Here is a 57671-nt window from a genome sequence, read left to right as displayed (position 1 = left end):
TCCCATTGCCGACAGTATTCTTGTTATAAAACAAAGTTGTCCACTCAATGCTCTTGCCATCCGACCTACCGGGAACAGCCGTATGCTTACTGAAAAAATAGCTTTTAGTAAATCGACTTCTAAGCCTACCAAAGCAAATCAGCCGGTAAACAGACAATATCAATTTAATGGAATTACTACGCTGACGGATGGATTGAAAGGAAACGGTAATTACAAGACAGGGAGATGGATTGCTTTCTATCGCAATGATATGGATGTGACAATAGACCTGCAACAGCCTACAGAAATATCGAGTGTAGCCTTTACTACTTGTGTGGAGAAAGGAGATTGGGTGTTTGATGCACGCGGGTTTACAGTCGAAGTTTCTGATGACGGAGAGAATTTCACGAAAGTAGCTTCCGAAGAATATCCTGCCATGAAGGCGGATGACCGCAACGGTTTATATGACCATAAACTGACATTTGCTCCAGTGAAGGCGCACTATGTACGGGTAACAGCTCCTTCTGAAAAATCGATTCCTCAGTGGCACGGCGGAAAAGGTAATCCAGCTTTCCTGTTTGTAGATGAAATAACCATTGACTGAGAAAGGAAAAGAATATGAGAATAAGCCATCTGGTTATTAATCTTTTATTGGGGTGTGTTGTATTCTGTACGACCGGAATCCAAGTGTCTGCACAATCTGTGATTCCTGTTCCGTTGAAGATAGAGCAGAACGAGGGAGTGTTCCGTATTTTGGAAACAACGAAACTATATACCAATCTTAAAGGTGAAAAGAGAAAAATTTTGGAAGATTACCTGGTAACGCTTCCCCGTCCGTTCAATGTTGGTATGAATGGAGAAGAAGATATGCGTGAGAATGTAATCATTCTACAGAAAGTAAAGGTAGCCGGACGTGGTACTTTAAAACATCCTGAAAGCTATTCTTTGAAAGTTACTCCCCACCGGATATTGATTCAGGCAGGTACAGATGCCGGGCTTTTTTATGGTTTGCAGACATTGATGCAATTAACCGAATCTACAAGTAAGAATGAGTGGACTGTACATGCTACCTATATAGAGGATACGCCCCGTTTTGACTATCGTGGTTTCATGATGGACGTTTCCAGGCATTTCCGTTCCAAGGAATTTGTAAAGAAACAAATTGATGTGTTGGCACGGTATAAGCTGAACCGTTTACATCTGCATCTGACGGATGGGGCCGGTTGGCGGATTGAAATCAAGAAATATCCACGACTCACAGAGTTTGCTGCCTGGCGACCTCAGAAAACCTGGAAAGAGTGGTGGTTTGGTGAAAATAATCGCAAATATTGCGAACAGGATGATCCGCGTGCGTATGGGGGATTCTATACCCAGGATGATATTCGGGAATTATTGCAGTATGCTGCAGAACGGCATATTATAATAATTCCTGAAATAGAGATGCCTGCACACTCTGAAGAGGTCTTGGCTGCTTACCCTGAGTTTTCATGTGCGGGTGAGCCTTATAAGAATGAGGATTATTGTGTGGGCAATGAACAGACTTTTACTTTTCTCGAAGATGTACTGACCGAGATAATGGAGTTATTCCCTTCCGAATATATTCATATAGGAGGTGATGAGGCGGGTAAGAGAGCTTGGAGAGCATGTCCTAAATGCCAGCAACGCATGAAAGATAATAACCTCAAGGATGTTAATGAATTACAGAGCTATCTTATTCACCGGATCGAGGTATTCCTTAATGCTCATGGGAGAAAACTTCTTGGTTGGGATGAGATTATGGAAGGCGGGTTAGCTCCCAATGCAACGGTTATGTCGTGGCGGGGAGAAGAAGGCGGTCTTAATGCTGTCAGGATGGGACACCGTGCCATTATGACTCCGGGTAACTATTGTTATCTGGATAAATATCAGGATGTTCCTTCTTCGCAACCGGAAGCTATGGGCGGGTATATACCTATTTCTCAGACCTATTCTTATAATCCGATTCCTAAAGCGTTGACATCTGATGAGGCAAAACTAATCTATGGAGTACAAGCAAATTTGTGGGCTGAATACATTCCTACTGACGAACATTACGAGTATATGCTCTATCCTCGTCTTCTTGCTTTGGCAGAAGTGGCGTGGAGTGTACCCGGACGCAAATCTTATCCCGATTTCCATGCACGTGCACTGAAGGCCGTGGAGTGGTTGCAGAATCGGGGATATCATCCCTTTGATTTGAAAAATGAGATTGGCCATCGTCAGGAAGCTATGCATCCCATCAAGCATTTGGCATTGGGCAAACCGGTAAAGTATAATGCGCCTTATAATGCATCTTATCCTGCTCAAGGAGATAAGACCCTTACCGATGGTATCCGTGGTGACTGGACTTATTCGGATGGTATCTGGCAAGGATTCATTTCGCGCGACCGCCTGGATGTGACTATAGACTTGGAGGCTGAAACAGAGATTAACTCTATCAGTGCCGACTTCATGCAAATGGTGGGACCGGAAATCTTTCTTCCTGTCGAGGTCGTTATTTCCGTATCTTCCGATGGCACTGGTTTCACTGACCTGGCGCGTATTACGCACGAAATAGTGAAAACAGATACTATTGAGAGGATAGGTTGGCGGGGAGATGCGCGTGCACGATATGTGCGCTATCAGGCTCGTGCCGGCAAAGAGTTTGGTGGCTGGGTATTTACCGATGAAATTGTAGTAGAAGTTGATGCGGAAGTGCGTACGGAATATACATTAGAGAAGGGCTGGAAGTTTACCCGCGAAGATAATATCGGAGAATTCAGTAGCAAAGAGTATGATGATACCCGGTGGCAGTCGGTCGTTGTACCGCACGACTGGGCAATTTACGGACCTTTCAGCGTAAACAATGATAAGCAGAATGTAGCTATCGCCCAGGACGGACAGAAAGAAGCATTGGAACATGCCGGACGTACGGGTGGATTGCCTTTTGTGGGAGTAGGTTGGTATCGTTTGAAGTTTGATGTGCCGGAATTCTCTGTCGGTAAGACGGCGACACTGATATTTGACGGTGCCATGAGTCATGCCCGCATCTATATCAATGGGCACGAAGCCGGTTATTGGCCTTATGGCTACAATTCCTTCTATCTGGATGCCACTCCTTATCTGAAGGCGGATGGGAAGAATACACTGGCAGTCCGTCTGGAAAATGAAACAGAATCGTCACGCTGGTATCTGGGAGTCGGTTGAAAGATATGGGCTGTAATGCTATCCGTACTTCCCACAATATGCCTGCGCCGGAACTGATACGTGCCTGTGATGAACTGGGCATGGTGGTGATGGCAGAATCATTTGATGAATGGAAAAGTGCGAAAGTACAGAATGGTTATCATAAGGTATTCGATGAATGGGCGGAAAAGGATCTGGTGAACTTGGTCCGTCATTTCCGTAACAATCCGAGTGTTGTAATGTGGTGCATTGGCAATGAAGTTCCCGATTAGTGGAATGGCAATCGTGGTCCCAAGCTTTCCCGTTTCTTGCAGGATATTTGTCATCGGGAAGATCCTACACGTCCGGTTACGCAGGGAATGGATGCGCCTGACGCAGTTGTTAATAATAATATGGCAGCTGTGATGGATATATCCGGCTTCACTTGAATTCTTTCAAGTACCAAAAATGAAAGTCTTTAGTGGAATGATGACTGCTATCGTTTCTTCTACCGGTAAACCGGGAAGAATGACGCTGGAAGCAACTGGAAAGGGATTGGTGAAAGGAATACTGAATATTGAAAGTAAGTAAATGAAATGAGGATATATCGTTGTAGGCGGTATATCCTCATATTTCACATAAGACTTCTTTAGTGTAGTCCGCTCAGCCACTCTACCATCTTCGGATCACGATGTGAGAAGAAGCAACTGGTATTAGTATCCAGTGTTGCTATTTTTTTCATATCTTCTTTCGTCAGTTCAAAATCGAATACATTGAAGTTTTCAATAATTCGTTCTTTACGGATGGATTTCGGAATAACAACAATATTTCTTTGTATCAACCAGCGTAATACGACTTGTGCAATGGATTTACCATATTTGCCAGCAATGGCTGCCAAGGTTTCATTCTGGAACATATTGTTTTTTCCTTCGGCAAATGGAGCCCATGATTCAATCTGAACACCTTTCTCTTGCATGAATGCCTCTGCTTCGATTTGTTGATAGAAAGGATTAGTCTCTACCTGATTGATGGCAGGCGCGATTTCATTATGAAGGATCAGATCTACCAGACGGTCGGGCATGAAGTTGCTGACGCCGATGGAACGAATACTGCCTTCCTTGTATAATTCTTCCATAGCACGCCAGGCACCGTAATAGTCATTGAATGGCTGATGAATAAGGTACAGATCCAGATAATCGAGTTGCAAACGTTTCATGGATGCTTCAAAGGCTTTCTTCGTTTTGTCATAACCGGCATCTGATATCCAGAGTTTGGTAGTGATAAACAAGTCTTCGCGGGGGATACCACTGCGTTTGATGGCTCTTCCTACAGCTTCTTCATTACCATAAGCGGCAGCCGTATCTATGGAACGGTAACCTGCTTCAATAGCGTCATATACACATTGTTCACACAAGGCTTGATCTTCGATCTGATATACACCGAAACCAAGAATTGGCATTTCGATGCCATTATTTAATTTTACTTTCTGCATAATAACTTTCTCTTTATTAATTTTATATTAAAACACTTTACTTCCTTAATATCCTCAGGACATTGCGGATTATTGTATTATTTTAAGCTCTTTGGTTATTTGCCTACTCTTTTTGCTAACTCTGCCGGATAGCGGTCGCCTGACACAGGAATAGAATTAAGCATATCATTTATTCTTGTCAACTCTTCCGGGCTTATTTCCACATTTATACTTTGTATATTCTCTTCCAGGCGTTTCAGTTTGGTAGTTCCCGGAATAGGAACAATCCAGGGTTTTACTGCAAGTACCCAGGCCAATGCAATCTGCGCAGGTGTTACATTCTTCTCTTCCGCCAGCTTTCTCACAAAATCAACTATAACCTGATTGGCATTCAAATTCTCAGTAGTGAAACGTGGAACAATACTGCGGAAATCGTCTTTGCCGAATTGTGTGTCTTTGCCGATGTTTCCCGTCAGGAAACCTTTACCCAGCGGGCTGAAGGGAACGAAACCGACGCCCAGTTCTTCGAGAGTGGGCAATAATTCTTTCTCCGGTTCGCGCCACCACATAGAGTATTCGCTTTGAATGGCAGTCAGCGGATAGACCTGATGTGCCCGACGAATGGTCTGTACACCGGCTTCTGATAGTCCCCAATGTAGAATTTTGCCTTCTTGTTTTAATTCTTTCATGGTTTCCGCCACTTCTTCTATAGGAACATCCGGGTCTACACGGTGCAGATAGTATAGGTCGACATGATCTGTCCGCAGACGTCTGAGGGAACCTTCAATGGAACTCCGTATTACTTCCGGTTTACCAATGACAACTTGTTTACCGTCAATCATCTGAATACCACATTTGGTAGCAATGACTACATCTTTCCGATAGGATTCTAAGGCTTCACCTACTAATTCCTCGTTGGTGTATGGACCATATACTTCAGCAGTATCAAAAAAGGTGATTCCTTTTTCTATAGCCTGATGAATAAGGTTAATCATTTCTTTTTTATCAGCGGCAGCACCATAACCGTGGCTCATACCCATGCAACCTAAACCCAATGCGGAAACTTTAAGTCCGCTCTTTCCTAATTCTCTGTATTTCATAACTCTTGTCTTTTTATTGTTTTTTGATGTTGCAAAGGTAAGTCGTAAGACGTAGTTTGTAAATAGACCGATTACTGCTTTACGCACCATTATTACGGTTTTAAAATCTTGATTGAATACTTGATTGTGAGCCGTATGCACAGGTTACGGTTTCTTATACCAATATTACTGATTTTGCAATATAAGTGATGGAATGCTGAAAGAAAACTGTTATTTTTGCCATCGGATTAAATTATCAGATTATGGGTACAATCGTAAAGTTGAATACTGTTCAGGAGTATAATAGGACGATGGGAGTGGAGACATTACATCCGCTCGTTAGTGTGGTCGACTTTTCAACGTTGAGCTCCTTAAAGCATGGACGCAAGAATTTTGGTTTTTACTGCGTCTTCCTGAAACAACTCAAGTGTGGGGAATTGTCTTATGGGCGTAGCACGTACGATTATCAGGAAGGCACGCTGGTATTTGTAGCTCCGGGACAAGTGGCGGGAGTTGATGATGACGGAGAGACACTGAATCCTCAAGGCTGGGTATTGGCTTTTCATCCCGATTTACTGCGGGGTACTTCATTGGGACGTAAAATGAGAGATTACAGTTTTTTCTCTTATGAAGCCAATGAGGCTTTGCACATGTCCGAGCGTGAACGGCAGATTATCTCTAATTGTTTCGTTGAAATACAGGAAGAATTGGAGCGTGCCATAGATAGGCATAGTAAAGATATTATTGCTTCTACGATTGAGCTTTTGCTGAACCATTGCCAGCGTTTCTATGACCGTCAGTTTATTACGCGTGAAAACATAAATAAAGATATTCTGGTGCGTTTTGAAAACCTGCTCAGTGATTACTTTGAATCAGACCAACCGCAAACTGTCGGTTTGCCATCCGTGCAATATGCCGCGGACCGGTTGCATCTTTCTCCTAATTATTTCGGGGATCTGATAAAGAAAGAAACAGGTAAATCAGCTCAGGAATCCATTCAGCTCTTTGTAATAGAGAAAGCAAAAGAACGGCTTTATGATGAGAATAAAACTGTCAGCGAAGTTGCCTATGAACTGGGCTTCAAGTATCCGCATCATTTAAGCCGTCTGTTTAAAAAGGTGGTGGGGATGACACCGAACGAGTACAGGGTATAGTTATTTAATTTTGTACCCTAACAACGAACTGAACTTTTTGCAAATACCCGGGAATAACCCCATTAGTCTTCCGCCCAACCCCCATCTTTTGGGGTGGAATTTCTGGTAGAGGGCTTGGTCAATAAGTTGCAGGCGTGGTTCCCATTTTTCTATTTCATGCCCGTCTTTCAGGCAGGAGCGGATTTGGGCTTCGTGCCCCCGCAGTGAGTCGGGTTTCATATACTTGGAGTTTGCCATCATTGGCCCGCATACATCGAACCATACTTCACCACCACTGAATCGGTCGGCCAATCGGGTGAGTAATTGCCGTACCTGCTTTTCATAGAAATACATCAGTACACCTTCGATAACAATAATAAACTCTCCTTCGGGGTGCTTTTCACGGAGATCATCCATCCATTGGGTTTCCAACAGAGAACCGGCTATATAATGATCGCCTGCAGGTTCCGGTAGTAAATCATGGCGCAAGTCAATTACTTCGGGTAAATCCATCTCGTAAAACGGGGCTTTGTCATGCTCTTCAATGCGTTGATACCGGGTATCCAGTCGCAGCCTACATTCACTACGATTGGGTTTTCTCGTGTGGCAATGAAGCGTCTCTTCCGGGGTCCATAGGCGATTTCTATTTTTTGCCAAAGTTACGGTTCTTGAGTAAAGCAGGCAATACCTAAAAGTAGGGAAATTGTATTTTTACTTATACCTATCAAGAATGAAACGAATTATCAATTTTATTAGTTGTTTTTCTTAATTTGTTAATGTATGAGTGGCGCTTTGTAATAGCCTGAATATTAATGTGTTATAATGACCCTATCTCAGCATACGACTGAGACACCCTAAGTATGATACTGAGGTACCCTAAGTATCATACTGAGATACCCTCAATATACGACTCTGCTCTTGATTTGTACCTTTTGTAAATAACTATCGAAGTGGATCGCCGAATTATTACTTAAATCAAAATAGAGTAGTCATTCGCTTTTATGCCTTACTTTTTCGTTTTGATTCTTTGGTTCTACCAAGTTTCAAAAAAAATATCTTTCTTTGTAGAAAAGAAGAAATAATTTATGCTCTCATTTGATACTTATATAAGTCGTAAACTGCCTCTGGTCGGCCTGATTAGTTCAGTCTTTATCATATATCCTAATATAGCTTGTCTGCCCTGGGATATAAAATTTCTGGAAGGAGTAAGTTGTACGGGTTTTTATTGGTATTTTGTTTATCGTTTCTTTTTCTTCTGGGGGCTGATTTGTCTGTTGTTACGTTATAATTTACGACAACTGCCGACAGCACAGTTTAAGGAGCGTTTTGGCCGTAACTTCTTATATTCGTTGGCTGCTTATGCAGGCTTTGCGTCTATTTCCTATTGGATTCACTCTTATGGTATCCGTACTGATTTTCTGGGTAGTACATTGCTCTCCCAATTCTTTATTCAGTGTTCTCTGTGTACGCTGATCGGGCATATTTCCATGTTATACTCCGCACAGCGTGAGAAAGAGCGTGAGATAGAACGTCTACGTATAGAGAATCTGCAAAGCCGCTGTGATGCGTTGGCCAATCAGATCAATCCACATTTCTTCTTTAACTCCTTGAACGGAGTACAATCGCTCATCCGGAAGAAAGATGATGAAAAAACGTTGATGTATGTGCATGAATTGTCCGATATCTTCCGTTATATTCTTCAAAGTGATAAGAGAGGACTGGTTACTTTGAGGGAAGAACTGGAATTTATTCAATCTTTCCGTTATGTGATGGAAGTACGCTTTGCCAATAAACTGGTTTTCTCGATCCAAGTGGATGAGGCTATGCAGGATGAACTGACGTTGCCTGTGCTTTCACTGCTTCCGCTGGTAGAGAATGTGACCGTTCATAATATGATAGACAGTGAGCATAAAATGGAAATTACCATTAGGCTGAACGAGCAAAAAGAACTGGTGGTGAGTAATCCCATTTATCCTAAACTGTCTCCGCCTGATACGAACGGAACCGGGCTGAGAAATCTGGAAAGCCGTTTTACCTTGTTGATGAACAGGCAAATACGGATAGAATGTGATGAAAATACATTCAGAGTATATCTTCCTTTAAGTAAACAGAACTGATATCAAAATTGCATAGAGATATGAGAGTGTTGATTGTAGAAGACGAGACTGCCGCTTATGAGAATCTGGTGGATATTCTTAGCGAGGTCTCTTATGATATTCAAATAGCCGGTAATACGGAAAGCGTAACTCAAACCATTCATTGGCTGCAATCGAATCCTGCACCGGATTTGATATTTATGGATATTCATTTATCGGACGGTTCGGCATTTACCATTTTTGATAAAATGGAGTTGGAAACTCCTATTATTTTCACGACGGCTTATGACAGATACGCCATAGAAGCTTTCAAGGTGAATAGCATTGATTATTTGCTAAAGCCTGTCAAAGTGGAAGATGTAAAACAGGCGTTGGATAAATACAAAAAACTGACGTACCAGGATGTGATTCACTACTTATCCAAGTTGACTCAACTGGTGCCGACTCCTAAATACAAAGACAAGTTATTAATTTCATATAAAGATAAGCTGTTACCTGTCTGCCTGAAAGAAGTTTCATGCTTTTATACAGCGGATAAAAATACCTGTATCTACTTGAAAGACGGGAATATGTATCCATACTCCAAAACCCTGGAACAGATAATGGCTTCTCTGAATCCGGCAGATTTCATCCGGGCGAATAAGCAATTCATTATAGCAAGGAATAGTGTGACGGATATAACCATATGGTTTGATAATCGTTTGCTGGTAACGCTTGATGTGGAAACTCCCGAACGTATCTATATCAGTAAGAACAAAGCATCCGAGTTCAAATCCTGGATAGTGAATAACACGTAAGTTAGAATACGTTAATCAGTAATTATGGTATTTACAACCGTAATTTATCTACGGTTTCTATCACTAACGATTCCTATATTTGCAATTGGGAACTATTATAAAATAAAAGAGTAATTTTAAAGATGAAAAAAGAGAGATTTGTACTTGCATTCTTTACAGGCTGCTTGATTAGTGCGGCAAGCCTACAAGCACAAACCAGCAAGGACAGCACAAAGGTAGCAAGAAGTTATGCGATCAATGAAGTCGTAGTAACAGGTACGCGAAGTGAAACGGATGTGCGCCATTTGCCTATGACCGTATCGGTAGTGGGGCGTCCGCAACTTGAAGCGAGCCAGCAGACTTCAGTACTTCCGGTGTTGAATTCACAAGTGCCGGGCTTTTTCTCCACTTCACGTGGCGTAATGGGATATGGTGTAGCTACCGGTGCATCAGGGCAAATGTCTTTAAGAGGCATCGGAGGGCCCGCACAGGCCGGTCTTCCCACTACGGGATTATTGGTTTTAATTGACGGACATCCTCAGTATATGGGACTGATGGGACACCCCATTGCCGACGCATATCAGACCATGATGGCAGAACGTGTGGAAGTGCTACGTGGTCCCGCGTCTGTACTTTATGGTTCTAACGCCATGGGTGGGGTTATTAACATTGTTACCCGTAAGATGCAGGAAGACGGAATACGTACAAACATCAACATTGGTGCCGGCTCTTATGGAAGTGTACAGACCGAAGCCACTAACCGCATAAGAAAAGGGCGCTTCAGTAGTACGGTGACTGCCTCTTATAACCGTACAGACGGACATCGCGCTGACATGGCTTTTGAACAGTACGGCGGGTATGCCAAATTAGGCTATGACTTTACGGATAACTGGAAAGTTTGGGGCGATGTAAATGTCACTCGTTTCAATGCTACTAATCCGGGATCAGTAATGAAACCATATATAGACAATGATCAGCGCATTACACGTGGCATGACTTCTTTTGCATTGGAGAATCATTACGAAAAGACTTCCGGTGCATTGAGTTTTTTCTATAATTGGGGTGATCACTGGATAAATGACGGATATCAGCCAGGAGGAGAACCGCTTCAGTATCGTTTCAACTCTAACGATCAGATGCTTGGAGTATCATGGTATCAGAGTGTACAACTTTTCCAAGGCAACAGACTGACTGTGGGAGCTGATTATTTTCACTTTGGCGGTGAGGCATGGAACCAATTCTTTGATGGGCATCGTGAAACTTCGGCGAATAAGTCATTGAATGAAGTAGCAGGTTATGTAGATTTTCGTCAGGATATTGCTGCATGGCTTACACTGGATGCCGGAGCACGAGTAGATTATCATTCGCAAACGGGTACAGAGTTCATTCCGCAAGTGGGGCTGGCTTTCCATCTTCCGGAGAATGCAGAAATCAAGGCAATGGCAAGTAAGGGATTCCGCAATCCTACCATTCGCGAAATGTATATGTTCCCTCCGCAGAATCCGGATTTGAAACCTGAGAAACTTTGGAATTATGAGCTTTCTTTTTCACAACGTCTTATGGATAACCGTTTGTCCTATGGACTCAATGTGTTCTATATCAATGGTGAAAATCTCATTATACGTCTTCCAAATCCCAATGGTAGTGGTATGTTGAACCAGAATTCCGGTGAGATTGAAAACTGGGGAGCGGAAGCTAATGTAGGGTACCAGTTTAATCCGGTGTGGAGCGTGATGGCAAATTACAGCTGGCTTCACATGGAAAATCCGGTATTGGCTTCTCCGGAGCATAAACTGTATGGAGGAGTGAACTTCAGAAAAGGACGTTGGAGTGCATCTACCGGTATCCAGTATGTGAAGGGACTTTATACTGATCTGGATGCTGCGACAAAAGAGAACTTCGTGTTATGGGATATGCAGGGAAGCTTTAAGGCAACCAATTATCTGTCATTCTATGTGCGTGGTGAGAATTTGTTGGCACAACGTTATGAGATCAATGCAGGCTATCCTATGCCGAAAGCGACTTTTATGGGTGGAGTAAATATCAATTTTTAATAAGCATATTATATGAAAACAACAACTATCAGACTTTATTCACTGGATTACAGCAATGTGAAGACATATTTTGCTGCAGCCCTTTTCATTCTGGGTAATCTGGTTTTGCCACAACTTTGCCATCTTATTCCACAGGGTGGTCTTACTTTGTTACCGATTTATTTCTTTACGCTTATTGCTGCTTATAAATACGGTTGGAAAGTCGGATTGCTGACAGCCGTCTTTTCACCGGTTTTGAACCATCTGCTTTTCGGTATGCCTCCTGCGGGAGTATTGCCGGCCATCCTTTTAAAATCCGTTTTACTGGCAGTGGTTGCCGGATATGCAGCCAATCGTTTTAAACGTATCTCTATTCCTGTTTTAGCGTTAGTAGTACTGGCTTATCAGTTTATCGGGACGCTGGGCGAGTGGGCAATGGTAGGTAACCTTGCGCTTGCTTTCCAGGATTTCCGCATCGGCATACCGGGAATGGGATTACAGATTCTCGGTGGTTATTTGTTTATCAAGTATTTGGTTTATAAATGATATTCCATAAAATAAAAGTATGTTACGAAAAATCAGACTAACGTTTGCCATATTCTTTTTCGTGCTGATCACGCTTTTGTTTCTCGATTTTACGGGAACATTGCATGCTTGGTTCGGTTGGATGGCTAAAATTCAGTTTTTGCCCGCTTTGTTGGCATTGAATGTCGGGGTTGTGATAATCCTGATAGCATTGACACTGCTCTTTGGGCGTGTGTATTGTTCGGTAATCTGTCCGTTGGGCGTGTTTCAGGATGTAGTTTCATGGTTGGGTAAAAAGCAAAAAAAGAATCGCTATTCGTATTCACCTGCACTTAATTGGTTGCGTTACGGAGTGTTGGGAGTATTTATTCTGGCTCTGATAGGAGGAGTTGGTTCGTTGGTTGCCTTACTGGCACCTTATAGTTCGTACGGACGAATAGCTTCTAATCTGTTCGCCCCGGTATATCAGTGGGGAAATAATCTGCTTGCCCTGCTGGCTGAGCGTGCGGATAGCTATATGTTTTATTCTGTAGATGTCTGGATGAAGGCTGTGGGAACTTTTGTGATAGCTGTTCTGACATTTGTTATTTTGGCTGTGCTGGCCTGGCGCAACGGGCGTACATATTGCAATACAATTTGTCCGATAGGAACAGTATTGGGATTCTTTTCACGTTTTTCTTTGCTGAAACCAGTAATCGATACGAGTAAATGTAATGGTTGCGGTTTGTGCGCACGTAATTGTAAGGCGGCATGCATTGATTCTAAAAATCATAAAATAGATTATAGCCGTTGTGTGGCTTGTATGGATTGCATCGGTAAATGTAAGAAAGGAGCTATCCGCTATGAGCGTCCTCATAAGGAAGTGCAGAAACCGTTATCTGCTGAAAAAGTGACAGGTATTTCACCGGAGCAGGTGGACAATGCACGCCGTGCTTTCTTTTCTGCCGGTGCCGTATTTGCTGCAAGTACATTGCTGAAGGCACAGGAGAAAAAAGTGGATGGTGGATTAGCTGTTATTGAGGATAAGAAAATACCGGAGCGGACGACACCTATTGTACCGGCAGGTTCATTGAGCATTCGTAATTTTGCGCAGCATTGTACGGCTTGCCAGCTTTGTGTATCAGTGTGTCCTAATCAGGTTTTACGCCCATCCGGTAATCTGATGACGTTGATGCAGCCGGAGATGTCATACGAACGTGGTTATTGTCGTCCGGAATGTGCGAAGTGTGCCGAAGTATGTCCGACGGATGCGATTCATCTTACCAGTCTGGCTGATAAATCATCTATCCAGATCGGTCATGCCGTATGGATCAGGAAGAATTGTGTACCGTTGACCGATGGAGTAAATTGCGGTAATTGCGCCCGTCATTGCCCGGTAGCAGCGATAGAGATGGTTCCGTCTGAGGTAGATAATCCGGATTCTCCAAAGATTCCGGTTGTCAATGTAGAGCGTTGTATCGGTTGTGGTGCCTGTGAGAATCTTTGTCCGGCACGTCCTTTCAGTGCTATCTATGTAGAGGGGCATGAGAGACATCGGGTGATATAAAGGTGGTAATGTGATAGGGTGATAAAGTGATAAATGTTAGAAGAACAGATATGGAAGAACATAATAAAAATATAAACCGTAGGGATTTTCTGAAAATAGTGGGCATCAGTGCCGCTACAACAACGGCTGCTGCGACTCTTTATAGTTGCAAACAGAAGGATGGGGTGATTCCGGGAGGCAGTGCATCGACTCCGGTGCCTACTGATAAGATGACTTACCGCACTTCTGTGGCTCAGAAAGACCGTGTCTCACTTCTGGGTTATGGCTGTATGCGCTGGCCGACTGTTCCTTCACCGGATGGGAAAGGAGATATGATTGACCAGGATGCAGTGAACGAATTAGTAGATTATGCCATTGCGCACGGCGTGAATTATTTCGATACATCTCCGGTGTATGTACAGGGATGGTCGGAAAAATCTACTGGTATTGCATTAAAACGTCATCCGCGCGAGAAACTGTTTATTGCTACAAAGTTATCCAATTTTAGTAATTATAGCCGTGAAAACTCCATAGCTATGTATCGTAAGTCTTTCGAAGATTTGCAGACAGATTATATCGATTACTATTTGTTGCACTCTATCGGTAATGGTGGAATAGAAGCATTCAAAGCGCGATATATAGACAATGGTATGATGGAGTTTCTGTTGAAGGAACGTGAGGCTGGGCGTATCCGTAATCTGGGATTTTCTTTCCATGGTACAGTGGATACTTATGACTATGCACTTTCTCTGCATGATGAGGTGAAATGGGACTTTGTACAGATACAGCTCAATTATGTGGACTGGAAACATTCTTCGGGACGTAATGTAAATGCGGACTACCTATATGATGAATTGGTAAAACGAAATATTCCGGCAATCATTATGGAGCCATTGCTGGGGGGAAGATTGTCTAATGTACCGACTCATATTATGACACGTCTTAAGCAGCGCCGTCCGGAAGATAGTGTGGCTTCGTGGGCTTTCCGTTTTGCAGGCTCACCGGAACTGGTGTTGACGGTATTGAGTGGCATGACGTATATGGAGCATCTTCAGGATAATATCCGTACCTATTCTCCGCTGATTCCTTTGACAGATGATGATAAGGAGTTTTTGGAAGAAACGGCACAGTTGATGTTGAAGTACCCTACTGTACCGTGCAATGACTGTAAATACTGTATGCCTTGTCCGTATGGCATTGATATTCCTGCTGTGCTTATACATTATAATAAATGTGTGAATGAGGGGAATGTGCCTAAGAGCCAACAAGATGAGAATTACAGAAAGGCACGCCAAGCTTTTCTTGTTGGTTATGACCGTAGTGTGCCACGCCTGCGACAGGCAAATCATTGCATTGGTTGCGATCAATGTTCGCCTCATTGTCCGCAGAGTATTAATATTCCCAGGGAGTTGCGTCGTATCGACGGGTTCGTGGAGCAACTGAAACAAGGAACATTGTAGTATGGAATCTGTTATTAAGAATGAGAAATAATAAAAAACGTATGTGGCTTTGGATTGTGTTGGCGGTTGTAGGCATGGTATGCATTTCCGTATTTGCTTTTATTAATCAGCCGAGTTTCGGCAAGTTGCCTCAGGGAGCGCGTTTAGAGCGAATCAAACGCTCTCCTCATTACCGTGACGGCCAGTTCAATAATCTTCATCCGACGCAGATGCTGACCTCGGATGAAGGACGCGTTGGTGCTATGCTTTCTTTCTTGTTACGCAAGGCAGAGAATCTGCGTCCGGAGAATGAAGTTCCGGTTATCAAAACGGATTTGCATAAGCTGGGGCGTGATGAAAATGTACTGATCTGGTTTGGTCATTCTTCCTACTTTATCCAAGTAGATGGAAAGCGGTTTCTGGTTGATCCCGTCTTTTGCATGGCTTCGCCTGTATCCTTCGTCAACAAACCATTTAAAGGAACTGATGTCTATCAGCCGGAAGATATGCCGGATATCGATTATTTAGTGATTTCGCATGATCATTGGGATCATCTGGATTACCGGACAGTGAAAAGCTTGAAAGAGCGGGTAGGAAAAGTGATTTGCGGACTGGGTGTCGGCGAACATTTCGAATATTGGGGATATGATAGAGACCGGTTGGTAGAATTGGACTGGTATGAAGATACCGTTTTAGAAAATGGTTTTGCTGTCCATTGTCTTCCGACACGCCATTTCTCCGGTCGTGGTTTGAAAGCCAATCAGACCTTGTGGGCATCCTTCTTGATAGAAACTCCGTCACAAAAAATATATATGGCCGGTGACGGTGGTTATGATTCTCATTTTGAGGAAATAGGAAAGCGTTTTCCGGATATAGACCTTGCGATTCTGGAAAATGGTCAGTATAATGAAGGTTGGAAATATATTCATCTGATGCCTTCCAATATGGCAAAGGCAGCTAAAGAACTGAAAGCAAAAAGAGTAATGACTGTACATCATTCAAAGTACGCATTGGCAAAGCATCCCTGGGATGAGCCTTTGACGAATGAGAAGAAGATGCAGGAACAAGACTCGCTGAATATGGTGATTCCTGAGATAGGAGAAGTAATGCCGTTATAGAATTTTCATCTCTGTAATAATAGTGGGTGGCTGATATGATTGTTATGTAAAGGCAGTCATATCAGCTTTTTTGTTTTTTCCTATCCCAAAATAGTAGACTTTTTGAGTATTGGTGTAACTTTGTCAGCAGATATTAAAAACATTCTAAATACGAATCTTATGAAACAAGAAGTCTTATTCCTGCTTTTAAATGAATATGCCGACTGGGAAGGCGCTTTCCTTGCCATTTCCCTAAATACCGGGGTAATACCGGGCAGTGAAGTGAAATATATACCGAAGGTAGTTGCCCCTACATTGGATGTTGTGCGTTCTGTCGGCGGTTTTCGTACTTTGCCTGATTATAGTTTTCAAACGATGCCTGCTGACTATGCGGCATTGATTCTGGTTGGTGGTATGCAGTGGCAATCACCTGAAGCTGAACTGGTGGTGCCAATTGTGCAGGATGCATTACAGCGTGGCAAGATCGTTGGAGCTATTTGCAATGCTTCTGCTTTTATGGGAGCGCATGGTTTCCTGAACGATGTAAAGCATACCAGTAATACGCTTCCATATCTGAAACAATTTGCAGGTAGCGCATATACCAATGAAGCCGGGTATCAGGAAAAGCAGGCAGTCAGCGATAAGAATATCGTAACTGCCAACGGAACCGGACATTTGGAGTTTACCCGTGAATTATTACTTCTTTTGGATGCTGATACTCCGGAAAAGATTGATGCTGCTTATGATTATTATAAAAATGGCTTTGTGAGGTAACATTTGTCCTGTAATTAATCATATTCCTCAATCACATTACGGAATATATCTACTCCGACGATTTCTCTCGTTGAGACATCTGTGACCCATAGCCGATTGTTATGAACCAACAACTTCTGTCCGCCTTTGAATGTATAGCCGGGCACTGATTTGAAAGTCAGGAAAAATTTCTTTTTCTCTCTGTCGTAGCACCGGATACTACCGTCGGATGCTGAGATGTACATCAGATTTTTGTATAGGGCTATTCCTCTGGGATTAAATTCCAGAGGAAGCGTCTGACTGGTAGTCATTGTGATATTGTTTCCTTTTTGGATAAGAGTAGTATCGATCACATGTATTTTCCGGTTGCCGTATTGTCCGTAATCGGTGAGAAATACCAATCCGGTTGTATCTACTGCCATCTGGTGCGGATAAAATCCGTTGTTTACATCGAAACCATCCAGACTTCCACGTGAGTAGTAATTTATATTCTGATATTTCTCCGCACTCATATCACTTTGCAAAGTTACTTGCAGACCATCTTTCATGCGCACTATTATGTAATCGTCTACAATAGCCATTGCATGGGTGTGAAACAACTGTGTATTTCCATGCCCCCAGTTACGGTTTCCAATTCGGGTGATAAATTTCAGTGTATGTATATCGAACACATCGATGCACGAGCCTATATTGGCGAGATAAAGCCTCTCATTAGCTACGGAAATGGCCTCTACATAATTGTTGAATGTTTGCGTTGCACCATTGTAGGCCCATGTATTTAATGAACCTATTTTCTGATGAGCGGACAGGCTATATAATTCCACACTGAAATGTCCGCTTTGAGTATTGGCTATGAAGAGAGTATCACCGTATATATATGTACAGCCGGGCATGAATTCACCGGAAGCATATCCGAGTTTTTCTGCATTAATCACCTCTCCGGCTTTGTAAGAGTAGTAATAATGTATGGATGAAGGCTGTTCCGGTTCCACTTCCCTGATTACGTCTTCTATTTTTGTCTTTTCGCATGAGAGCAGGCATAAACCTGCTAATAGTATATATATTATCTTCATTTCTTTCTTCTTATTTCAATTCATTTAATGGAATGCTTGTCACTGTACCTGTTCCACGGTTTATCACAAAAAGAGTCTGGCGGGCCAGGGCTATTTTCTCCGGATTGCTAAAAGACTTTCCGTTTATGGTAGAATAGTCTTTTAAGATGCTTCCATCCTGGGGATTGATCTCTACAAGACATTCTGTCTTTTGATTTAAAGTCACAAACATACGACCGTCCCAGGAAACCACATCATAAGCTTGCGTTGGTAACTTCAGGGTGCGGACCGGATTTAATACTTTCTGCTCACGCATGGTAGTAAGATCATAGGCATAGATTTCTTTTTTACCAATGTGAGTGGTATAAAGTATATTGTCTTTATCTATCGTCATTCCGTATGTTCCCATTACTTCACCTACATTGTTGAAACGGCAATAGTTCGGTACGCGCATACAATTATTCGTTGTGACATCTTTTTCCATAAAGACGCAAACACGTCTTTTATCACGGATGAATACACAACCGTCTTTTACTAAAGCTTCGAAAGCATGTACGGTTTGATAGCTGCCTTCACCCCATTGGCCGTTTCCGATACATGTTATAAATTCAAGTGTCGTGGCATCAAAAACATCTGTCCGGCTACTTGTATTGGTTACATATATTTTGCCGTGGGCGGCTGTAATGCCATTGGGCTCACCGGCAAATGTTTCGGATGTGCCGTTGCGTATCCAGTTTCTGATACGTCCACAATGGGTTACTTGCCCGTTCTTTTCTTGGAAGACTTCTACACTATAGTTTCCGGTAGCATTGTTGACTATGTAAATGCGATCCTGATAGGCTGTAACATCCTTAGGCTTGAAGGTTGTTTCTGTAGCTTCGGGTACGTCCGACCATTTTAATGACACCGATAATGGGGTACCGTCTGCAATGTTTTCGTTGTCTTCTACCGGATGAAAACCGAGGCCGCCGTCTATTGCATCCAGTTCCGGATCTTCTATGACGAATGTGGAACCTACATATTTAGAACTGCCGTATAGGGTAGTCGCATTTTTACGGGTATGCATAAAACGCCGTGAGTAAACAGGGAGACGTTTCTCCTGACCTAACTTCAGATAGACAGCACGTCCCAGGGTGATCCATCCGGGACCTGTCTGCTCATAGGTCATGTTACCGTCGTGCCCGTATCCGAGGCAATGCCCTATTTCGTGGAAGACGGTGTGTATGTTGTATTCATCATCGGGATAATGTTGTAGGAAACACCATTCTGCCAGACCTAAAGTACTGCCTCCACCCAAACCGTTTACACCACTGACGTGTCCGAGAAGGTATGCGCCGTGGTTTAGTACTTTCTGCTTCAATTGATCGACATTGATGACTGTCTTATTATTATCGCTATGTAGCTTTCCTCTGTATTTCTCCAGTTCGTCTGCGAATTCCTGTGAAGAGAATGCGTATGCCAGGTTTAACATCAGAGCCACGCCTTCCCGACAATGGGCTGGGCGTATCGGATAAGCCCAGCTTCCTTGACGGCTATAGGCAGAGAAAGAAACTTTATACTGAGGTATTACACCGGTCATTTTCTTATAAAGCGGATCTTCACAGTCGATGCGTAAAGTCAAATCTGCCGCACTGATATGGGGATTAGCTTTGATCACGATTGTTTTTCCGGAAGCAGTGGTGTATTCCTTGTCTCCGGAAATCATGGGAAGCGCTTTATGAAACTCAATGAAGCCGGGCACTGTTTCAAAATCAGCCAGCAGAAATTCTTCATCGTAACCGACAATGCTTGCCCAAACTTTCATATCCTTAATCGGGCGGGGGCAGAAAAAGCGGACGAAGAGTTCCTGTTTTTCGTTGATAGACACTTGTAGTGGGGCATTGACACGGAAACTTCTTTGGTTGGCATCGAACAGAATATCTTCTGATTCCCCATCCTGTAACATTAACATGGAAACTTCCGGAGTATAATCTTCCGCCTTGACTTTTATGACTCCTTGTGTACGTTCGGGAACTGGAGAATCAATATAGTTGATGATTGTCTCTTCAGAACAACTGGCTAAGAGACTGAGAATGATTAATAAAGCTGTTAGTTTAATATTTGTCATTATGTATGTGTTTTTTTATGAGCCGGCAAAGATAGTTATTTATTCGTTTTTTGCATTCATAATCTATGCTTGTCGTATCGTTTATATCTCAGATTTTGCCTTTTTATAAGTTTGTAAGAGATATAGCTTCTTGGAACAGTATAGATCATAGAAGAATTTAGTACCTTTGCCTGCGAATACTAATGCGTTCCACCATGGAGAACATTACGTCCCCTTATAAGGAACATTGCGTCCCTCCATAAGGGGACGCAATGTTCCTTATAAGGGGACGAATAAACTTCCGTTGTCTTAGTCTTTAGTCCTTACGGAAAAGCGCCTTAGCCTTCACTGGTAACTTAATTAATCAATTAAAGAAAGAAGATTATGAGCGCTTATTATGACCTTTTTGAAAGTCCCGACGTACAGAATACGGGTAAACCTCAACCTTTGTATGCCCGTTTTATCCCCAAAGGTACTATGGGGCAGGAAGAATTTATTGACCGTGTCCATCGTTTCACGGGTATTAGCCATAGTTTGCTTCAGGGAGCAATGCAAGCTTTTACGGATGAACTGCGTGATGCCCTGGCTAATGGCTGGACGGTGGAATTTGGTGATCTCGGCTATTTCACTCCTTCGCTGAGCAGTCGTAGAGTGATGGATAAGAAAGAAATTCGTTCGGCATCCGTATCCTTGCGTGGATTGAATTTCCGCCTTAGTAAACAGTTCTTTCGGGAATTGAATGAGAAAATTACGTTTGAACGCAGGCCTGCTCAGGAAGCATCGTCCGATGTTTCCGGTACTTTATCTAAGGAAGAATGTTTGAAGCTTTTGCAAGAGTATTTGCAAAAATATCCTTGCATTAATCGTACGCAATATTCCCAACTGACCGGACGCAGCCGCAAACGGGCGATTGTAGAATTGAATGCTTTCATACAGGAAGGTGTTTTGGCAAAGCATGGGATGGGGAAAGCTGTGGTGTATATTGCAGGGTGAGAAAAATATTGTTTCATCCTGAGTAAATATTCTTTGTTTTTATTTTGTCTTCTTGTTTTTTATTACTACATTGCCACGACATTAATCAATTTCCTCTAAGTATATACTTTCCCGAAGTTTATTAATGCTTGTGGCCCTACTATCAATTTGCGATAGACTACTATGAGGTTATATCACCTGTGAATTTGTAACACAAATCAATAATGCTATGAGTAAGATATTAAACACGCTATTTTTTTGTATATTGGGGATTACCCAATTTGGCAATGTACATGGTCAAACCAATGACGAATTGAAAGCTTTGAGAGATTCTCTTTTAGAAATCAATGCGTATTCTAATGAAGTTGCTTCTTTTGTTCCGAATGTAATATTACCTTCTCCGGAAACACGTGCACTGTTTCGAAGCATTGATTATTCTATGAATAATTCTAACGGGGTAATACCTATCGAAATTCCGTTATATACAATACAATGTGGCTCAATATCATTACCCATTACTTTGACCTATTCTACTACCGGAAGGAAAGTGTCAGATGTAACCGGAGCGGTTGGTTTAGGTTGGAGTTTAAATACAGGTGGCATGGTTTCACGTACGGTATACGGCTGCCCAGATGAAACTTATAATTTTCCCACAGGACTTAAAAAAGCGAATGAGTACAATTTACGAAATTTTGCAGACTATGACTTTCTTGCAACTTTAGTTCATTTTGACAGAAGTTCACCTAATTACTCGGACCATTACCTCGATACTGAATATGATATATTTTCTTATTCAGTTGGCAGTCATTCCGGTAGTTTTGTACTAAAAGAGAATCAACCTGTAATGCTAAACGCGGCATCTCCTGTTAGGATTAACACAGGAGGAGCTTATACTACCTCCATAACAGATGAGAATGGTACAACTTATCTGTTTGATAATCCGGAGTATACTACCAGCATTTTTAAAGGATCTATCGGGCAATTAACGGACTTCAGTACTGGAACCAGCCTGACAAAAGTAACATCCTGCGATGGAAAACAAGCGATAAATTTTACTTATTCCACTTATGAGTATAATCTAGGCCCTTCTACATATGACTATTTATCAATAACGGAAAATACATTAGAAGATAGACAGGAGGGAGGTGATATGGATCGTAATACGATTCAAAGCCGATATGATAGGCTTATTAAGCCCTCGACCGTATATTCCATTTATAGGGTAAACAGGATAAGTACTATAAGCTTTCCTGGTGGAACCATCACTTTTACACAAGATAATAGTGATAAAAAGATTACTCAAATGAAGGTAAAGGATACTCAAGGCAATCAAATAAAAGTAATAGATTTTGCGTATCTTAGGCTGGAAACCGGCATATATGCGCTAAAAACGTTAACTATTAATAATGTAGAGAAGTATGATTTTGAATATTTCCCCTCACAGGAAACCACATTGTTTGGGAAAGATTATTGGGGATATAAAAATAGTAGAGGGTATTTCGGAATTACAATTCCATCAATTACTTTGGCGGATGATAAGTTTACTCAAATATTTGGAGGTACTAACGATAGATTGCCGAATTTAGGAACAACACAGGACGGTATCTTAAACAAGATTATTTATCCTACCGGTGGTTGGACTCAATATTATTATGAGCTAAATCAATACAATCTTCGAGGAATCAAATCGGGAGGTGGACTTCGGGTATCGCAGATTAGATCAGCTGATGAGGAAGGTAATCTGATTATTAAGAGCTATGAGTATAGTAATAATGGTTGCGGAACCTATATGGTTTATCCAGAGGATGCCTGCCGTCCGTCTGACGATGTTTTTGTCGAATACTACGTTCCTGGGCAAACTTACTATGGACACTACAGAAGACGTTCTTTTAATTTTGAATTTAATGATGATGTATCCTACCTTGCTAATGCAGGCATTCATTATACAGCAATTACTGAATATACCCATAATGTAAGCAAAGGAGAATTTGGTAAGACTGTATATTTTTATGATAATCCTTATGAGGCTGATGCTACTGCCGAATATCCTTCCAGAGGAGTAGTAAGTCCGGTAAAAGATGGAAAAATATTTGTGAGTCAATTTAACAGTTTCTGGAGAAAAGCTAATTTGTGGATTAAACATATTTATAAAAAAAATGGAAGTGATTATGAGCTCCAGACAGAAATAGAAAATAAATATGATAAAACTCAAATAGATAGGTTATATGGTCTTAAGATTTTTACGTCTGCGGAATTTTATAATGATTCCTCTTATGGGTTGGAGAAAGAGGGAGCTTATGCCGGATATGAAGTATTTAGATTCGCAGATTACTATATTTCAATAGGAAAAGAACAATTGATATCTTCTGTAGAAACAAATTATTTTCCGGGAGGAAACATCAAAAAGCAAACAAACTATTATTATAATGATAAGGGGCTGTTAAAGAAGAATGTCGAGAGTTTCGGGAATGAAACTGTAACCAAAGAATGGACCTATTATTATGAGAGTGAGAATGAAATGAAAAGCTTGAATCTGCTATCTCCTTTTAAAGACTATACAGTTAACTATCAAAATGGAGCGGCATCAAGCAATGTTATTGACTCCAATACATATACCTATCAAAAGTGGGGAGAAAAAGCATGGGCTCCAAGCCAAATATATACTTTTTCATCGGGAAAGGATACACCTTATGTAATTTATCATAAGTATGACGATTATGGAAACCCACTTTGGATTACTGACATCAATTCAGAAGATGTCATATATGTGTGGGGATATAATAAACAGTATCTTGTTGCAGAGATCAGGAACCTTCCTTATGCTACTGTAGATGCGGCATTGAATATGAATTCATTTTCATCCGCGGTGGTTCCAGATTACTCTAAAATAGACAAACTGCGTAAGGACTATCCTAAAGCTTACGTAAAGAGTTATACGTATAAACCTCTGGTTGGCATCACTTCAGTTACAGATGTTAATGGATTGAAGACAACCTATGAATATGATGCCGAATCCCGTTTGAAGGCTATCAAGGATCATGAAGGTGCGGTTATGCAGGAGTTTATATATCATTTTAGGCGATAACATGCGCTATATCACAAGAAACTGTTTTCTATATGATTTATTTTTAATTATGTGCTAATCTTGAAATGCTATATTATGAGAAAGGTATTCTATCTTATTATTGTGGGCTTGTCATTGCCGCTCTTTATTCAAGCACAGATGTTGAATATGAGCTCAAATCTTCCCCGCAAAGGTGACCGGTTGATAAAACATCAGGTTACCCCCTGTGAGCCTGGTAAAAAAGGACATCAACAGATCTGGGATTTTAGCAAAGTAAATTTGCAGGAGGCCAATTATGAATTGACTTATACTGAGCAGGGAACTGATACCATCATTGGTACCGAACACCGCACGATGTATTATTATCATGCCTCTGGTGATTCTCTTTTTTGTATCGGTTATGAGAACCCTACGACTTTTATCACCTATCAAAAGCCGGAACTGCTGTTTGCTTTCCCTGTCTTTCAAGGCAGTAGTGTAACCGATTATTTTGATGCTTCGGGAAACTACTGTGATCAATTGAATATTCGCCTGCGAGGTAAAAGTAGAGTAACGGCAGATGCTTCAGGAATGCTGATACTTCCGGAGGGTGACACTTTGCGTAAGGTTTTACGTATTTGTACTCATCGGCAGATTCATCAGAAAATGACTCGTAAAGAAGAAATACCTGACTCACTGGGACATACTCCTTTTATTTTAGATCGCGATAGTATTGAATATTTGTTGGCCGGTGATTCTATCCATTTGGAAACTGAGACTTGGCGTTGGTATGCCGATGGCTATCGTTATCCGGTTTTTGAAACAGTAAAGAGCACGGCTTACAAATTCGGAAAAGCTTATGAGCATTTTACCACCTCCTTTGTATATTTACCTGACGAGCAGTATTATGACTTACCCTATGATACCGATAATCAGGAACGGCGTGATTTAATTGCTGATGAACAACATGACCGGGAATGGAAAGATACCGATAAAAATACAGGTGACATACGAAGTGACCAAGTTATTGATTACAGTTATGGAATAGGAAGTGATGACAATCTATATATCACCTATGAATTGAAACAGCCGGGTGAAGTATTCTTGACGCTTTTCGACTTGCAAGGACGTCAGCTGACCACTATCCAACGCTCAAACCAGTCCACTGGTAATTATAGGGAAACAATTTCCATGAACGGTTATCCAAAAGGTGAATATATCTTGCGGATAACGGTAGGGAAAAAAGTTTATGCAGAAAAAATCATAAGAGGCTAAAAGCATCTTTCCCAACAGAATAAACCGAAAAGTTATGAAACACGCTTATTATATATTATTCATTTTGATGTGTTTTCAGGAAATCTCTATAGCACAGGTTTCCTCACAAAACTATATCCGTACCCGTACGTATAATAATGGAAGTACTTCATATATAGATGAAATTTCTTATTTTGATGGTTTAGGCCGTCCGTTTCAAACTGTACTGAAAGGTGTTAAGCCTGGCGATCCGTCTGTAAGTAATCTAGTCACTCTGAAAGAGTATGATGGTGCCGGGAGGGAAGTTAAAAACTGGCTTCCTATACCTGCCTCTGGTGAATATATAGATCCTGCTACATTCAAGAGTGGTTCCATTGCTGAATATGACAATGACTCACGGCGTTATAATCAGACAAATTATGAAGCTTCTCCTCTGAGCCGAATTACAGAACAGTATGGTCCTGGGGCAGCTTGGAGTTCCCGTCCTGTAGCAACAGCTTATCTTACCAATACGACTTCCTCTCCTTTGAACTGTATCAATTATCAGGTTAGCAGTACCGGCGGATTAACTAAGAACAGTGATTATTCTGCTGGTCAGCTGTATGTCACTAAGACGACAGATGAGGATAATAATGTGAGCTATCAATTTACGGACCAACAGGGGCGTATATTACTTACCCGGCAAATGGACGGAAATGAAACTTATGACACTTATTATGTATATGATAATCGTAATAATTTAAGTTTCGTACTTCAACCGATGTATCAGGAACCTGGGGCGAACCTGGATTTAAATTCATTTCAATATAAATATGACAGTCGTAACCGTTGCATTGAGAAAAAACTACCTGGCGTACAGTCCATATATTATGTGTATGATAGGGCTAATAACTTGATATTTTCACAAGATGGAGAACAGAGGGATCGTAATGAATGGACCTTTTCTATCCCGGATGTTTTGGGACGTACTGTTTTAACGGGAACTTGCAAGAATAGCCTTAATCATAATCTTGATCCTTTAGGAACAATAGTGGTGAAGGCTGTTTGGGAAAATATAGATAATACGAGTAAAGGATATACTATAAAGGGTATTTCTTTAACGAGTCCTGTAATATATTCTGCAAGTTATTATGATAACTATGATTTTATAGGCAAGAATTCAGTTCCGACTACAATACAGTATGTCAACCAGCCTTCCGGATTTGGAAGTAGATATACGGAGAGTGCCAATGGTTTTCTTACTGGAAAAATAACAGCTGAACTTAGTACGTCCGGAGTAGATGGTTATTTATATTCTGCATTCTACTATGACAATAAAGGGCACGTCATTCAAAGCCAGTCTACTAATCATTTGAATGGCTTTGAGAAAGAATATATTGCTTATAACTTGTTTGGAGATCCCGTAAAAAAACAACATGTACATAGTAAAGGTGCAGACTCTCATAAGGAGTTGTATACCTATGAGTATGATCATATGAAGCGTTTGATTAAAACAACACATAAACTGAATGGCAATGGAGAAGTCATCTTGTCGGAAAATACTTACAATAAAGTAGGTCATTTGGAATCCAATAAGAAGTATGGAAATACTTCCTTGAATAGTAATCTGGTAAGTACTTACACCCATAACGTACGTTCATGGCTTAAATCTGTTTCTGTCGGCACCCTATTCACCCAAAATTTGTATTATAATGAATCTTATGGCGGCAGTACAGCTCAATATAATGGTAATATCTCTGCAATGAGCTGGAAGGCGTTCGGTGACAATAACCTTCGTGGATATGCCTTTAGTTATGATGATCTTTCACGTCTTGCCAATGCAAAATATTTAGTCGATGGTTCTGCTAGCTCGCACTATAACACTTCTTATTCATATGATAAACAGGGAAATATAAAGAGTTTAGTGCGCTATGGTAAAATCAGTACCACTGCTTATGGAATTATGGATAATTTAACTTATACTTATTCCGGCAACCAACTCCATAATGTAAGTGATACCGGCACTGATCCTTTATATGCAGGAGCCTTTAACTTTGTTGATGGGAATAAGACCTCCACCCAGGAATATCAATATCATAAAAATGGTAATTTGAAGTTGGATTATAACAAGAAAATAGCTCTGATTCAATATAATAATTTAAATTTGCCGAATACATTGCAATTTACGAACGGACATCGTACGGACTATTTATATAGTGCAGATGGCGCGAAATTGAAAGTGGTACACAAGACTGCCATTGCCAATGTCGTAGTTACTATGGGTAATTTAAAAGATTTGGCAACAAATGAAGTCTCACGAACTGATAGGACTGATTATTGCGGTAATATGGTTTATGAGAATGACAATTTAAGCAAGATACTTACTGATGATGGTTATATCACTCTTAATGGTACGATACCGACTTACCATTATTATCTGAAAGATCATCAGGGCAATAATCGTGTGGTGACTTACTGGAATGGGAGTCAATGGATTGCGGAACAAGTTAATCATTACTATCCTTTTGGTGGATTGTTTGCTGAGGGTATAACTACGAGTAGTCAGCCTTATAAGTACAATGGAAAAGAATTGGATAGGATGTATGGACTGGACTGGTATGATTATGAAGCTCGAATGTATGATAGTGCTTTGGGAAGATTTATGGTGATGGATCCGATGGCAGAAGAAATGTATTCGTGGAGTACATACACCTATTGCCTTGATAATCCAATAAAGCATGTTGATAAGGATGGGAAAATACCTTTGCTTGCGGGGCTTATTGGTGGTGCTACTGACTATATTATACAGGTAGCTGTAAATAAGATTGGAGGGAAATCATGGTCTGAATCATTAACAAATGTGGATACGAAGTCTATTATGGTATCAGCAGGAACAAGTATGGCTGGGATTGGATTGGGTAATGTGGTAAATAAAGGTATAAAAGCTGTTAGAATGGCTCAAACAAGTTCAAAAGTAGCGGCTGCATTAGAAATGGCTGGAAAAGTAGTTGTAGATGCAACACTCAGTGTAACATCTCAATATATTAAGGAAGGTGAAGTTAGTGGAAAAGAAGTTGCTGTTGATGTTGGCGCTGGATATGGAGCTGAAATGGTTGGTGATTTTGTAAAATCTTTAAAGCAAAATTCACCAGAAGCTAAATTGCTATATCAACAGGCTGATCATGCAAAGAGAGTTGCTGGAGATAATCCAAGAGCATCAAGGGCTGAAAAGCTACGAGTAGCAAATGAAAAAGCAATGAAGTATGGAGATAAAACAGCAAATTCAGTTAGTATTGCTATCAGTAATATTAGTAGTAGAACAGTTAATGGGATAATCGAAGATGATGAAAATAAGTAAAAAAATTTGGATTAGTATTGCATTTGTGTTTGTAATGGTTTGGTATATGGGAAATTTCAATGCAGCACTTGATTATGTAATTCTAGTATATGGCAATCTTTATTTTATTACTGATGTGTCATGTGCTTATATGAAATTGAAGATTGTCCATTTCAATTTTCGCAAAGCAGCGACAACTAGAGAATGGACTAGATTTCTTATATCAAGTGTTGTTATTTGGTTACTTTTTTTCTTTATACGATCAGAGTTCGCTTTTTTATTAGCAATACTTTTTCCTTTGATTTTATTGCCATTACTACTTATATATGATATATGTGCAACTTATATAAGAAAGTTTTTTAATTAGTATCATTTACTAGATGTGATAATAGTTAAAAGATGTTGATTCACTTACTTGTTTTATAAGTGATGAAAACATCCAGAGAAGGTGCTAACAATAAAGGATATAGGTTATGTATATAAAAAGAAGTTTCATTTATATTTTTTTTTATGGCATTATTCTTCTGGTGGAGAAGTAAAATGAAAATAGAGGCTCTTTATAAAAAGCCAGAAACTAGTGTATAGGCTTTACTAATTTCAATAATTATCTTTGTTTTTATTTATTCTTATGAAATATATAAATAGTATAGCGGTATATGCTACATTTATTTTTTCTGTCAAAATGATGTTTTTTGACGATTTTATCAATTTGGGAGTGATAGATCAACACTATGGTGTAGTTTACTTTATATTACTATTAGTATTGATAAGTTGTAGAATAATAAATAAAAGAAAGAATGGAAATAAAGAAACTGATATATAAATTTTATTATTATTCAAATATAATAGTAGATCGAGTTTTCTGGAATTATTTTATGATTATGGTTTTATATCGTTTTGTTATCAGTAAAAAGATTCCTATTTTATTGTCTTATTTATTTTTCCTCTTACTTGGATTGTATTGGGGATATAAATTGGCAAGAGCAGCCTATGATTATTTGAAAATGCATCCAGAAGATAAATGACTTCCCGCTGGCTTGATATTAAGAGTAATAATCAGGGGAATATAAAGCTCATATTAATGTGCAATGATTTTATTTCCTCTTAATTACTCCCAAGTCACCGTTAAAGCACCACTCCACTTTTACGGCATAGTATCTTTGCAACGTGATCACAAACAAAGAACAATTTATTAACTATTTAAATTTAAAAATTATGTCTATTCGCTACGTTGTAAGTAAAAGAGTGTTTGGTTTTGATGAAAAGAAAGCTGAAAAGTTTGTTGCCGAGTCGCGTACTCTTGGAATGATTGAGTTCGATGAATTATGTGAAGAGGTGACGAAAGTGGGATTGGCTCCGAGGGGTGCAGTGAAATTTGTATTAGATGCATTGATTGATACCTTGAAGTTGAATATTAACAAGGGATTTTCTGTACAATTAGGAGATTTTGGGTGTTTCCGCCCCGGAATTAAGGCTAAAAGTCAGGATAACTTAGAGGATGTAACGGCAAGTACAATTTCTCGCAGAAAGATAATCTTTACTCCGGGTACAATTTTTCAGAATATGCTGAAGAGCGCCAGCCTGACGCGTATGGCTTCAGGGAGTACCACGACTTCCGGAGGTACAACACCTGATCCCGACCAGGGGGGTGACGGAGGTATCGAAGATGATCCGTTAGGATAAATAATCTTGAATTATTTGCCTGAATACTTGACTTCGCCTTTTGAATGTTGTATCTTTACAAGCAATAAACCTAAACATTATGATGATAGAAGATGAATTTGTGTTTCAGATCCGGACATACAAGAAAAAGGAATTAGCCCACTTGTATTGTCCTGATATAACTGAACGTTGTGCTATCCGGACATTGACTCGCTGGATAAAAATGAATAAAGAACTTTATGCAGCATTGCTTTATACAGGCTATACGCCCAGGGCACGTACGTTTTTCCCTAAGCAGGTTTCAATCATTGTTCGCTATTTGGATGAGCCTTAAACTTTGAAGGCCTGAGACTTATAAAAAACAAGCAGAAATATTGTTTTATGTTAAAGCGAAAGGTTTCATTAAACTTTTCGCTTTTCTTTTTGTCTCATAAGCAACAGGATTCAATAGGTAATATAAAAAAATAAAGAAGGTATTAGTTCAAAACGGGCGGAGCATTATCCGTTCGTTTTTTTATTTATTCCGGCTTTCCCTTGTATTTTTGCCTCTCTTTTCGTTCCTTTGTTCCGTTAATTGTAAACAAATGGCAGAATGAAAAATGTATTTTACTTCTGGATATGCATAGCCGTGTGGCTGTTGTCAGCTTGTTCTTCTCAGAAAAAAGGAGATGGGGAAGATGTGCAGGTATTGATGAAAGACAGTGTGGACGCCAGCGGTTTGCAACGTATGCAGGTGTCTGATAGTAAAATGAGTTTTACTTATAATGGTAAGGAGTATCACTCGAATGTGATTCGCCGCCCGGATGACAGTTTGCCTGTTGTAACGAATGAACAGGGAGAAAAATTTGTAGATAACCGTATTACATTACGTATAACTTCCGGTGGTAAGTCTATTGTGAATAAAGAATTCACAAAAGAGAGTTTTGCTTCATTGGTGGGTGCTAAATTCTTGAAACACTCTATTCTTGAAGGATTGGTGTACGATAAAAACACATCGAAAGGCATGGTTTATGCAGCAAGCATCTGCTATCCGCAGTCCGATCTTTATATTCCATTATCAATAACTGTATCTGCCGATGGCAAGATTTCTATAGCAAAAGAAGAATTGTTGGAAGAGGTGTACGAAACAGACAGTATTTGATAAGAGATATTCCAGAATGTTTCCTAATTTATGAGTTTCCTTTGCCGGTATGAAAATCCTGATTGTAGAAGACGAACCGGATTTGCGGGAAACAATCCGCATTTCCCTGTTGAAAGAACATTTCGTAGTGGAAACTGCTGCCGATTATTTCTCGGCACTGGACAAAGTGAATGACTACGATTATGACTGCATTTTGCTGGACATCATGTTGCCCGGTGGAAGTGGTCTGGATTTGTTGCGCGAACTTAAACGACTTCATCGTAGTGACAGTGTATTAATCATTTCAGCAAAAGATTCCTTGGATGACAAAGTAGAAGGATTGGAATTGGGAGCTGATGATTATCTGACCAAACCTTTCCATCTGGCGGAACTGAATGCGCGGGTAAAATCTGTTATTCGTCGGAGGCAGGCAAAAGGGGATGTTTCCATTACGGTGGGGAATCTGTTGCTTTATCCTGATAAACGGCAAGTGGAGGTCGGGGGAGTGCCTTTGCAACTTAACCGGAAAGAATTCGATTTACTTTATTACTTTATAGTCAACCCTAATCGTGTAATTAATAAAATGAGCCTTGCAGAGTCTGTATGGGGCGATAATATTGACCAGGCAGATTCTTTGGACTTTATTTATTCTCAGGTGAAAAATCTCCGCCGGAAATTGAAACAGGCTGATGCTACCGTGGAACTGAAAGCGGTATATGGTTTTGGCTATAAACTTTCCGAGTCATGAAACTTCTCCATTATACCTACCGAAAGCTCTCGTTACTGCTACTTCTGCTGATGGCTGCATGGGGTGTGTTGTTTTATTATGCCATTATTGATGAAGTGATGGATGAAACGGATGACACGCTTGAAAACTATAGTGAGATATTGATTAATAATGCCTTGATGGACCCGTCTGTTCTTGAAACAGAGGGGACGCTGATGTCTTTTTATAAATTCCGGCCTATATCCGAAGAAGAGGCAGAAGACTATGATGAAGAGTTCTATGACTCTACTGTCTATATCGAAAGCGAAGATGAGGATGAACCGGTGCGGGTGCTGAAAACAGCTTTCCGTATGCCGGACGGACAGTATTATGAATTGGAACTGATGATTTCCATTCTGGAACGTGATGATATGGTGGAAGCCATTCTTTGGTATCTGGGAGCACTGTTTTTACTTTTCCTGATTTGTACGTCTATCGGTACGCGCCTGATATTGCAAAGTGTGTTCCGCCCGTTGCAGCGCTTGCTGGACTGGTTGCAACAAATTCAACCGGGGAAAGAGCTTCCAGTGCTGGATAATCCTACGAAGATACGGGAATTCCAGCAGTTGGGAGAGGCAGCTGTGGATATGGGAAATCGTAGCTATAAAGCTTATGAAGAGCAGAAGCAGTTTATAGAAAATGCTTCGCATGAGTTGCAGACACCACTTGCTATTGTGCGCGGCAAAGTAGAACTGCTTGCTGAGAATGAGTCGATGACCGAGCAACAGTTGAAAGAACTGGATGAAATATACACTACATTGGGTAGGGCGGTCAGACTGAATAAGTCTTTATTGTTGTTGTCCCGTATTGAGAATGGGCAATATACCGAAACGGAGGATGTTTCTGTAGATGAAGTTTTGGATGAACTATTGCCCGATTTGATGGATATATATGAAGGAAAAAAGATACATCTGGTACGTATAAAGGGAGAAGAACCTTTCGTGATCCGGTGTAACTTGTCTCTGGCACAGATTCTGGTTTCCAATTTGGTGAAAAACTCCTTAGTACACAATCATGCGGGGGGAGAGTTGCATATTGAAACGACGCCTTCTTCATTGATTATTAAAAATAGTGGCGAACATCCATTGGATGGAGAAAAGCTATTCCGGCGTTTCTATCGCAGTATCGACGGAAAGAAAGATTCTACCGGTCTAGGACTTGCCATTGCCCGTTCTATTGCTATTTCTGCTTCTCTCAATCTGACTTATAAGTGGCAGGAAGGAATGCATCTGTTTTTGCTTGTTAAAGAATCTGAAAAGAAAAGCTAAAGGCGGATATTCCCAAATCTTTCCCGATTCGCTGTCGTTATTTGCAGTGTGAATAAAAACAAGAAATAAATTAGTAACACTTAAAAGAATAACGATTATGAAGAAGATTTTATCTATTCTCGTATTGGCTATTGTGGCCGTTCAGTTCGCTTTTGCAGGTGATGTGATTACCAAAGACGCAAAGGAGCTCCCTTTGAATGCGCGTAACTTTATCAATCAGTATTTCAGTAAACCGCAGATCTCATACATCAAGATAGACAGTGAATTCTTATCTAAGAAGTATGAAGTGACTTTGACTGACCGTACAGAGATTGATTTCGACAAGAAAGGTAACTGGACGGAAGTAGATTGCAAGAAGGGTGCTGTACCTGCCGCCCTTATCCCTGTTTCCATTAAGGATTACGTGAAAAAGAATTTCCCGAATGAAATTATCACCAAGATAGAACGTAAAGGTACAGGTATAGAAGTAGAGCTTGCTAATGATTTCTCATTGAAATTTAATAAAAAAGGACAATTCGTCAGTATGGATGATTAATGGAGGGGAAAAAGATGAAGACAAGATTTTTAATGTTAGCGATGATGATGTGTATGGCTGCTGTTACGTTCAGTGCATGCAGTGACGACGATGATGATGATAAAAGCATTAATGTTCCTGAGTCTGTGATACAAGCCCTGAAACAGAAGTATCCGAGTGCGACAGGAATAGAATGGGAACAAAAAGGAACCTATTTTGTGGCCGATTGCTGGTTGGATGGAAAAGAATCAAATATATGGTTTGATCCCAATGCCAATTGGCTGATGACGGAATCGGAAATATTCTGGAATGATGTTCCTGAAGCTGTACAGACTGCATTTGGTAGTGGAGAATATGCAAACTGGGTACAAGATGATTATTATTTCCTGCTGTATCCATTGCAGCCCATGCAATATGTGATTGAAGTAAAACAGGGAAATCAGAAGTATCAGTTATTCTACTCGGAAGATGGAGGACTGATGAATACGGTAAATGTGACGGGAAAGGATGATACGATTTATCCACCGGTAAATTAGTGATTAGGGGTTAGTGATAAGTGATTAGTGGGCTGCGCCATGTACTGCAAGAATACTAATCACTTATCACTAACCCCTAATCACTATTCTCCCATTGGGCGATAGTCCTTGGCCAATCCGCCTTCGCTGGTTTCTTTGTAGAGTGATGGCAAATCGTTTCCGGTTTCTTTCATTACTTCTACAACTTTGTCGAAGGATACACGATGCATGCCATCAGTAAATGAAGAATAAAGGTTGGCATCCAGTGCGCGGGCGGCAGCATATGCATTGCGTTCAATACAAGGTATTTGAACTAATCCGCATACTGGGTCGCAAGTCATGCCGAGGTGATGTTCCAGCCCCATTTCGGCTGCATACTCTATTTGTGCAGGGCTACCACCGAATAATTGGTTGGCGGCAGCTGAGGCCATGGCACAGGCTACACCTACTTCTCCCTGACATCCTACTTCTGCTCCAGAAATGGATGCATTGGTTTTTACGATATTTCCTACAAGACCGGCTGTGGCAAGCGCACGAAGAATTCGGGTGTCACTGAAATCACGGCTTTTAGCAAGATGATATAATACTGCCGGCATCACACCGCAAGAACCGCAGGTGGGTGCGGTAACTATTGTTCCCCCTGAGGCGTTTTCTTCACTTACGGCAAGGGCATAGGAAAATACCAACCCGCGAGATTGCAAAGACTGCTTGTATCCGCTGGCACGTATGTAATAAGTAGAGGCTTTGCGGCGTAAGTTCAATGGACCGGGCAGTACACCTTCTTGCTCCAATCCGCGGCGAACGGCTGCTTGCATGGTTTTCCAGACTTCTTGCAGGTAATCCCATATATCTTCTTCCTCACACTCCTTGACGTACTCCCAGTAACTTCTTCCGGTCTTTTCGCACCATTGTAGGATCTCTATCATGTGATTCATACCATAGATATCCGGGGTATTGACAGAAGATGCACCATCATTTTCTTCAGCCAGTGCACCACCGCCTACACTGAATACTGTCCATGCATCAGTCTCTTTTCCCGAAGCATCCAATGAAACGAATTTCATGCCATTGGGATGGAAAGGTAGAAATATTTTGGGTTCCCAAATAATTTCTACCGGAGCGGCTGGCTGCAGGGTGTCGGTAATGGCTATGTTAGTCATGTGTCCCTTTCCTGTGGCAGCAAGGCTACCGTATAAAGTCACTTTAAATGAGGAAGCTTCCGGATGTTTTTCCAGAAAGATCTCAGCAGCTTTGCGGGGCCCCATTGTATGGCTGCTTGATGGCCCTGTACCGATGCGGTAGAGTTCTTTGATTGATTTCATAATTATTTTATTTATAGGTCAACGACTGTGATTCCTGCACCACCAAACTGCACATGTTCGTCGGCAAAATGCTTGATGCCGGGAACTGTTTGCAGGTATTGCCGGATAAGGGTACGCAAGATACCTGTACCTGTTCCGTGAAGGATACGTACGCGTGACATACCTACAAGGATAGCATCATCTATAAAGTAGGTTACTGCCTGTAGAGCTTCGTCACCACGCATTCCGCGTACATCGATGTCTTGCTTGAAGTGCAATTTCTTTTCGTACATGCTGTCCTGGGTTTGATTGCTGACAAAGGTACTCTTAGTAGAGGTGTCCACCTTTTGTGGGGCGGAATTTGTGCGTTCCAAACGTTCCAGCTTAACAGTGGTTTTGATACTGCCAAAAGCAATAATGGCATTTTTGCCATTTACCTCCAATACTTCGCCCACCGAGCTCTGGCCCTTTATCTTTACCATAGCTCCCGGGGTAATGCTTGCCAGGCGCTCAGCTTCCTGTTTGGCTTTTTGGGCAGCCTGTTCCTGGGCTGAAGGAATGTTGTTTGTATCTTTATTTTTCTTTTCTTTTTTTCGGTTCTGTTTTTCTTGCAATTTTTGCATTTTGAGGGCTATCTTCTCCTCTTGTTCTTTAGAGGCAAGAGCTTCCATCGATTCACGGAACTCGGTCAGTTCCTGACGTGCCTGGCGGGTTTTCTCTTTTTCAGCCTGTGCTTCCTTAATGGTGCGGATGGTGTTTTCAATCCGTGCATTGGCTTCCTGTACCAGCTGTTCTGCTTCCTCTTTAGCTTTACGGATAATCTCTTTGCGGGATTTCTGCAGGTCTTCCATTTCTGCCTGATAGCGGGAGATGGTATCTTCCATATGCTTTTCACGCTGGCGGATAGTCTGACGTTTGCCTTCCCAGTATCGTTTATCGCGTACAATATCTTGCAGATACTTATCGGCATTAATATATTCGCTACCCACAATTTCGGATGCATCTGCAATCACATCTTCCGGAAGACCGATCTTCCGGGCTATCTCTACGGCAAATGAACTTCCGGGATTACCTATCTGAAGTTGGAAAAGTGCCTGCATCAGGTGGCGGTCGTACAACATGGCTCCATTCACTACGCCTTCATGGTCTTCGGCAAAGTGCTTCAGATTCTGGTAGTGAGTAGTAATAACACCGAATGTCAGCTTTTGGTTGAAACGTTTCAGTACGGCTTCGGCGATGGCGCCACCGATTTGTGGTTCGGTTCCGCCACCAAATTCATCTATAAGGATGAGACTGCGTTCATTGCAATTCTTCATCATTATCTTCATGTTGGTGAGATGTGAAGAGTAAGTACTCAGATCATCTTCAATGGACTGTTCGTCGCCTATATCGATGAATATACTGCTGAAGATACCGGCATGGCTACGTTCGTGCATAGGAACGAGCATACCGCATTGCAACATATATTGCAACAATCCCACTGTCTTGAGGCAAACAGACTTACCACCCGCATTGGGACCGGATATAATAAGGATACGCTGCTTTTCAGTCAATTCAATATCAAGCGGAACTACTTTCTTACCGTGTTTGGCAAGGGAAAGTTGCAGTAGTGGGTGTACAGCCATAGTCCAATCCAGTAACTGCGTATTTTCCAATGCAGGTTTTATACCTGATATTTGTAGGGAAAACAAGCTCTTGGCACGGATAAAGTCTATCTCTGCAAGGAATTCATATGACTGCAATACATCGGGAATGGAAGGGCGCAACAGGTTAGAGAATTCTACTAGTATACGGATAATTTCCCTACGCTCATCTCCTTCCAGTTCGCGGATACGGTTATTGGCCTCTACTACTTCGGCAGGTTCTATAAATACGGTTTTTCCGCTTGCTGATTCGTCATGTACGATACCTTTAATCTTTCGTTTTAATCCCGGAGCAACCGGAATTACCAAACGGCCGTCGCGCATGGTCGGGGTAACGTCTTTATCTACTACACCTTCCGACTGGGCATTGCGTAAGATGCTGTTCAGAGAACGGGATATGCTGTTCATGGTGCTTGCCAATTCACGACGAATACGTGCCAGTTCGGAAGAAGCATTATCTTTTATCTTTCCATAAGGTGAAAGTATATTATTTATTTTCTGAATCAGTTGCGGAAATGCCAATATATCCTTGGCGAGATTCCGGAGGCAAGGGTAGGGGGAGTCTTCTCCTTCTATGTCATCCTTTTCTAAAAAACGCACGATGTCCCGTATCGTTTCCAACGAACGGCGCAGGTCGAAAAGTTCCTGTTCATCCAGGTACATTCCCTCTATGCGTATTCGCTTCAGTGACGGACGGACGTCGAAAAAATATTGTGCGGGGAAGTTATCTTCCTCCTGTATGATGCGTACGAATTCTGTAACGAGGTTCAGGCGTTCCTCCACTTCTTCAAAATGGTCGGAGAACGTCATATCGGCTACGCGTTCGGCGCCTAATGTGCTGAGGCATTTTTCGCTCAACAACTGGCGTATTTGGTCGAAACCTATTTTAGGTTCAAAGTTCTGTGGATATATCATGTCGCAAAAGTACGATTAATTCGTGAAAAAAATGGCAGGAAGTTTGTAGATTTAAAAATGATTTGTACCTTTGCACCGCTTTAAACGAAAAGCCTTCCTTATAAAGGAGTTTTGGAGAGGTGGCAGAGTGGTCGATTGCGGCGGTCTTGAAAACCGTTGTACTGCGAGGTACCCGGGGTTCGAATCCCTGTCTCTCCGCAGAAAGCAGCTAAATAACGGCTGCTTTTTTATTGGAAAATACTTGTCGAAATATACAAGGAGAGGTGCTCGAGTGGTTGAAGAGGCACGCCTGGAAAGCGTGTATACCCCTAAAGGGTATCCGGGGTTCGAATCCCCGTCTCTCCGCAGGTTGAGAAGCCATTTTCTCATTTCTTTCTACTACTTTCCCTTATCTGCAAATTTGTCGGAATAATCACTTGTCTGACTGTTTTATCCCCTTTGATTTGATCTATAAGTAATTGACAAGCCGTTTCTCCCATTTTATAAGTCTGGTGTGATACAGCTGATAATTTCGGTTCTACATAATTGGCATGTTGTTCATCCGTATATCCGATGATGGCTATATCTTCGGGGATACGAAGTCTATGTTCTTTAATAACCTCTATGGCGGCAAAAGCTAATGTATCATTCATGGCAAGGATGGCATCAGGTGGTTGCGGGAGAGATAATAAAGTTTCCGTAGCTATTTTGCCTTCCTCATAATCTATCTTCCGGCAGATTACCAGTTCTTTTTCGATAGGAATGTGATTGTCGCGCAGAGCTTCCAAATAACCATGCTTTCGTTTGGTTACGATATCCAAATGATTGGCTCCTCCGATAAAAGCTACCCGCTTGCTGCCGGTATCCAATAAATGTTGGGTAGCCATTTGTGCAGATTGTACACCATCTGCTACTACCGACGAAAACTGATCGGTCAGGCAAACGCGGTCGAATAGGATGAGTGGCATATTAATGTCCTTTAGGGCGGCAAGATGTGAATAGTCTCTTGTTTCCTGAGACAGGCAGGCGATAATGCCTTCTACTCGCATATTTACCAGATTCTCGATATTCCTTTTCTCGTATTCGTATGCTTCATGTGAAGTGGTAATAATAACGAAATATCCGTTAGCTACTGCCATGTTTTCTATTCCGTTCAGGATGGATGCGAAGAAATGGGTAACGATATCCGGCACAACGACTCCGATGATACGCGGAGTGTTTTTTCGCAGACTCATGGCAAAAGGATTGGGACGGTAATTCATCTCTTTTGCCAGTTTTTTGACTTTAGTACGAAGTTCACTGCTGATTTCCGGACTGTCTTTTAGTGCCCTGGATACAGTGGGAATGGATACGCCCAATGCTTTGGCGAGATCTTTGAGTGAAGTATGTTTCTGGTATTCCATTTTAAAGTCTGCTATTAGATTCACTTACAAAGAAAGCATATTCCCTGATAAAAGATGGTATGAAAGGATGTTTTTTTTACGTAAACCATTACGTGTTGTTTTTGTACTTTGCATGCTGTCCTGAAATTATTCTTGCCCTATTTTTGCCCTATCTAAAAACTTTTAAATTTAATTGATATGCAATACCATGAAATCGGAAAGACAGGGATGAAAGTGTCATCTCTCAGCTTTGGAGCTTCTTCTTTGGGAGGAGTTTTCCATGATATTAAAGAGAAAGAAGGAATTGAGTCTGTGTTTACTGCCATCGAAGCAGGCATGAATTTTATAGATGTTTCTCCTTATTATGGGCACTATAAAGCTGAAACTGTTTTAGGGAAAGCTTTGAAAGATGTTCCGCGTGACCAATACTATCTCTCTACTAAAGTGGGACGTTATGGAAAAGATGGGGTCAATACCTGGGATTATTCTGCAAAACGCGCAGTAGAGAGTGTGTATGAGAGTATGGAGCGTCTGAACATTGACTTTATCGATTTGATAAATGTACATGATATTGAGTTTGCCGATCTGAATCAGATTGTTAATGAAACATTACCGGCATTAGTCGGCTTACGCGAGAAGGGTATTGTTGGACATGTGGGGATCACCGACTTACAACTTGAAAACCTGAAATGGGTGATTGATCACTCTCCGAGTGGTACGGTAGAATCGATCCTTAATTTCTGCCATTATTGTTTGTGTGATGATAAACTGATTGATTTTCTTGATTATTTTGAATCGAAAGGAGTAGGAGTGATCAACGCTTCTCCGCTTTCAATGGGATTATTGAGCGAGCGTGGCGTTCCTGAATGGCATCCGGCTCCTGAATCACTGGTGGAAGCTTGCCGTAAAGCAATGGAACACTGTAAGGCAAAAAACTATCCTATAGAAAAACTGGCTATGCAATTTTCTGTAAGTAATTCACGAATTGCGACCACTTTATTCAGTACGGCTAATCCGCTGAATGTAAAGAAGAACGTATCCTTTATAGAAGAACCGATTGACTGGGAATTGGTACATGAAGTACGGGAAATTATTGGAGAACAGCAACGTGTAAGTTGGGCTAATTCTTAAAAAATAGCTGTCTATATGGATTATACAATAATTGATGCGCATGCCCATTTATGGTTACGGCAAGATACAGTGGTAGATGATCTACCCATTCGTACGCTGGATAACGGACGCTCGTTGTTTATGGGAGAAATCCGTCAGATGGTTCCTCCCTTTATGGTGGACGGAGTGAACAGTGCAGAAGTCTTCCTGTCGAACATGGACTATGCGCAAGTATCTGCTGCCGTCATTACGCAAGAATTTATAGACGGTATTCAGAATGAATATCTGGCAGAGGTTGTTTCCCGTTATCCCGGTCGTTTCTTTGTTTGCGGAATGTGTGAGTTTCGTAAACCCGGGTTTCTGGCACAGGCAAAAGAACTGATAGCAAGAGGTTTTAAAGCTATTAAGATCCCGGCTCAACGTCTGTTGCTTAGAGAAGGGCGGGTGATGCTGAATAGTGAAGAAATGATGCAGATGTTCCATTATATGGAAGAACGAAATGTGATGCTTTCTATTGACTTGGCGGCCGGAGCAACGCAAATTTCCGAGATGCAGGAGGTCATTCAGGAATGTCCCCGGCTGAGAATTGCTATCGGGCATTTTGGAATGGTGACGCGTCCGGATTGGAAAGAACAGATACGGTTAGCCCTTCATTCCAATGTGATGATTGAATCAGGAGGAATCACCTGGCTTTTCAATGATGAATTCTATCCCTTTAGGGGAGCAATAAAAGCTATACGGGAAGCTGCCGAATTGGTCGGGATGGAGAAATTGATGTGGGGATCGGATTACCCGCGTACTATTACCGCAATCACTTACAAGATGTCATATGATTTTATAGTGAAATCACCCGATTTGCAGGAAGATGAGAAAAGGTTATTCCTCGGAGAGAATGCCCGGATATTCTATGGATTTACTGATCTTCCCATATTGCCATATATCAAAAACATGTCTGAATAAGAAGATAATAATACCATGAGAAAAAATACTTATACGATACCTTTGGCCTTGGTTTTCTGCCTTTTTTTCCTTTGGGCAATTAGCAGTAATCTGCTTCCTACAATGATACGGCAGTTGATGAAAACTTGTGAATTAAACACCTTTGAGGCGTCATTTACAGAAACTGCTTATTGGCTTGCTTACTTCATTTTTCCGATCCCGATAGCTATGTTCATGAAGCGTTATAGCTACAAAGCTGGCATTATTTTCGGTTTATTGTTGGCGGCATTGGGAGGTTTGCTCTTTTTTCCGGCTGCCATGCTGAAAGCCTATTGGGCCTACCTCTGCATATTCTTTATCATTGCTACCGGTATGTGTTTCCTGGAGACTGCCGCCAATCCGTATGTTACCGTTTTAGGTACACCCGAAACAGCACCGCGACGGCTGAACCTGGCGCAATCTTTCAACGGACTCGGAGCCTTTATTTCTGCTATGTTTCTGAGTAAGCTGATTCTGAGCGGTACGCACTATACACGTGATACATTGCCTGTAGATTATCCGGGTGGCTGGCAGGCTTATATACAGGTAGAGACGGATGCCATGAAGTTTCCTTATCTGATGCTGGCTTTATTGCTGATTATCATAGCTGTGGTATTCGTATTTTCTAAATTGCCACAGATAGGGAATGAAAGTAAAGCTCCTTCTTCCGGTTCAAAGAAAGAAAAGCTGATTGATTTTGGTGTGCTGAAACATTCACACTTGCGTTGGGGGGTAATTGCGCAATTCTTTTATAATGGCGGACAGACAGCGATAAACAGTTTATTCCTTGTCTATTGCTGTTCTTATGCAGGACTGCCGGAAGAAACCGCAACAACTTTCTTCGGACTTTATATGCTTGCTTTCCTTGTAGGGCGCTGGATTGGTACAGGATTGATGGTGAAGTTCCGTCCGCAGGATATGTTATTGGTTTATTCCTTAATGAATATTCTTTTGTGCGGAGTGGTAATGGTTTGGGGAGGTATGGTAGGATTATATGCTATGCTGGCTATCTCTTTCTTTATGTCTATTATGTATCCCACACAGTTCTCTCTGGCTTTGAAGGGATTGGGCGACCAGACAAAAAGTGGTTCGGCTTTTCTCGTGATGGCTATTGTCGGCAATGCATGTCTCCCTCAACTGACGGCTTATTTCATGCACGCCAATGAGCACGTCTATTATGCAGCTTACTGTATGCCGATGATTTGCTTTATTTTCTGTGCCTACTATGGCTGGAAAGGTTATAAAGTCATTGATTAAACAATTAATTTCAAATATATAAAATGAAAGCAGTTCAAATAGTCAATCCCTCTGAAATGAAGGTGGTTGAACTTGAAAAACCGGTGGTTGGTGCCGGTGAGGTGTTGGTGAGAATTAAATATGTAGGTTTTTGTGGTTCTGATTTGAACACCTTCCTGGGACGTAATCCAATGGTGAAATTACCTGTAGTGCCGGGACATGAAGTGGGCGCGGTAATTGAAGAAATAGGTCCGGATGTCCCGCCTGGCTTCGAAAAAGGAATGAATGTAACTCTGAATCCATATACTAATTGTGGTAAATGTGCTTCGTGCCGTAATGGTCGTGTCAATGCCTGCGAATATAATGAAACATTGGGAGTGCAACGGAATGGTGTGATGTGTGAGTATGCTGTATTGCCTTGGGCTAAAATAATTCCGGCAGGTGACATCTCTCCCCGTGATTGTGCTTTGATTGAGCCGATGAGTGTGGGATTTCATGCTGTCTCACGCGGTCAGGTGATTGACAATGAATATGTGATGGTCATCGGGTGTGGTATGATTGGCATAGGTGCTATTGTACGTGCTGCGCTTAGAGGTGCCGTTGTTATTGCTGTGGATCTGGATGATGAGAAGTTGGAGCTGGCTCGGAGAATGGGAGCCTCTCATACGGTTAATTCTAAAACGGAAGATGTGCATAGCCGGATTCAAGAGATTACGGAAGGCTTTGGAGCTGATGTTGTGATTGAGGCTGTCGGTAGTCCTGTGACTTATGTAATGGCTGTGGATGAAGTTGCTTTCTCAGGGCGTGTAGTCTGCATTGGCTATGCAAAAAGTGAAGTCGCTTTTCAGACCAAGTATTTTGTTCAGAAAGAATTGGATATACGAGGCTCCAGAAATGCGTTGTCGGCCGATTTCCGCGCGGTAATCAACTATATGAAGGCAGGTACTTGTCCGGTAGAAGAATTAATAACGAAAGTAGCAGTGCCCGAAAATGCATTGGAAGCAATGACGGAGTGGGTAGCTAATCCGGGAAAGGTATTCCGTATCCTGGTACAGCTATAAATCTATTTTTGAATTCTTGAAATAAGATTTCTATAAAATGTAAAAGAGGGGTGCATCCACTTTAGGAATGCACCCTCTCCGTCTTCAATAGGTCATAGTTTAGGTTGATATCTTTTCGTTTAACTTGATCTGCTATTTTTTCAAGTCCACCGTATAAGTTTGTTTTCCATCGTAAATCGTATTCACGATAATTTTTAATCCCTTCTTTCCTACCAGTTGATTGGCTATCTCTTTCAATCTGAATGATACAACTCCCCAACCCAGCGTGCGTGGCTCATCATCATAAGCATTGTGGCGGAACTCCAATGTGAGATAATCATCTTCCGAGGCAGATGCTTGCTCTGTTTGATTGACGACCAGATTCAACATGTGTTTTTTACTGCTATTATTGTTGTGGAAGAATTGATGTTCTATGTTTAGATAATTTCCTGTAATCCACAACTCGACGACATTAATACGGTCATTACCAATACTGTCGGCAGTCTCCTCAGTCAGCGGAATGATATCCTTTGTCAGAATGTCTTCTATCTGGATCAGTTTTACGTTATACTTATATCCCGGAATACTTTCTTCCAATGGAAGAAAATGAATGAAGACGCGCTGGTCGTCATTCACGGTATAATTATGTATATATGTTGTATCGCTGGGATACATCTTTTCACCGTCATCCAGATTAAAATAGTATTCCTTATCTTCAATAACCTTTATGGTACCGATTGTAAAAAGAGTACCATTAGAAGTGTCATCAGCATCACCCAGACAAGACTGTAACATCGGTACCGCTAAAAACGTAAGCAGAAGTATTACCGAATAAAATCTCAGCTTTTTCATCAATTGCATGTTTTTGGAGTTAATCTTATTTTTTTCCATGTATTTAAAAAATGCATGATGAGGGGAAATACTGCACATATGACTGTTAAAGAAACAAAAGAATTAATTTCTTGTTCGCTACGTGCAGTATTTCTATCTTTGTTGCATTTATAAGGTAAACGCGTGTCAAAGGAAAGAATGGAAGAACAGGAACTGGCAGGACGGTGCAGGCAAGGCGACAACCTTGCCAGGAAGGAGCTGTACGAGCGCTATGCTGGGCGAATGCTCAGCGTGTGCCTTCGTTATGCGGGCGACCGTGAAACGGCAGAAGACCTGATGCACGACGGTTTCCTGAAACTCTTCGATTCTTTTGATAAATTCACTTGGCGGGGTGATGGTTCCTTGCGGGCGTGGATGGAGCGTGTTATGGTGAATACGGCGCTGCAATACTTGCGCAAGAATGATGTAATAAACCAGTCGGAAGGATTGGATAACGTACCCGAAACGTACGAAGAACCTGATGCTTCGACAGTGGATACTATTCCTCAGAAGGTGCTGATGCAGTTTATCAGTGAATTGCCTGTTGGTTATCGCACCGTATTCAACTTGTATATATTTGAAGATAAATCTCATAGGGAAATTGCCCAGATGCTGGGAATTAATGAGAAATCATCAGCTTCGCAGCTGACGCGTGCCAAAGCTACTTTGGCTACTAAAGTGCGGGAGTGGATGAAAAACAATGCTTAAAGGAAAGGACGTATGATGAAAGATGATGAATTGTGGTTGAAAAAGATAAAGGAACGGTTGGATGATTACTCCGAGCCGCTGCCTGATGCTGGCTGGGAGCGATTGGAGAAGGCATTGCCGACTTCTGCACCCATGTCTGTTATCGGGACAAAGAAAAAGATTCTGTTCCGCCGTTGGGCGATGACGGCTGCGGCGGTTGCGCTAGTGGCTGTGTCGTCCGTCAGTCTTTGGTTGCTGCAAAGTCCGGTAGTGGACGATGTGCGTCGTGCGGCCGAACCGGCTTTAGCGGCTATACCTGATGTGCTGCCTGAACCTGCAGAGCCGGATGTGCAGGGAGAAGAACCGGAGTCTGTTATCAGAAGAGTGATTGAACAGGAAAGCTCTCGTCAAGCTCTTGTGGCACAACATTTGGAAACAGAAAAGAATATATCGGAAGTGGGTGCACAGATACAGGAAAAGGACACTGAAGTGCGCACAGAAAAGGCGAATGGAGACGATGTCATTCCATCAAACTCTTCTTCAACTTCTAAAGAAAAGGAGCGCGAGGTATACCGTCCTTCCAGTAGAGACAAGCTGCATTTGCCGACCGAAAAGAAATCTTCTACGAAAAATAAAGGTTGGGCGATTGGTATGTCTGTTGGAAACACAGGAGCACTTGCCATGAATACAATGGGAAATGATATGCAGTCCGGTCCTAATTCCAGTCCGATGTTTAGTGATAAGTTGGACTTGCCGGATGTATCTAATGGTGTTCTGAATATTCCTGATGGACAAGAACTTGTTTTTGAAGGTGGTGTGCCTTATCTGCGGAAAAATACCCGTCAGGTTAAAGATATCAAGCATAAGCAACCGCTCAGTTTTGGTGTATCGGTGCGGAAAGCATTGCCGAAAAACTTCTCGGTGGAAACCGGTGTGACTTATACGATGCTCTCGTCTGAGATAACTTATGAAAACAGTTCGGAAAAGACGGATCAGAAACTGCACTATATCGGTATTCCGGTGCGTGCGAACTGGAGTTTCGTTAATGATAAACGTTTCACGGTGTATGTATCTGCCGGTGGTGCAATAGAGAAGTGTGTCTATGGTAAGGTAGGAAGTGAAAAGGAAACAGTGAAGCCTGTGCAACTTTCGGTAATGGGTGCGGTAGGTGCTCAGTATAATATTAGTAACAGAGTGGGAATATATGTAGAACCAGGTGTTTCCTATTTCTTTGACGATGGTTCTCCGATAGAGACTATCCGAAAGGAAAATCCGACGAACTTTACGTTGCAGGCAGGTATCCGTCTGACTTACTAATCAGTACATAACCGTTTCCTCCAAAAGGAAATGACTATATATGTAACGGGTGATAACAATATATGTAATGCAGTATTACATATATTGTTATCACCCGTCCCTTTTATTCTTATTTCTTAGTTTACTATAACCGTTTCGAAGTATTCCTTAAATAGCTTTTCTGCACGTTCCAGTTGTTCGGGAGTGTTTTCTTTTACCTCTTTCAATTGGTAATCCCATCCCATAGCTTCGTACTTGTGTACGCCCAGGCGATGATAAGGAAGTATTTCTACCCGCTGTATGCTTTTATATTGGCCGAGATGTTCGCCCAAATTGCGAATGTCTTCCTCAAAATCACTATATCCCGGTACTAATACATAGCGTAGCCAGAAAGGCCGGTTCTGTTCCTCCAACCAGGCGCCCGTATGCAAAGTTTTAGTATTGCTACATCCGGTCAGCTTCTTATGGCGTTCGGGATTGAATTCTTTGAGATCCAGCAGCACTAAATCCGTCAGACTCAATAGTTCTTCAACTTTTTCATTCCAGATGCCGCCATTGGTATCCAAGCAGATGTGAATGCCGTTTGCTTTCAAATCTTTGAACAGAGGTATAAGCGCTTCGGCCTGTAATGTAGGCTCACCACCCGAGAATGTGATGCCACCCTTTTTCCCGAAAAATACTTTCTGGCTGATAGCCATTTGCAGAATTTCTTCCGGTGGGGTAGGTGTCCCTCCTTTTGCGTCTATTGTATCCGGGTTGGCACAATACAAACAGCGGAACGGACAGCCTTGCAGGAAAACGACGAGCCGGAGACCCGGCCCGTCGAATGTTCCCATACTTTCGTAGGAGTGTACGTTTATCATATTACATTCTTTCGTGGAAACTACGGCTGATAACTTCTAACTGATGCTCGCGGCTCAGTTTCACGAAGTTCACAGCATAGCCGGAAACACGAATAGTGAGTTGCGGATATTTTTCCGGATGTTCCATGGCATCTTCCAGCATTTCACGGTTCAGCACGTTTACGTTCAGGTGGTGTGCACCTTTAGTAAAGTAACCGTCCATCATTGTTACCAAGTTTTCAACACGGTCTTCAGGTGTCGGGCCAAGAGATTTCGGAACGATAGAGAATGTATTACTGATACCGTCCTGTGAGTCGCGATAACGCAACTTGGCAACGGAACTCAGTGATGCGATGGCACCGTTCTTATCGCGTCCGTGCATCGGGTTGGCACCCGGGGCGAAAGCTACACCCTTGGCACGTCCGTCAGGAGTAGCACCTGTTTTCTTACCGTACATTACATTAGATGTAATCGTCAGCAATGAAAGGGTAGGACGGGCGTTCTTGTAAACGGGCAACTTTTTCAGTTCTTCGCTGAAATAATATACCAAGTCTACCCCGAGGTGGTCCACACGGTCGTCATTATTACCGAAACATGGGAATGTACCGTCGATATCGAAACCTTCCGTCAAGCCGATGTCGTTGCGACGGGCTGTAACCTTTGCATTCTTGATGGCTGACAGTGAGTCGATGGCAATGGAAAGACCTGCTACACCGTAAGCCAGATTAATGCGTGGATTCGTGTCGATAAATGCCATCTGAGCCTTTTCGTAATAATACTTATCGTGCATGAAGTGGATGATGTTCATTGCCTCGTTGTAGACACGGGCTATTTCGGTCAGCACTTTCTTGTAGTTCGACATTACTTCCTCGAACTTCAATGTTTCACCGGTCAATACGGGAATACCTTTTACCATGACAGTACCGGTATTTTCGCAACGTCCGCCGTTGATGGCAAGCAACAAGGCTTTTGCCAGGTTGGCACGTGCCCCGAAGAACTGTATCTGCTTGCCGATAGCCTGATAGGATACACAACATGCGATACCATAGTCGTCGCAGTTACGTACTTCGCGCATCAGGTTATCATTTTCGTATTGGATGGAGCTGGTATCTACAGATACTTGTGCACAGAATTCCTTGAAGCCTTCAGGGAGTTCAGGTCCCCAAAGTATGGTCAGGTTCGGTTCGGGAGAAGGACCGAGGTTGTACAGTGTTTGCAGGAAGCGGAAGGAAGTCTTTGTTACCTTCACACGTCCGTCGTTGAAACGTCCGCCGATGGCTTCCGTTACCCAAGTCGGGTCTCCGGCAAAGATATCGTTGTATGACTGCATACGCAGATGGCGCACCATGCGGAGTTTGATAACGAACTGGTCGATCAGCTCCTGGGCAAATGTTTCATTGATTTTACCGTGTGCCAGATCATATTCAATAAAGATGTCGAGGAACGAAGAAACGTTACCCAGAGACATGGCTGCACCGTCTTGCTCTTTTACAGCGGCCAGATAAGCCATGTACACCCATTGCACAGCTTCCTGTGCGGAAGTAGCCGGGCGACTGAGATCGAGTCCGTAATATCCGCCCATTATCTTAATATCTTTCAAAGCCTTGATCTGCTCTGCCACTTCTTCACGCAGGCGAATGCGGTCGTCAGTCATCGGGCCGGTCAGATTGTGTAAATCTTCCATTTTGGCTTCGATGAGGCGGTCGATACCGTAAAGGGCCAGACGACGGTAGTCACCGATGATACGTCCGCGGGCATAGTTATCGGGAAGTCCGGTGAGGAAACCCAATGACCGGAATGAGCGGATCTCTTCAGTATATACGTCGAATACGCCGTCATTGTGTGTCTTGCGATAATGGGTAAAGATATCCTTTACTTTATCATCTACTTCTACACCGTTTTCGCGGCAAGCTTTAGCTACCACATTGATGCCACCGAATGGCTTGATAGCACGTTTCAACAGCTCGTCTGTCTGCAAGCCAACGATAAGTTCATTCTCCTTATCTATATAGCCGGCCTGATGTGAAGTAATAGTTGATACAGTGTGGGGGTCGAGAGAACGTACTCCGTTGTTAGCTCTTTCTTCTTCGAGTGCTTTGAGGCAAAGCTCCCAAATATGTTTGGTACGTTCGGTAGGTCCTTGCAGGAAAGAAGCGTCTCCAGTATAAGGCGCGATGTTTTTACTCACGAAATCACTGACATTGATTTCTTTGCTCCAAAGCCCGTCAATAAAGGTTTTGTTCAATTCCATAATATTCATTTTGTTAGTGGGTAATGGTTGTTATCCTAATAAGGACTGCAAAATTACTATCTTTTTTCCATATAGCAGTGCATGAATAGCCGGTTTTTATGTTGTACGACATAAAATAACTATTGTTAGGTATGCCATATCTTGTTTCCTGAAGTGTCGCATTTATGACTTGAACTCAGGGTTTTCAATAAAAAGTTGACGCTATTTACCCTCACTACCCTCACTTTTAGAGTAGATTATTAATAATTAGAATGTTAGGTCGTATCTCTTAATGGGAACGCTTGTGACCGCTTATGGGAACTGCATTAACTGATCTGTACTGGTGACTTTTCTTGATTTAGCCATATGCTTCTTCCGTTAATAAACGATATCAGTAGACATTGTTTTTCAACTTGACTGTCTGTGGAGATTTGTAAGCTTAGCTGAATCCTTTAGAAGTATGTGTAAAATTTCGTAGAGATAATATTTTTGTGCTAAAATGTTTGTGATATTAAAAAAGAATAGTAACTTTGCACCGCTTTAAGAGAAAAGCACTTCTTGAAAGAGAAGTTTGGAGAGGTGGCAGAGTGGTCGATTGCGGCGGTCTTGAAAACCGTTGTACTGCGAGGTACCCGGGGTTCGAATCCCTGTCTCTCCGCTGAACTAACCGGACAAAACCGGACAAAGAACAGCCAAGTTCCACAAATTCAACGATTTGTGGAACTTTTTTTATCCCCTTATGTCTGCCCAATCGGACATCATTTAGACCCTAAAAGACAAAGTTAGTAACCTAACTCGTACCCCCAACAACCGAAAGTCCCAAAGGGGTACACTTAGTCCGATATTGGTGAACTCCTGTCGCTATTTTGACGAGCCTGTACAAACGATATTTGTTCTCGTTTTGTGTAATTATTATAATCAGGTTTTAGTAAAACAGATATCCAAGAGTTTGCAGAGCGTTCCGCTTGCACAGCAACATACCATATAATTGTATTAATCTGTTATAAAAGGACAATAATCAGCTCTTTATCACATTCTTGCGGATTAATGTCGTAACTTGCCAAAAAGAAAAATCCCGCCTGTTTTATCCCCGAGTATAAACTATCCTAAAAAGAAATGAATCATGAAAGGTAAAGAGAGAAAGAAAGAAGCAAAGAAAGAAAAGTCAGAAAATAAGATAAAAGTACTGACTGAGTATCAGAGAGAAAGAGGGAGCAAGAGTAATAAAGGAATGAGCATAATACCTAAAGTATAATGGTGTCTGTAAAGAGAGAGGGTATTATACTGGAAGGCACTTCGCTTGAATTTGAGAATGAGGGAGTGATGAATCCGGCGGTGATTGTAGAAGGGAGTTCCGTGCACATGTTCTATCGTGCTGTAAGAGAAGGAAATCATTCGTCTATCGGGTATTGTCGCCTTGAGGGACCTTTGAAAGTCGTGGAGAGGGACACGGTTCCTTTGTTGGTTCCTGAATATAGTTATGAAAGTCAGGGCGTGGAAGACCCTCGAATCGTGAAAATCGATGGTCTTTATTACCTTACTTATACGGCTTATGATGGTTATAGTGCAGTAGGAGCCTTGGCACTCTCTTCTGACTTGAGACATTTTGAGAAGCGGGGCATTATCACTTCCCAGATCACTTATCCACAGTTTCGGGAGTTGCTTCGTACCCAGCAGGCGATTATCAGTAAGTATTTTCGTTCAGGCAATAAGCGCGAAGCAACTAATGAGAAAGGACATCCACTCTATATGATGGATAAGAATGTGGTTTTCTTCCCTCGTAAAATCAATGGGAAGTTTTATTTCATGCATCGTATCCGTCCTGATATTCAATACGTAGCAGTGGAGCGCCTGGATATGTTGACGAAAGAATTCTGGAAAAGATATTACCAGAATTTCGCTAAACGTATTTTGCTGGCACCTTATCACGACCATGAGTCGAGCTATATCGGAGCCGGTTGTCCGCCGATAGAGACAAGTGCCGGTTGGCTGCTGATTTATCATAGTGTCTACGACACTCCTTCCGGTTATGTTTATTCCGCTTGCGCGGCTCTACTGGATATTGACAATCCGGCTATTGAAATAGCCCGTTTGCCTTATCCGTTGTTCACTCCCGAGACAAAATATGAACTGTCCGGTGTAGTCAATAGAGTTTGTTTCCCAACGGGCGCCGCCTTGTTTGGTGATACACTCTATATATATTATGGAGCAGCCGATAAGTACATCGCCTGTGCGTCAGTGCAACTGACAGAGTTATTGGATGAATTAATAAAACAAATTAAATGAGAAAAATAGTATGTATCACTACCTATCCTCCTCGTGAATGTGGCATAGCCACCTTTGCCCAGGATTTGATCCGGGCTATTCAGTCAAAGTTTGGAAATTCTTATTCCATCAGGATATGTGCGGTAGAGTCCGGTACGGAGAAATATGCCTATACCCGGAAGCAAGCGGTAGAGTATGTTCTCAACACTTCGGATGCATCGGCTTTTGCTACTTTGACCAAGCAGTTGAATGAAGATTCTGAAGTTGAAATTGTACTTGTACAGCATGAATTCGGATTGTATATGGAGCAGGAAGAAGCTTTCCTTGAAATGCTGGAGCAATTATCTAAACCGGTGATTCTTACCTTCCACACCGTTCTTTCGCAACCTTCTCTTGATATGTATGGAAGTGTGAGGAGAATGATAGTTGCCTGCAAGTATCTGGTAGTCATGACGCAAAATTCCCGGCGCATTTTGTTGCGGGTGTATCATGCAGATGATGGTAAAATCGAGGTGATTCCTCATGGTACTCATCTGGTGTCATTTAAGGATAAGAATATGCTGAAGAGTTTTTATAAACTTTCGGGTAGGCGTGTCCTTTCTACTTTCGGCTTACTCAGCCCCGGAAAAAGTATAGAGACCACTTTGGGTGCTTTGCCGGATATCGTGAAAGAGAATCCTTCCGTAATCTTCCTTATCATCGGGAAAACCCATCCGGGAGTGCTGAAGGTGGAAGGGGAGAAGTATCGCAATCTGCTAAAAGAGAAAATAAAAGATTTGCATCTGGAAGAACATGTACTCTTTATTAATCAATATCTTGAATTGCCCGTTCTGTTGGAATATTTGCAGTTGACAGATGTGTATCTTTTCACTTCGAGCGATCCGAATCAGGCAGTCAGCGGGACATTTGTTTATGCCATCAGTTGCGGCTGTCCGATCATAGCTACTCCTATTCCGCATGCACTGGAGTTGCTGAGCGATGATGCCGGTATCATCTTTGACTTTAAAGACTCGGTTCAACTGGCTATAGCTGCCAACCGTTTACTTGCTGATGAAAGTCTGCGGACTGAGATGAAACTGGTAGGTTTGCAGAAGACGGCGGCCACAGCTTGGGAAAATGTTGCAATTGCTTACACTCTGCTTTTTCAGCGGACCGGTGAGCCGGAGGAAGAGTTGATTTACTCTTTACCTCCTGTGAATACCTCACATATCCGGCGTATGAGTCGGCAATGGGGGATTATTCAGTTTGCGAAAGGGAATCGCCCGGATAGCTCTACGGGATATACACTGGATGATACGGCGCGAGCACTGATAGCAATGTGTCAGGTTGTTGCCACCGGAAAAGGGAAGGTGAAGGAACGCTATGTCAGGACTTATCTGAACTTTATCCGTTACTGTCAGCAACCGGATGGCTCTTTTCTGAATTATGTGGATCAGGATGGACTGTTCACTTCGCAAAATCAAGAAGTAAGATTGGATGATAGTAATGGGAGGGCCATTTGCGCTTTAGGCTATTTCATCTCTTGTTCGGCACATTTCCCGGCTTTGTGGAAAGAAGAAGCAATGGCTGTTTTCGAACGGACATTCCAGCAGTTCAGCCGGATAGAGTCTCCCCGTAGTATGGCTTTTATGCTCGAAGGGCTCTATTACTACACCCGTGTGTGTCCGTCGGCTCAGGCAGATGCCTATATCGGGTTATTGGCTAATAAGCTCGTTCAGTGCTATCGCCGGACGGCAGGTGGAGAGTGGTTATGGTTTGAGACATATCTCACTTATGATAACGGCATTTTGCCGGAATCAATGTTGCTGGCTTATCAGGCCATCGGTCGGGAGGAGTATAAGCAGATAGCTTGGGAAGCTTTCGAATTCTTATTGAAGAAGTTATTTGTGGGAAATCGCCTTCAAGTGATTTCTAATCAAGGATGGATGCATAAAGGAGAAGAACATCATGGATTTGGAGAGCAACCGGTAGATGTGGCGGGAACGGTAATTGCTTTAGGCACATTCTATCAGGTATTTAAAGAGGAAAAATACCTTCGTATGCAAACTGATGCTTTCAACTGGTTTTTGGGAAACAACCATTTACATCAGATTATTTACAATCCGACCACCGGAGGGTGTTATGACGGCTTGGAGGAGAATAACATAAATTTGAATCAGGGGGCCGAATCGACCGTGTGTTATTTAATGGCAAGGTTAGCTCTGGTAACTGCTTATTCTGTGAAGTGACGAAACAATAGACAAGTGAAAACTGTTTCTTATCATATAACTTAAAACGGATATAATAATGAGTAAAACAGTTGATTTGTTGGGACAACAGGCAGAATATTACCTGAACCATACGTGTAAGACAATAGATAAGAAACTAATTCATGTTCCGGGACCTGATATGATTGATAAGGTCTGGGTGGATTCTGACAGAAATGTACGTACCCTTAATAGCTTGCAGGCTTTGTACGGACATGGACGCCTTGCGAATACCGGATATGTATCTATTCTGCCGGTCGATCAGGATATAGAACATACAGCCGGAGCATCATTCGCTCCTAATCCGATCTATTTTGATCCTGAAAATATAGTGAAACTGGCTATCGAGGGAGGTTGTAATGCAGTTGCATCCACATTTGGTATATTAGGGGCTGTTGCCCGTAAATATGCCCATAAAATACCTTTTGTTGTGAAACTGAACCATAATGAATTGCTGACTTATCCGAATTCTTACGATCAGGTAATGTTCGGAACAGTGAAAGAGGCATGGAATATGGGTGCGGTGGCTGTGGGGGCCACTATCTATTTCGGATCAGAACAGAGTCGCCGTCAGGTTGTTGAGATCTCTCAGGCTTTTGAGTATGCGCATGAGTTAGGTATGGCAACCATCCTCTGGTGCTATCTCAGAAACAATGATTTTAAGAAAGATGGTACAGATTACCATGCGGCAGCCGACCTTACCGGACAGGCCAACCACATCGGAGTGACCATCAAGGCCGATATTGTAAAACAAAAACTTCCTTCCAATAATGGCGGATTCACAGCTATTCACTTTGGTAAAACGGATGAAAGAATGTATTCTGAACTCGCAACTTCACATCCTATCGACCTTTGTCGCTACCAGGTTGCTAATGGCTATATGGGGCGTGTCGGTTTGATTAATTCCGGCGGTGAATCTCATGGAGAATCGGATTTGCGTGATGCTGTTGTTACGGCGGTTATCAATAAACGTGCCGGTGGAATGGGATTGATCAGCGGACGAAAAGCATTCCAAAAGCCAATGGAAGAGGGTGTTCAATTATTGAATACCATTCAGGATGTTTACTTGGATTCTTCAATAACGATTGCATAAAGTGTTTGATCAGTATAGAAGACTTTTATCTTCTATACTGATTACTTAAATGTAAAAGTGATTTTTTGAACTGTTATCCGAGCTGGGTTTTATCTCCAGTTAACCCTGAGTATATTTTCCATCCATGGTAACCGTACAAGTTTGTATGACCAGGGAATGCTATCCAATAATATATCGTATGCACGTTCCTCTACAGTTAGAATCCATTCATGTTCAGTTTTTTCTATAAATCCCGTTCTGTTCAAAAATGATTCTTGGAAGGCTCTCATTGAAGTGTTCCTCATTTTTGACCAATTAGTCTTTGTTGCTTCCAATAGAGAATCTATTGTGTTAAGTTCATCTTGATTTAGTTCCACTCTTCTGGGGAGTGGCTCATTGAAAGGATAATTTATTAACAAACGGTTGAGGAACAGATCTTTTTCATCATACTCCCTGTCTTCATTTGATATAAGGCGTTGTAAAATGAATATAGCCCGTACTTTTGATTCGTTACTATTGAGACTTCTGCGGTCTTGGCTTAACATATTAAGCCTTATAAAAAGCATTGGTAGAAATGGGAAGAGAATGACCAATCCTGCATTGGATATAGGTACGTGTTTCAAATCTCCATATTGTTCTGTACCTAAATGAGGGCTATATACACGCACTCCGGGAGCTATTACATTCTCATTTACTTTGACATTGCCACAAGTTCCTTGATCGCCCGGACCAATATCCCAGTTCCCTTTGTCGCATTTAGCTATGATTTTTCCTCCTGTAATAGTTATGTTTCCACATTTACTTTTTCGACCTGCATATTGACCGGCACCGCCTATTCCTGCAGATCCCGCGCGCCAAGAAGTCTCGTGCTGATAACCTGCATAGGCTTCTATGGTTCCACTTTCGATAATAATGTCACCACATTCGGTAGCATATCCGCATCCTATACCGGCGGCACCTTCTCCACCGTATGCAATTAATTTTCCGTCGCCTTTAATGATCAGGACGGAGTTTTTTCTTGATTGGATTGCAGCCATTTCACGACCACTGTGTAGTATATTGGTTCCTTCAAGAATTACCGTGATATGACAGTCTTCCGCAATATGAAATGCAACACCCATGTTTTCCGGATCACATAAGTTGGCATTTTGCAGAATAATTGTTGCATGTACTCCGGCAGATACTGTAATTCCATGTTTTGAATTGGTACCTGTAATAATATACACTCCTTCTTGGGAGATACGGAAAGCATCCGATTCCCTACTCATGTCTATTTTTTCATTTCTCATAAGAATAAAAATTAATATTAATATTGTATTTGTTGATTATCATATATTGATTTTCAGTCTGCTTTTAATACTTTCTGTCTTGGGTGACCGTTAGTGTTTCATAGCGATTATCCGGCAGTTTATTATTTGTATTCTTCATTTGAAGAGAGACCTCAAATGAACACAGGCAAAAATAGCTGGAAACCGGGAAATCTAAATACTAAAATCAGTAAACTAAAATAATAATTATAAGTGATTGAAATACAGAGGGGAAATTAGGACTTGGTCTTCCTGTTTTTACGATTTCAGCCTTTTTTTGATGATATGAAGTGTGTGCTAAACAGGATTCAGCCCATGTGTTTTGCGGTAAAAGCTTCAATAGTGATTAGAAAGCAAACAGGGGACCATTTGTTTTTACCCTGTGTGTGTTGCATTTTCCAATAAGCTTTATTGGGTGTTGACCTTGGCTAACGAGCCTGTCAACCAAGGTTAATCGGCTCGTTAACCAAGGTTGATAGGCCTGTTAACCAAGGTCAACACCCGACTATTCCTAAGGATAAAGAGATATATCGCTGGCTCTCAGTAGAATAGTGCCTAATATGAAATAAATAAATGCATCGTCCTTCAACCCCAATATCTGGAGAAGCTGCACGGCCCGTTCATTACCCAATTGGA

44 protein-coding genes, 3 tRNA genes and 3 pseudogenes (1 of these 50 running past the window's edge) are annotated in these 57671 nt (G+C 41.8%); 38 read left to right on the top strand and 12 right to left on the bottom strand.

Annotated elements, in window-relative coordinates; translation table 11 throughout:
• The 4 genes and pseudogenes from DW036_RS19365 to DW036_RS25595 form a co-directional block, all read left to right on the top strand.
• Nucleotides 1-583: the 3' portion of a glycoside hydrolase family 20 protein gene (locus DW036_RS19365; RefSeq protein ID WP_118465843.1), read on the top strand. It extends 1742 nt beyond the left edge of the window; the window shows 583 of its 2325 coding nt (coding positions 1743-2325); its start codon lies off the left edge, out of view; it ends in the stop codon at nt 581-583.
• A 14-nt stretch (nt 584-597) separates the two neighbouring features.
• A pseudogene (locus DW036_RS19360) lies at nt 598-2679 on the top strand (family 20 glycosylhydrolase); the annotation flags it as partial.
• Nucleotides 2668-3584: pseudogene (locus DW036_RS25785) on the top strand (glycoside hydrolase family 2 TIM barrel-domain containing protein); the annotation flags it as partial. The pseudogenes DW036_RS19360 and DW036_RS25785, both read left to right, overlap by 12 nt.
• Nucleotides 3585-3609: 25 nt before the next feature.
• Nucleotides 3610-3732, top strand: coding sequence for a hypothetical protein (locus tag DW036_RS25595; RefSeq protein WP_158585973.1), 123 nt, complete (start codon nt 3610-3612; stop codon nt 3730-3732).
• A 58-nt stretch (nt 3733-3790) separates the two neighbouring features.
• Here the strand turns inward: DW036_RS25595 and DW036_RS19355 are convergent, their stop codons facing one another.
• Both DW036_RS19355 and DW036_RS19350 read right to left on the bottom strand, forming a co-directional pair.
• The gene (locus DW036_RS19355; protein ID WP_118465842.1) at nt 3791-4633 is read right to left on the bottom strand and encodes an aldo/keto reductase; all 843 of its coding nucleotides are present in this window, start codon (nt 4631-4633) and stop codon (nt 3791-3793) included.
• Between the two features lie 95 nt (nt 4634-4728).
• Nucleotides 4729-5712 carry an aldo/keto reductase gene (locus DW036_RS19350; RefSeq protein WP_118465841.1) on the bottom strand — a complete coding sequence of 328 codons (984 nt, stop codon included), beginning with the start codon at nt 5710-5712 and terminating at the stop codon, nt 4729-4731.
• A gap of 242 nt (nt 5713-5954) precedes the next feature.
• Between DW036_RS19350 and DW036_RS19345 the strand changes: the two genes are divergently transcribed.
• Nucleotides 5955-6845 (top strand): AraC family transcriptional regulator, encoded by an 891-nt coding sequence (locus tag DW036_RS19345; RefSeq protein WP_118465840.1) that lies wholly within the window; start codon nt 5955-5957, stop codon nt 6843-6845.
• Here the strand turns inward: DW036_RS19345 and DW036_RS19340 are convergent.
• A pseudogene (locus tag DW036_RS19340) lies at nt 6846-7444 on the bottom strand (class I SAM-dependent methyltransferase); the annotation flags it as partial.
• 465 nt (nt 7445-7909) lie between these two features.
• On the opposite strand from DW036_RS19340, the gene DW036_RS19335 reads away from it, so the two are divergent.
• The 8 genes from DW036_RS19335 to DW036_RS19300 all read left to right on the top strand — a co-directional run bounded on the left by DW036_RS19335 (nt 7910) and on the right by DW036_RS19300 (nt 17089).
• Nucleotides 7910-8941 (top strand): sensor histidine kinase, encoded by a 1032-nt coding sequence (locus DW036_RS19335; protein WP_118465839.1) that lies wholly within the window; start codon nt 7910-7912, stop codon nt 8939-8941.
• 20 nt (nt 8942-8961) lie between these two features.
• Nucleotides 8962-9717 (top strand): LytTR family DNA-binding domain-containing protein, encoded by a 756-nt coding sequence (locus DW036_RS19330; RefSeq protein WP_118465838.1) that lies wholly within the window; start codon nt 8962-8964, stop codon nt 9715-9717.
• A 122-nt stretch (nt 9718-9839) separates the two neighbouring features.
• Entirely contained in the window at nt 9840-11750 is a 1911-nt protein-coding gene (locus DW036_RS19325; protein WP_118465837.1) for a TonB-dependent receptor, read from the top strand.
• 12 nt (nt 11751-11762) lie between these two features.
• Complete coding sequence (locus DW036_RS19320) at nt 11763-12275, top strand: hypothetical protein (protein WP_022393336.1); 513 nt, start codon at nt 11763-11765, stop codon at nt 12273-12275.
• Nucleotides 12276-12294: 19 nt separating this feature from the next.
• Nucleotides 12295-13800 carry a 4Fe-4S binding protein gene (locus DW036_RS19315; RefSeq protein WP_118465836.1) on the top strand — a complete coding sequence of 502 codons (1506 nt, stop codon included), beginning with the start codon at nt 12295-12297 and terminating at the stop codon, nt 13798-13800.
• A 50-nt stretch (nt 13801-13850) separates the two neighbouring features.
• Nucleotides 13851-15239: an aldo/keto reductase gene (locus DW036_RS19310; protein ID WP_118465835.1), complete on the top strand. Its 1389-nt coding sequence runs from the start codon at nt 13851-13853 to the stop codon at nt 15237-15239.
• A 20-nt stretch (nt 15240-15259) separates the two neighbouring features.
• Nucleotides 15260-16336, top strand: a complete 1077-nt coding sequence (locus DW036_RS19305) for an MBL fold metallo-hydrolase (RefSeq protein WP_118465834.1) — start codon at nt 15260-15262, stop codon at nt 16334-16336.
• Between the two features lie 159 nt (nt 16337-16495).
• Complete coding sequence (locus DW036_RS19300) at nt 16496-17089, top strand: type 1 glutamine amidotransferase family protein (RefSeq protein WP_118465833.1); 594 nt, start codon at nt 16496-16498, stop codon at nt 17087-17089.
• Between the two features lie 14 nt (nt 17090-17103).
• Here the strand turns inward: DW036_RS19300 and DW036_RS19295 are convergent, their stop codons facing one another.
• A complete protein-coding gene (locus tag DW036_RS19295) occupies nt 17104-18141 on the bottom strand; it encodes a YncE family protein (protein WP_118465832.1) in 1038 nt (345 codons plus the stop codon).
• 10 nt (nt 18142-18151) lie between these two features.
• Nucleotides 18152-20227 carry a hypothetical protein gene (locus DW036_RS19290; protein ID WP_118465831.1) on the bottom strand — a complete coding sequence of 692 codons (2076 nt, stop codon included), beginning with the start codon at nt 20225-20227 and terminating at the stop codon, nt 18152-18154.
• A 363-nt stretch (nt 20228-20590) separates the two neighbouring features.
• Between DW036_RS19290 and DW036_RS19285 the strand changes: the two genes are divergently transcribed.
• From DW036_RS19285 to DW036_RS19225, 12 genes are all read left to right on the top strand, one after another.
• A complete protein-coding gene (locus DW036_RS19285; RefSeq protein WP_118465830.1) occupies nt 20591-21199 on the top strand; it encodes a DsbA family protein in 609 nt (202 codons plus the stop codon).
• Nucleotides 21200-21407: 208 nt separating this feature from the next.
• The gene (locus DW036_RS19280; protein ID WP_118465829.1) at nt 21408-24263 is read left to right on the top strand and encodes an RHS repeat domain-containing protein; all 2856 of its coding nucleotides are present in this window, start codon (nt 21408-21410) and stop codon (nt 24261-24263) included.
• A 75-nt stretch (nt 24264-24338) separates the two neighbouring features.
• Nucleotides 24339-25496 carry a T9SS type A sorting domain-containing protein gene (locus tag DW036_RS19275; protein WP_118465828.1) on the top strand — a complete coding sequence of 386 codons (1158 nt, stop codon included), beginning with the start codon at nt 24339-24341 and terminating at the stop codon, nt 25494-25496.
• Nucleotides 25497-25530: 34 nt separating this feature from the next.
• A complete protein-coding gene (locus DW036_RS19270; RefSeq protein ID WP_118465827.1) occupies nt 25531-28812 on the top strand; it encodes a DUF6443 domain-containing protein in 3282 nt (1093 codons plus the stop codon).
• Nucleotides 28813-29588: 776 nt separating this feature from the next.
• Complete coding sequence (locus tag DW036_RS19260) at nt 29589-29816, top strand: hypothetical protein (protein WP_118465825.1); 228 nt, start codon at nt 29589-29591, stop codon at nt 29814-29816.
• A 190-nt stretch (nt 29817-30006) separates the two neighbouring features.
• Nucleotides 30007-30474, top strand: coding sequence for a DsbA family protein (locus DW036_RS19255; RefSeq protein ID WP_118465824.1), 468 nt, complete (start codon nt 30007-30009; stop codon nt 30472-30474).
• Between the two features lie 82 nt (nt 30475-30556).
• Complete coding sequence (locus DW036_RS19250; protein ID WP_187374648.1) at nt 30557-30787, top strand: DUF4248 domain-containing protein; 231 nt, start codon at nt 30557-30559, stop codon at nt 30785-30787.
• Between the two features lie 258 nt (nt 30788-31045).
• Complete coding sequence (locus tag DW036_RS19245; RefSeq protein ID WP_118465823.1) at nt 31046-31594, top strand: DUF4738 domain-containing protein; 549 nt, start codon at nt 31046-31048, stop codon at nt 31592-31594.
• Nucleotides 31595-31643: 49 nt separating this feature from the next.
• On the top strand, nt 31644-32321 hold the full coding sequence (locus DW036_RS19240; protein ID WP_007665570.1) for a response regulator transcription factor: 678 nt from the start codon (nt 31644-31646) through the stop codon (nt 32319-32321).
• A complete protein-coding gene (locus tag DW036_RS19235) occupies nt 32318-33607 on the top strand; it encodes a HAMP domain-containing sensor histidine kinase (protein ID WP_118465822.1) in 1290 nt (429 codons plus the stop codon). The genes DW036_RS19240 and DW036_RS19235 overlap by 4 nt, the downstream gene beginning before the upstream one ends.
• Before the next feature lie 97 nt (nt 33608-33704).
• Nucleotides 33705-34142 (top strand): PepSY-like domain-containing protein, encoded by a 438-nt coding sequence (locus tag DW036_RS19230; RefSeq protein WP_007665568.1) that lies wholly within the window; start codon nt 33705-33707, stop codon nt 34140-34142.
• A 14-nt stretch (nt 34143-34156) separates the two neighbouring features.
• Nucleotides 34157-34657, top strand: a complete 501-nt coding sequence (locus DW036_RS19225) for a PepSY-like domain-containing protein (RefSeq protein ID WP_118465995.1) — start codon at nt 34157-34159, stop codon at nt 34655-34657.
• 83 nt (nt 34658-34740) lie between these two features.
• Here DW036_RS19225 and DW036_RS19220 read toward each other — a convergent pair whose 3' ends face one another.
• Together DW036_RS19220 and DW036_RS19215 are read right to left on the bottom strand one after the other, a co-directional pair.
• A complete protein-coding gene (locus DW036_RS19220) occupies nt 34741-35958 on the bottom strand; it encodes an L-serine ammonia-lyase (RefSeq protein ID WP_118420936.1) in 1218 nt (405 codons plus the stop codon).
• 11 nt (nt 35959-35969) lie between these two features.
• Nucleotides 35970-38495 carry an endonuclease MutS2 gene (locus DW036_RS19215; protein WP_118465821.1) on the bottom strand — a complete coding sequence of 842 codons (2526 nt, stop codon included), beginning with the start codon at nt 38493-38495 and terminating at the stop codon, nt 35970-35972.
• A 113-nt stretch (nt 38496-38608) separates the two neighbouring features.
• Between DW036_RS19215 and DW036_RS19210 the strand changes: the two genes are divergently transcribed.
• Nucleotides 38609-38693: transfer RNA gene (locus tag DW036_RS19210), tRNA-Ser, on the top strand.
• Between the two features lie 59 nt (nt 38694-38752).
• A tRNA-Ser gene (locus DW036_RS19205) sits at nt 38753-38840 on the top strand.
• Between the two features lie 20 nt (nt 38841-38860).
• On the opposite strand, the gene DW036_RS19200 is transcribed toward DW036_RS19205, so the two are convergent.
• Nucleotides 38861-39877: a LacI family DNA-binding transcriptional regulator gene (locus tag DW036_RS19200; protein WP_021967430.1), complete on the bottom strand. Its 1017-nt coding sequence runs from the start codon at nt 39875-39877 to the stop codon at nt 38861-38863.
• 177 nt (nt 39878-40054) lie between these two features.
• Here DW036_RS19200 and DW036_RS19195 point away from each other — a divergent pair, with 177 nt between their 5' ends.
• From DW036_RS19195 to DW036_RS19180, 4 genes are read left to right on the top strand one after another with little or no spacing between them, the layout of a single operon-like run.
• The gene (locus DW036_RS19195) at nt 40055-40987 is read left to right on the top strand and encodes an aldo/keto reductase (protein ID WP_118465820.1); all 933 of its coding nucleotides are present in this window, start codon (nt 40055-40057) and stop codon (nt 40985-40987) included.
• A gap of 15 nt (nt 40988-41002) precedes the next feature.
• Nucleotides 41003-41926 carry an amidohydrolase gene (locus tag DW036_RS19190; protein ID WP_118465819.1) on the top strand — a complete coding sequence of 308 codons (924 nt, stop codon included), beginning with the start codon at nt 41003-41005 and terminating at the stop codon, nt 41924-41926.
• A 15-nt stretch (nt 41927-41941) separates the two neighbouring features.
• Nucleotides 41942-43201, top strand: coding sequence for an L-fucose:H+ symporter permease (gene fucP / locus DW036_RS19185; protein WP_118465818.1), 1260 nt, complete (start codon nt 41942-41944; stop codon nt 43199-43201).
• A gap of 23 nt (nt 43202-43224) precedes the next feature.
• Nucleotides 43225-44241, top strand: a complete 1017-nt coding sequence (locus tag DW036_RS19180) for a zinc-binding alcohol dehydrogenase family protein (RefSeq protein WP_118465817.1) — start codon at nt 43225-43227, stop codon at nt 44239-44241.
• Between the two features lie 132 nt (nt 44242-44373).
• Here DW036_RS19180 and DW036_RS19175 read toward each other — a convergent pair whose 3' ends face one another.
• The gene (locus DW036_RS19175; RefSeq protein ID WP_118465994.1) at nt 44374-45072 is read right to left on the bottom strand and encodes a NigD-like protein; all 699 of its coding nucleotides are present in this window, start codon (nt 45070-45072) and stop codon (nt 44374-44376) included.
• Nucleotides 45073-45249: 177 nt separating this feature from the next.
• On the opposite strand from DW036_RS19175, the gene DW036_RS19170 reads away from it, so the two are divergent.
• On the top strand, nt 45250-45798 hold the full coding sequence (locus DW036_RS19170; RefSeq protein WP_007665348.1) for an RNA polymerase sigma factor: 549 nt from the start codon (nt 45250-45252) through the stop codon (nt 45796-45798).
• Between the two features lie 12 nt (nt 45799-45810).
• Nucleotides 45811-47094: a porin family protein gene (locus DW036_RS19165; protein WP_118465816.1), complete on the top strand. Its 1284-nt coding sequence runs from the start codon at nt 45811-45813 to the stop codon at nt 47092-47094.
• A 116-nt stretch (nt 47095-47210) separates the two neighbouring features.
• Here the strand turns inward: DW036_RS19165 and pflA are convergent, their stop codons facing one another.
• Nucleotides 47211-47936: a pyruvate formate-lyase-activating protein gene (gene pflA, locus DW036_RS19160; protein ID WP_118465815.1), complete on the bottom strand. Its 726-nt coding sequence runs from the start codon at nt 47934-47936 to the stop codon at nt 47211-47213.
• Nucleotide 47937: 1 nt separating this feature from the next.
• Nucleotides 47938-50166: a formate C-acetyltransferase gene (gene pflB, locus DW036_RS19155; RefSeq protein ID WP_118465814.1), complete on the bottom strand. Its 2229-nt coding sequence runs from the start codon at nt 50164-50166 to the stop codon at nt 47938-47940.
• A gap of 552 nt (nt 50167-50718) precedes the next feature.
• Here pflB and DW036_RS19150 point away from each other — a divergent pair.
• The 5 genes from DW036_RS19150 to DW036_RS19135 all read left to right on the top strand — a co-directional run bounded on the left by DW036_RS19150 (nt 50719) and on the right by DW036_RS19135 (nt 55749).
• Nucleotides 50719-50803, top strand: a tRNA-Ser gene (locus tag DW036_RS19150).
• A gap of 465 nt (nt 50804-51268) precedes the next feature.
• Nucleotides 51269-51400 carry a hypothetical protein gene (locus DW036_RS26205; protein WP_255421320.1) on the top strand — a complete coding sequence of 44 codons (132 nt, stop codon included), beginning with the start codon at nt 51269-51271 and terminating at the stop codon, nt 51398-51400.
• Nucleotides 51400-52431 (top strand): pesticidal protein Cry7Aa, encoded by a 1032-nt coding sequence (locus tag DW036_RS19145; RefSeq protein ID WP_118465813.1) that lies wholly within the window; start codon nt 51400-51402, stop codon nt 52429-52431. Before DW036_RS26205 ends, DW036_RS19145 begins: the two co-directional genes overlap by 1 nt.
• Nucleotides 52428-54638 carry a glycosyltransferase gene (locus DW036_RS19140; protein WP_118465812.1) on the top strand — a complete coding sequence of 737 codons (2211 nt, stop codon included), beginning with the start codon at nt 52428-52430 and terminating at the stop codon, nt 54636-54638. Before DW036_RS19145 ends, DW036_RS19140 begins: the two co-directional genes overlap by 4 nt.
• Before the next feature lie 58 nt (nt 54639-54696).
• Entirely contained in the window at nt 54697-55749 is a 1053-nt protein-coding gene (locus DW036_RS19135; RefSeq protein WP_118465811.1) for a class I fructose-bisphosphate aldolase, read from the top strand.
• A gap of 89 nt (nt 55750-55838) precedes the next feature.
• Here DW036_RS19135 and DW036_RS19130 read toward each other — a convergent pair whose 3' ends face one another.
• The gene (locus DW036_RS19130; RefSeq protein WP_118465810.1) at nt 55839-57017 is read right to left on the bottom strand and encodes a contractile injection system tape measure protein; all 1179 of its coding nucleotides are present in this window, start codon (nt 57015-57017) and stop codon (nt 55839-55841) included.
• Nucleotides 57018-57671 lie beyond the last annotated feature (654 nt).

The sequence above is a fragment of the Bacteroides sp. AF39-11AC genome, assembly GCF_003474285.1.
Classification (GTDB): Bacteria; Bacteroidota; Bacteroidia; order Bacteroidales; family Bacteroidaceae; genus Bacteroides.
Note: the sequence above shows the minus strand (reverse complement) of the source record. Positions and strands in the feature narration are given on the sequence as shown.

What these genes read in the sequence shown, in the direction of transcription:
- DW036_RS25595 (WP_158585973.1), top strand. Translation starts at nt 3,610, where the DNA reads ATGAAAGTCTTTAGTGGAATGATGACTGCTATCGTTTCTTCTACCGGT.
- DW036_RS19355 (WP_118465842.1), bottom strand. Translation starts at nt 4,633, where the DNA reads ATGCAGAAAGTAAAATTAAATAATGGCATCGAAATGCCAATTCTTGGT.
- DW036_RS19350 (WP_118465841.1), bottom strand. Translation starts at nt 5,712, where the DNA reads ATGAAATACAGAGAATTAGGAAAGAGCGGACTTAAAGTTTCCGCATTG.
- DW036_RS19345 (WP_118465840.1), top strand. Translation starts at nt 5,955, where the DNA reads ATGGGTACAATCGTAAAGTTGAATACTGTTCAGGAGTATAATAGGACG.
- DW036_RS19335 (WP_118465839.1), top strand. Translation starts at nt 7,910, where the DNA reads ATGCTCTCATTTGATACTTATATAAGTCGTAAACTGCCTCTGGTCGGC.
- DW036_RS19330 (WP_118465838.1), top strand. Translation starts at nt 8,962, where the DNA reads ATGAGAGTGTTGATTGTAGAAGACGAGACTGCCGCTTATGAGAATCTG.
- DW036_RS19325 (WP_118465837.1), top strand. Translation starts at nt 9,840, where the DNA reads ATGAAAAAAGAGAGATTTGTACTTGCATTCTTTACAGGCTGCTTGATT.
- DW036_RS19320 (WP_022393336.1), top strand. Translation starts at nt 11,763, where the DNA reads ATGAAAACAACAACTATCAGACTTTATTCACTGGATTACAGCAATGTG.
- DW036_RS19315 (WP_118465836.1), top strand. Translation starts at nt 12,295, where the DNA reads ATGTTACGAAAAATCAGACTAACGTTTGCCATATTCTTTTTCGTGCTG.
- DW036_RS19310 (WP_118465835.1), top strand. Translation starts at nt 13,851, where the DNA reads ATGGAAGAACATAATAAAAATATAAACCGTAGGGATTTTCTGAAAATA.
- DW036_RS19305 (WP_118465834.1), top strand. Translation starts at nt 15,260, where the DNA reads ATGAGAAATAATAAAAAACGTATGTGGCTTTGGATTGTGTTGGCGGTT.
- DW036_RS19300 (WP_118465833.1), top strand. Translation starts at nt 16,496, where the DNA reads ATGAAACAAGAAGTCTTATTCCTGCTTTTAAATGAATATGCCGACTGG.
- DW036_RS19295 (WP_118465832.1), bottom strand. Translation starts at nt 18,141, where the DNA reads ATGAAGATAATATATATACTATTAGCAGGTTTATGCCTGCTCTCATGC.
- DW036_RS19290 (WP_118465831.1), bottom strand. Translation starts at nt 20,227, where the DNA reads ATGACAAATATTAAACTAACAGCTTTATTAATCATTCTCAGTCTCTTA.
- DW036_RS19285 (WP_118465830.1), top strand. Translation starts at nt 20,591, where the DNA reads ATGAGCGCTTATTATGACCTTTTTGAAAGTCCCGACGTACAGAATACG.
- DW036_RS19280 (WP_118465829.1), top strand. Translation starts at nt 21,408, where the DNA reads ATGAGTAAGATATTAAACACGCTATTTTTTTGTATATTGGGGATTACC.
- DW036_RS19275 (WP_118465828.1), top strand. Translation starts at nt 24,339, where the DNA reads ATGAGAAAGGTATTCTATCTTATTATTGTGGGCTTGTCATTGCCGCTC.
- DW036_RS19270 (WP_118465827.1), top strand. Translation starts at nt 25,531, where the DNA reads ATGAAACACGCTTATTATATATTATTCATTTTGATGTGTTTTCAGGAA.
- DW036_RS19260 (WP_118465825.1), top strand. Translation starts at nt 29,589, where the DNA reads ATGGAAATAAAGAAACTGATATATAAATTTTATTATTATTCAAATATA.
- DW036_RS19255 (WP_118465824.1), top strand. Translation starts at nt 30,007, where the DNA reads ATGTCTATTCGCTACGTTGTAAGTAAAAGAGTGTTTGGTTTTGATGAA.
- DW036_RS19250 (WP_187374648.1), top strand. Translation starts at nt 30,557, where the DNA reads ATGATAGAAGATGAATTTGTGTTTCAGATCCGGACATACAAGAAAAAG.
- DW036_RS19245 (WP_118465823.1), top strand. Translation starts at nt 31,046, where the DNA reads ATGAAAAATGTATTTTACTTCTGGATATGCATAGCCGTGTGGCTGTTG.
- DW036_RS19240 (WP_007665570.1), top strand. Translation starts at nt 31,644, where the DNA reads ATGAAAATCCTGATTGTAGAAGACGAACCGGATTTGCGGGAAACAATC.
- DW036_RS19235 (WP_118465822.1), top strand. Translation starts at nt 32,318, where the DNA reads ATGAAACTTCTCCATTATACCTACCGAAAGCTCTCGTTACTGCTACTT.
- DW036_RS19230 (WP_007665568.1), top strand. Translation starts at nt 33,705, where the DNA reads ATGAAGAAGATTTTATCTATTCTCGTATTGGCTATTGTGGCCGTTCAG.
- DW036_RS19225 (WP_118465995.1), top strand. Translation starts at nt 34,157, where the DNA reads ATGAAGACAAGATTTTTAATGTTAGCGATGATGATGTGTATGGCTGCT.
- DW036_RS19220 (WP_118420936.1), bottom strand. Translation starts at nt 35,958, where the DNA reads ATGAAATCAATCAAAGAACTCTACCGCATCGGTACAGGGCCATCAAGC.
- DW036_RS19215 (WP_118465821.1), bottom strand. Translation starts at nt 38,495, where the DNA reads ATGATATATCCACAGAACTTTGAACCTAAAATAGGTTTCGACCAAATA.
- DW036_RS19200 (WP_021967430.1), bottom strand. Translation starts at nt 39,877, where the DNA reads ATGGAATACCAGAAACATACTTCACTCAAAGATCTCGCCAAAGCATTG.
- DW036_RS19195 (WP_118465820.1), top strand. Translation starts at nt 40,055, where the DNA reads ATGCAATACCATGAAATCGGAAAGACAGGGATGAAAGTGTCATCTCTC.
- DW036_RS19190 (WP_118465819.1), top strand. Translation starts at nt 41,003, where the DNA reads ATGGATTATACAATAATTGATGCGCATGCCCATTTATGGTTACGGCAA.
- fucP (WP_118465818.1), top strand. Translation starts at nt 41,942, where the DNA reads ATGAGAAAAAATACTTATACGATACCTTTGGCCTTGGTTTTCTGCCTT.
- DW036_RS19180 (WP_118465817.1), top strand. Translation starts at nt 43,225, where the DNA reads ATGAAAGCAGTTCAAATAGTCAATCCCTCTGAAATGAAGGTGGTTGAA.
- DW036_RS19175 (WP_118465994.1), bottom strand. Translation starts at nt 45,072, where the DNA reads ATGAAAAAGCTGAGATTTTATTCGGTAATACTTCTGCTTACGTTTTTA.
- DW036_RS19170 (WP_007665348.1), top strand. Translation starts at nt 45,250, where the DNA reads ATGGAAGAACAGGAACTGGCAGGACGGTGCAGGCAAGGCGACAACCTT.
- DW036_RS19165 (WP_118465816.1), top strand. Translation starts at nt 45,811, where the DNA reads ATGATGAAAGATGATGAATTGTGGTTGAAAAAGATAAAGGAACGGTTG.
- pflA (WP_118465815.1), bottom strand. Translation starts at nt 47,936, where the DNA reads ATGATAAACGTACACTCCTACGAAAGTATGGGAACATTCGACGGGCCG.
- pflB (WP_118465814.1), bottom strand. Translation starts at nt 50,166, where the DNA reads ATGGAATTGAACAAAACCTTTATTGACGGGCTTTGGAGCAAAGAAATC.
- DW036_RS26205 (WP_255421320.1), top strand. Translation starts at nt 51,269, where the DNA reads ATGAAAGGTAAAGAGAGAAAGAAAGAAGCAAAGAAAGAAAAGTCAGAA.
- DW036_RS19145 (WP_118465813.1), top strand. Translation starts at nt 51,400, where the DNA reads ATGGTGTCTGTAAAGAGAGAGGGTATTATACTGGAAGGCACTTCGCTT.
- DW036_RS19140 (WP_118465812.1), top strand. Translation starts at nt 52,428, where the DNA reads ATGAGAAAAATAGTATGTATCACTACCTATCCTCCTCGTGAATGTGGC.
- DW036_RS19135 (WP_118465811.1), top strand. Translation starts at nt 54,697, where the DNA reads ATGAGTAAAACAGTTGATTTGTTGGGACAACAGGCAGAATATTACCTG.
- DW036_RS19130 (WP_118465810.1), bottom strand. Translation starts at nt 57,017, where the DNA reads ATGAGAAATGAAAAAATAGACATGAGTAGGGAATCGGATGCTTTCCGT.